General features: G+C 68.2%; 54 protein-coding genes, 1 tRNA gene and 1 pseudogene (2 of these 56 cut by a window edge). 19 read left to right on the top strand and 37 right to left on the bottom strand.

The window, feature by feature from the left end; translation table 11 throughout:
- The 6 genes from BR07_RS0118705 to BR07_RS25470 all read right to left on the bottom strand — a co-directional run.
- Positions 1–810: the 5' portion of a Gfo/Idh/MocA family protein gene (locus tag BR07_RS0118705; protein WP_027506726.1), read on the bottom strand. Its footprint begins 330 nt before the window's first position; 810 of the gene's 1,140 nt are visible here — the first part of the coding sequence; its start codon is at positions 808–810; its stop codon lies off the left edge, out of view.
- An 81-nt stretch (positions 811–891) separates the two neighbouring features.
- Positions 892–1,887 carry a 5-dehydro-2-deoxygluconokinase gene (iolC, locus tag BR07_RS0118700; protein WP_027506725.1) on the bottom strand — a complete coding sequence of 332 codons (996 nt, stop codon included), beginning with the start codon at positions 1,885–1,887 and terminating at the stop codon, positions 892–894.
- The gene (locus BR07_RS0118695) at positions 1,884–2,789 is read right to left on the bottom strand and encodes a hypothetical protein (protein ID WP_027506724.1); all 906 of its coding nucleotides are present in this window, start codon (positions 2,787–2,789) and stop codon (positions 1,884–1,886) included. The genes iolC and BR07_RS0118695 overlap by 4 nt, the downstream gene beginning before the upstream one ends.
- Positions 2,786–3,754, bottom strand: coding sequence for a cyclase family protein (locus BR07_RS0118690; protein WP_027506723.1), 969 nt, complete (start codon positions 3,752–3,754; stop codon positions 2,786–2,788). Before BR07_RS0118690 ends, BR07_RS0118695 begins: the two co-directional genes overlap by 4 nt.
- A gap of 106 nt (positions 3,755–3,860) precedes the next feature.
- Positions 3,861–4,736 (bottom strand): Gfo/Idh/MocA family protein, encoded by an 876-nt coding sequence (locus tag BR07_RS0118685; RefSeq protein ID WP_027506722.1) that lies wholly within the window; start codon positions 4,734–4,736, stop codon positions 3,861–3,863.
- Between the two features lie 91 nt (positions 4,737–4,827).
- Positions 4,828–6,336, bottom strand: a complete 1,509-nt coding sequence (locus tag BR07_RS25470; protein ID WP_051613568.1) for an APC family permease — start codon at positions 6,334–6,336, stop codon at positions 4,828–4,830.
- Between the two features lie 255 nt (positions 6,337–6,591).
- Here BR07_RS25470 and BR07_RS26355 point away from each other — a divergent pair, with 255 nt between their 5' ends.
- From BR07_RS26355 to hisD, 7 genes are all read left to right on the top strand, one after another.
- On the top strand, positions 6,592–7,866 hold the full coding sequence (locus BR07_RS26355; protein ID WP_081821400.1) for an FAD-dependent oxidoreductase: 1,275 nt from the start codon (positions 6,592–6,594) through the stop codon (positions 7,864–7,866).
- 60 nt (positions 7,867–7,926) lie between these two features.
- On the top strand, positions 7,927–9,585 hold the full coding sequence (locus BR07_RS26740; RefSeq protein WP_081821399.1) for a cytochrome P450: 1,659 nt from the start codon (positions 7,927–7,929) through the stop codon (positions 9,583–9,585).
- 122 nt (positions 9,586–9,707) lie between these two features.
- A complete protein-coding gene (locus BR07_RS0118665) occupies positions 9,708–11,261 on the top strand; it encodes an NAD-dependent succinate-semialdehyde dehydrogenase (protein ID WP_027506721.1) in 1,554 nt (517 codons plus the stop codon).
- Positions 11,251–12,030 carry a TetR/AcrR family transcriptional regulator gene (locus BR07_RS0118660; protein WP_231476439.1) on the top strand — a complete coding sequence of 260 codons (780 nt, stop codon included), beginning with the start codon at positions 11,251–11,253 and terminating at the stop codon, positions 12,028–12,030. Before BR07_RS0118665 ends, BR07_RS0118660 begins: the two co-directional genes overlap by 11 nt.
- A 120-nt stretch (positions 12,031–12,150) precedes the next feature.
- Positions 12,151–12,669 carry a VOC family protein gene (locus BR07_RS0118655; protein WP_027506719.1) on the top strand — a complete coding sequence of 173 codons (519 nt, stop codon included), beginning with the start codon at positions 12,151–12,153 and terminating at the stop codon, positions 12,667–12,669.
- Positions 12,670–12,724: 55 nt separating this feature from the next.
- On the top strand, positions 12,725–13,924 hold the full coding sequence (locus tag BR07_RS0118650) for an MFS transporter (protein WP_051613566.1): 1,200 nt from the start codon (positions 12,725–12,727) through the stop codon (positions 13,922–13,924).
- Positions 13,925–14,031: 107 nt separating this feature from the next.
- Entirely contained in the window at positions 14,032–15,321 is a 1,290-nt protein-coding gene (hisD, locus tag BR07_RS0118645; protein WP_051613584.1) for a histidinol dehydrogenase, read from the top strand.
- Positions 15,322–15,423: 102 nt separating this feature from the next.
- On the opposite strand, the pseudogene BR07_RS27700 reads toward hisD, so the two are convergent.
- The 4 genes and pseudogenes from BR07_RS27700 to BR07_RS0118630 form a co-directional block, all read right to left on the bottom strand.
- Positions 15,424–15,645: pseudogene (locus BR07_RS27700) on the bottom strand (TraM recognition domain-containing protein); the annotation flags it as partial.
- Positions 15,646–16,008: 363 nt separating this feature from the next.
- A tRNA-Thr gene (locus BR07_RS0118640) sits at positions 16,009–16,084 on the bottom strand.
- A gap of 62 nt (positions 16,085–16,146) precedes the next feature.
- Positions 16,147–17,334 (bottom strand): DNA polymerase III subunit delta', encoded by a 1,188-nt coding sequence (locus BR07_RS0118635; protein WP_027506716.1) that lies wholly within the window; start codon positions 17,332–17,334, stop codon positions 16,147–16,149.
- Positions 17,335–17,345: 11 nt separating this feature from the next.
- Complete coding sequence (locus BR07_RS0118630) at positions 17,346–18,299, bottom strand: DUF808 domain-containing protein (RefSeq protein WP_027506715.1); 954 nt, start codon at positions 18,297–18,299, stop codon at positions 17,346–17,348.
- A 32-nt stretch (positions 18,300–18,331) separates the two neighbouring features.
- On the opposite strand from BR07_RS0118630, the gene BR07_RS25450 reads away from it, so the two are divergent.
- Positions 18,332–19,459 carry a type IV toxin-antitoxin system AbiEi family antitoxin domain-containing protein gene (locus BR07_RS25450; protein ID WP_051613565.1) on the top strand — a complete coding sequence of 376 codons (1,128 nt, stop codon included), beginning with the start codon at positions 18,332–18,334 and terminating at the stop codon, positions 19,457–19,459.
- Here the strand turns inward: BR07_RS25450 and BR07_RS0118620 are convergent.
- From BR07_RS0118620 to BR07_RS0118605, 4 genes are all read right to left on the bottom strand, one after another.
- Entirely contained in the window at positions 19,456–20,004 is a 549-nt protein-coding gene (locus BR07_RS0118620) for a mycothiol transferase (protein WP_027506714.1), read from the bottom strand. The genes BR07_RS25450 and BR07_RS0118620 overlap by 4 nt on opposite strands.
- Before the next feature lie 62 nt (positions 20,005–20,066).
- Entirely contained in the window at positions 20,067–23,015 is a 2,949-nt protein-coding gene (gene topA / locus BR07_RS0118615) for a type I DNA topoisomerase (RefSeq protein ID WP_027506713.1), read from the bottom strand.
- Between the two features lie 167 nt (positions 23,016–23,182).
- Positions 23,183–23,770 carry a hypothetical protein gene (locus BR07_RS0118610; RefSeq protein WP_027506712.1) on the bottom strand — a complete coding sequence of 196 codons (588 nt, stop codon included), beginning with the start codon at positions 23,768–23,770 and terminating at the stop codon, positions 23,183–23,185.
- A 128-nt stretch (positions 23,771–23,898) separates the two neighbouring features.
- Positions 23,899–24,102, bottom strand: coding sequence for a cold-shock protein (locus BR07_RS0118605; protein WP_005248460.1), 204 nt, complete (start codon positions 24,100–24,102; stop codon positions 23,899–23,901).
- Positions 24,103–24,446: 344 nt separating this feature from the next.
- On the opposite strand from BR07_RS0118605, the gene BR07_RS0118600 reads away from it, so the two are divergent.
- Entirely contained in the window at positions 24,447–26,741 is a 2,295-nt protein-coding gene (locus tag BR07_RS0118600) for a DEAD/DEAH box helicase (protein ID WP_027506711.1), read from the top strand.
- Here the strand turns inward: BR07_RS0118600 and BR07_RS0118595 are convergent.
- Positions 26,738–28,075: a cytochrome P450 gene (locus tag BR07_RS0118595; protein WP_027506710.1), complete on the bottom strand. Its 1,338-nt coding sequence runs from the start codon at positions 28,073–28,075 to the stop codon at positions 26,738–26,740. The genes BR07_RS0118600 and BR07_RS0118595 overlap by 4 nt on opposite strands.
- Positions 28,076–28,188: 113 nt before the next feature.
- On the opposite strand from BR07_RS0118595, the gene BR07_RS0118590 reads away from it, so the two are divergent.
- Positions 28,189–28,800 carry a DUF998 domain-containing protein gene (locus BR07_RS0118590; RefSeq protein ID WP_027506709.1) on the top strand — a complete coding sequence of 204 codons (612 nt, stop codon included), beginning with the start codon at positions 28,189–28,191 and terminating at the stop codon, positions 28,798–28,800.
- Positions 28,801–28,957: 157 nt separating this feature from the next.
- Here the strand turns inward: BR07_RS0118590 and BR07_RS0118585 are convergent, their stop codons facing one another.
- From BR07_RS0118585 to ssd, 7 genes are read right to left on the bottom strand one after another with little or no spacing between them, the layout of a single operon-like run.
- The gene (locus BR07_RS0118585; RefSeq protein ID WP_037186496.1) at positions 28,958–29,302 is read right to left on the bottom strand and encodes an Rv3654c family TadE-like protein; all 345 of its coding nucleotides are present in this window, start codon (positions 29,300–29,302) and stop codon (positions 28,958–28,960) included.
- Positions 29,295–29,600, bottom strand: coding sequence for a TadE family type IV pilus minor pilin (locus BR07_RS0118580; protein ID WP_197027832.1), 306 nt, complete (start codon positions 29,598–29,600; stop codon positions 29,295–29,297). The genes BR07_RS0118585 and BR07_RS0118580 overlap by 8 nt, the downstream gene beginning before the upstream one ends.
- Before the next feature lie 35 nt (positions 29,601–29,635).
- Positions 29,636–29,836: a DUF4244 domain-containing protein gene (locus BR07_RS0118575; RefSeq protein WP_027506707.1), complete on the bottom strand. Its 201-nt coding sequence runs from the start codon at positions 29,834–29,836 to the stop codon at positions 29,636–29,638.
- A 57-nt stretch (positions 29,837–29,893) separates the two neighbouring features.
- A complete protein-coding gene (locus tag BR07_RS0118570; protein WP_027506706.1) occupies positions 29,894–30,463 on the bottom strand; it encodes a type II secretion system F family protein in 570 nt (189 codons plus the stop codon).
- Positions 30,460–31,233 carry a type II secretion system F family protein gene (locus BR07_RS0118565; protein ID WP_037186587.1) on the bottom strand — a complete coding sequence of 258 codons (774 nt, stop codon included), beginning with the start codon at positions 31,231–31,233 and terminating at the stop codon, positions 30,460–30,462. The genes BR07_RS0118570 and BR07_RS0118565 overlap by 4 nt, the downstream gene beginning before the upstream one ends.
- A complete protein-coding gene (locus tag BR07_RS0118560; protein ID WP_027506704.1) occupies positions 31,233–32,414 on the bottom strand; it encodes a TadA family conjugal transfer-associated ATPase in 1,182 nt (393 codons plus the stop codon). Before BR07_RS0118560 ends, BR07_RS0118565 begins: the two co-directional genes overlap by 1 nt.
- Positions 32,411–33,469 (bottom strand): septum site-determining protein Ssd, encoded by a 1,059-nt coding sequence (gene ssd / locus BR07_RS0118555; protein WP_027506703.1) that lies wholly within the window; start codon positions 33,467–33,469, stop codon positions 32,411–32,413. The genes BR07_RS0118560 and ssd overlap by 4 nt, the downstream gene beginning before the upstream one ends.
- A 338-nt stretch (positions 33,470–33,807) precedes the next feature.
- On the opposite strand from ssd, the gene BR07_RS0118550 reads away from it, so the two are divergent.
- Positions 33,808–34,623, top strand: coding sequence for an HAD-IB family hydrolase (locus BR07_RS0118550; RefSeq protein ID WP_027506702.1), 816 nt, complete (start codon positions 33,808–33,810; stop codon positions 34,621–34,623).
- Positions 34,624–34,999: 376 nt separating this feature from the next.
- Here the strand turns inward: BR07_RS0118550 and BR07_RS0118545 are convergent, their stop codons facing one another.
- The 5 genes from BR07_RS0118545 to BR07_RS0118525 form a co-directional block, all read right to left on the bottom strand.
- Complete coding sequence (locus tag BR07_RS0118545) at positions 35,000–35,752, bottom strand: hypothetical protein (protein ID WP_027506701.1); 753 nt, start codon at positions 35,750–35,752, stop codon at positions 35,000–35,002.
- A 21-nt stretch (positions 35,753–35,773) separates the two neighbouring features.
- The gene (locus tag BR07_RS25445; protein WP_037186494.1) at positions 35,774–37,462 is read right to left on the bottom strand and encodes an ABC transporter ATP-binding protein; all 1,689 of its coding nucleotides are present in this window, start codon (positions 37,460–37,462) and stop codon (positions 35,774–35,776) included.
- Positions 37,463–37,467: 5 nt separating this feature from the next.
- Positions 37,468–38,394 (bottom strand): ABC transporter permease, encoded by a 927-nt coding sequence (locus tag BR07_RS0118535; protein WP_051613564.1) that lies wholly within the window; start codon positions 38,392–38,394, stop codon positions 37,468–37,470.
- A 5-nt stretch (positions 38,395–38,399) separates the two neighbouring features.
- Positions 38,400–39,323, bottom strand: coding sequence for an ABC transporter permease (locus BR07_RS0118530; protein ID WP_027506699.1), 924 nt, complete (start codon positions 39,321–39,323; stop codon positions 38,400–38,402).
- 86 nt (positions 39,324–39,409) lie between these two features.
- On the bottom strand, positions 39,410–41,026 hold the full coding sequence (locus BR07_RS0118525) for a peptide ABC transporter substrate-binding protein (RefSeq protein ID WP_027506698.1): 1,617 nt from the start codon (positions 41,024–41,026) through the stop codon (positions 39,410–39,412).
- A gap of 429 nt (positions 41,027–41,455) precedes the next feature.
- On the opposite strand from BR07_RS0118525, the gene acs reads away from it, so the two are divergent.
- Positions 41,456–43,423 carry an acetate--CoA ligase gene (acs, locus tag BR07_RS0118520; RefSeq protein ID WP_027506697.1) on the top strand — a complete coding sequence of 656 codons (1,968 nt, stop codon included), beginning with the start codon at positions 41,456–41,458 and terminating at the stop codon, positions 43,421–43,423.
- A gap of 69 nt (positions 43,424–43,492) precedes the next feature.
- On the opposite strand, the gene BR07_RS0118515 is transcribed toward acs, so the two are convergent.
- Positions 43,493–44,785: an MFS transporter gene (locus BR07_RS0118515; protein WP_037186585.1), complete on the bottom strand. Its 1,293-nt coding sequence runs from the start codon at positions 44,783–44,785 to the stop codon at positions 43,493–43,495.
- A 356-nt stretch (positions 44,786–45,141) separates the two neighbouring features.
- On the opposite strand from BR07_RS0118515, the gene BR07_RS25440 reads away from it, so the two are divergent.
- Positions 45,142–45,672, top strand: coding sequence for a phage holin family protein (locus BR07_RS25440; protein WP_051613563.1), 531 nt, complete (start codon positions 45,142–45,144; stop codon positions 45,670–45,672).
- A gap of 24 nt (positions 45,673–45,696) precedes the next feature.
- Entirely contained in the window at positions 45,697–46,671 is a 975-nt protein-coding gene (locus BR07_RS0118505; protein ID WP_027506695.1) for an alpha/beta fold hydrolase, read from the top strand.
- Here the strand turns inward: BR07_RS0118505 and BR07_RS25435 are convergent.
- The 6 genes from BR07_RS25435 to nth form a co-directional block, all read right to left on the bottom strand.
- Positions 46,659–47,684: an Rv1355c family protein gene (locus tag BR07_RS25435; protein ID WP_037186579.1), complete on the bottom strand. Its 1,026-nt coding sequence runs from the start codon at positions 47,682–47,684 to the stop codon at positions 46,659–46,661. The genes BR07_RS0118505 and BR07_RS25435 overlap by 13 nt on opposite strands.
- Positions 47,685–47,700: 16 nt before the next feature.
- Positions 47,701–48,828 carry a GGDEF domain-containing protein gene (locus BR07_RS0118495; RefSeq protein WP_155957104.1) on the bottom strand — a complete coding sequence of 376 codons (1,128 nt, stop codon included), beginning with the start codon at positions 48,826–48,828 and terminating at the stop codon, positions 47,701–47,703.
- 251 nt (positions 48,829–49,079) lie between these two features.
- Positions 49,080–50,270 (bottom strand): MarP family serine protease, encoded by a 1,191-nt coding sequence (locus tag BR07_RS0118490; protein WP_027506693.1) that lies wholly within the window; start codon positions 50,268–50,270, stop codon positions 49,080–49,082.
- Complete coding sequence (locus BR07_RS0118485; protein ID WP_027506692.1) at positions 50,267–50,962, bottom strand: NUDIX hydrolase; 696 nt, start codon at positions 50,960–50,962, stop codon at positions 50,267–50,269. Before BR07_RS0118485 ends, BR07_RS0118490 begins: the two co-directional genes overlap by 4 nt.
- Positions 50,959–51,624, bottom strand: coding sequence for a TlpA family protein disulfide reductase (locus tag BR07_RS0118480; protein WP_037186491.1), 666 nt, complete (start codon positions 51,622–51,624; stop codon positions 50,959–50,961). Before BR07_RS0118480 ends, BR07_RS0118485 begins: the two co-directional genes overlap by 4 nt.
- The gene (nth, locus tag BR07_RS0118475; RefSeq protein ID WP_081821412.1) at positions 51,621–52,307 is read right to left on the bottom strand and encodes an endonuclease III; all 687 of its coding nucleotides are present in this window, start codon (positions 52,305–52,307) and stop codon (positions 51,621–51,623) included. Before nth ends, BR07_RS0118480 begins: the two co-directional genes overlap by 4 nt.
- 184 nt (positions 52,308–52,491) lie before the next feature.
- On the opposite strand from nth, the gene BR07_RS0118470 reads away from it, so the two are divergent.
- Both BR07_RS0118470 and BR07_RS0118460 read left to right on the top strand, forming a co-directional pair.
- Positions 52,492–52,764 (top strand): hypothetical protein, encoded by a 273-nt coding sequence (locus BR07_RS0118470; RefSeq protein WP_027506689.1) that lies wholly within the window; start codon positions 52,492–52,494, stop codon positions 52,762–52,764.
- Positions 52,765–52,913: 149 nt separating this feature from the next.
- Positions 52,914–53,588 carry a Crp/Fnr family transcriptional regulator gene (locus BR07_RS0118460; RefSeq protein ID WP_027506688.1) on the top strand — a complete coding sequence of 225 codons (675 nt, stop codon included), beginning with the start codon at positions 52,914–52,916 and terminating at the stop codon, positions 53,586–53,588.
- Here BR07_RS0118460 and BR07_RS0118455 read toward each other — a convergent pair.
- Complete coding sequence (locus BR07_RS0118455) at positions 53,585–54,385, bottom strand: MBL fold metallo-hydrolase (RefSeq protein WP_027506687.1); 801 nt, start codon at positions 54,383–54,385, stop codon at positions 53,585–53,587. The two genes, BR07_RS0118460 and BR07_RS0118455, sit on opposite strands and share 4 nt — an antisense overlap.
- 62 nt (positions 54,386–54,447) lie before the next feature.
- Here BR07_RS0118455 and BR07_RS0118450 point away from each other — a divergent pair, with 62 nt between their 5' ends.
- Positions 54,448–55,332, top strand: coding sequence for a Gfo/Idh/MocA family protein (locus BR07_RS0118450; RefSeq protein ID WP_027506686.1), 885 nt, complete (start codon positions 54,448–54,450; stop codon positions 55,330–55,332).
- Between the two features lie 10 nt (positions 55,333–55,342).
- On the opposite strand, the gene BR07_RS0118445 is transcribed toward BR07_RS0118450, so the two are convergent.
- The gene (locus BR07_RS0118445) at positions 55,343–55,804 is read right to left on the bottom strand and encodes a RidA family protein (protein WP_027506685.1); all 462 of its coding nucleotides are present in this window, start codon (positions 55,802–55,804) and stop codon (positions 55,343–55,345) included.
- A gap of 1 nt (position 55,805) precedes the next feature.
- Positions 55,806–55,970, bottom strand: coding sequence for a hypothetical protein (locus BR07_RS27445; protein ID WP_197027831.1), 165 nt, complete (start codon positions 55,968–55,970; stop codon positions 55,806–55,808).
- A gap of 41 nt (positions 55,971–56,011) precedes the next feature.
- Between BR07_RS27445 and BR07_RS25430 the strand changes: the two genes are divergently transcribed.
- Positions 56,012–57,058 (top strand): ArsA-related P-loop ATPase, encoded by a 1,047-nt coding sequence (locus BR07_RS25430; protein ID WP_307109624.1) that lies wholly within the window; start codon positions 56,012–56,014, stop codon positions 57,056–57,058.
- A protein-coding gene (locus BR07_RS0118430; RefSeq protein ID WP_027506684.1) for an ArsA family ATPase crosses the window boundary here: on the top strand, positions 57,055–57,095 show its 5' end (the start). The gene runs 1,084 nt beyond the window's last position; only the first 41 of its 1,125 coding nucleotides appear in the window; it begins with the start codon at positions 57,055–57,057; the stop codon falls past the right edge of the window. The genes BR07_RS25430 and BR07_RS0118430 overlap by 4 nt, the downstream gene beginning before the upstream one ends.

The following is a 57,095-nucleotide window of genomic DNA, read 5'->3' as shown; positions in this document are numbered from 1 at the left end:
GAGTTCGAAGAACATGCGGTTCTTGCGACCGGACGCGTACACGGTGGCGGCGAACGAGCCGATCGCACCGTTGGTGAATTTGGTCATCCACAGCGCCGCGTCGTCGAGGTATTCACCTTCCCTGCGCTCTGCGTCAGGGAGCCAGGCGGAATCAGGGGCGGGATCTTTCGCGCCGATGATGGCGGTGACCGAGTCGATGTCGCCGACGAGGTAGGAGGCCAGGTCGATGATGTGGGAACCGATGTCGCCGGTCACTCCGGATCCGCCGGCACCCTTCTTCGCGCGCCACCCGCTCAGGACACGCCCGAGTGCGCCGACGTCCTGCGTGTAGTGGGCGCGGAACTGCAGCGGATGGCCGAGGATGCCGTCGTCGAGCATCCGCTTGACGAACGTCATGGCGGCGGCGTGCCGGTAGTTGAAGCCGACCTGACTGATGGTCGTGCCGGCTTCGGCTGCGGCCTGCATGAGTTCTGCATCGGCGAGATCGTTGCTGATGGGCTTCTCGACGAACACGTGCTTGCCGGCGGCGAGTGCTGCGATGGCGATCTCGGCGTGCGACGCCGGCGGGGTGACGATGTCGATGACATCGATGTCGTCGCGGGCGACGACCTCTCGCCAGTCAGCGGATCCTTCGTTCCAGTTGAGTCGTTTCGCCGCGGCGTCGGCTCGGTCCTGGTCTGCTTCGACCAGCACTGCCTTGCGGATGGTGGCTCCGGTGTCGGCAGTGATGGGCGCCAGTGCCCATCCGAGGCTGTGGGCGTATCCCATGAATCCGCCGCCGCCGATGATGGCGACCCTGATCTCGGTCATGTCTGTCGTTCTCCTTCAGCGCACCTGCCGGTCGAGGGGTCGGTGCGGAATCGAAAATGAATAGCTAGGGCTGTGACGTGGTCATACGGACGAAGTGGTGCCCGAGGCCTGTTCGGCCGCGCCTGCTGCGAATGCGGTGAGATCGGCCAAGTTCGGCATGGCCAGTGAGCACTGCGGCCGTGTGGCGACCAGCGCGCCGGCCGCGTTCGCGAGGTCGAGAGTGTCCTGGAGTGTCAGTCCGTGAAGCAGACCGTGGCACAGTGCGCCCCCGAACGCGTCTCCCGCGCCCAGCCCGTTGACGACGTCGACGGGAATGGGCCGGGAGACTGCTCGTTCGGTGCGTGTGCGTGCCATGACGCCGTGGGGTCCCATCTTCACGATCGCCAGTTCGACACCTCGTTCGAGGAGGGCGTCCGCGGCGCGGTCGGGGTCGGACTCTCCGACCGCAACCCGGCATTCTTCGAGGTTTCCCACGGTGATGGTGACGTGGTCGAGTGCCTCGGACACAGCGGTGTGAGCGTGTTCTTCGTTGTCCCAGAACATCGGTCGGTAGTCCAGGTCGAGAACGGTGTTCGGTCGCCGACCGCGCGTGCGCCAGGCGGCGTAGTGCGCGGATCGGCTCGGTTCGCGGGACAGCCCGGTCGCCGTGGCCCAGAAGATCGGCGCTCGTTCGATGGCGTCGAGAGGGAGGTCGCCCTCGTCGAGGTACATGTCGGGTGCGGTGGGTTCACGGTAGATGTACAGCGGGAAGTCGTCGGGCGGGAAGACCTCGCAGAAGGTCAGGACGGACTTCATTCCGGGCACGGATGTGATGCCGGTGTTGTCGACGCCGAGGCGTGCGATCTCGGTGCGGGCGTAGTCCCCGAAGGGATCGTCGCCGGTGCGGGTGACCAGACGCACCGAGTTTCCCAGCTGCGCCGCGGCGACTGCCACGTTGGTGGCGCTGCCGCCGATGGACTTGCTGAAGCTGCGGATGTCTGCCAGCCCGACACCGAACTGCTCGGGGTAGATGTCGATGCAGACTCGTCCGACGGCGACGACGTCGGGTACGGATGCGGCGGTGTTCGTGGTGCTCATGCGTGGCTCGCCCAGACTCGATCGGTGATCTTCTGCAGGTTCGCGGCTGCGTGAGCCCGCAGGTACTCCCCGGGCTCCGGAGACGCGGTGGCTTCGCTCCATACGGCCCGACCGGCGAGGAATCCGCTGGCGCCCCCGGTGACGGCGGCGGCTGCAGCGGCGGGGAAGTTCTCTCCGCTGACACCGGAGGACAGCACGACCCACGGGCACTGCAGCTGCTCTGTGATCGACCTGGCTGTGGCGGCAGCGAGCTCGCGGTCGAATTCGCTGGTGTAGACGACCTCCGTCTTGTACAGGTCCGGCTGGGTTACCGCCAGGTCCGAAGCCGCCATGATCAGCGCGTCGGCGAACCCCTCTGAGGTGGCTGTGTCGCCTTCTCTGGGGCGCACCACGCCTTCCAAGACACCCGGCAGGCCGATTTCTCGGCAGCGGGCCATGAAGGTGTGCGCGAGATCGATGGCTTCCGACCTGCGGGCGGGATGCCAGGGCAGGAGGAATTTCAGAGCCTTGGCGTGGAAGCGCTCGGCGGTCTCGGTGGTCACCGAGTCGTCGAGGACAGCGACGTCCACCGGGCCACCGGCCACACTGGAGGACAGGATGTCGGCGGCGAGGATGACCGGGCACCGTGAGTCGGTTGCGGCCTTCAAGCCGAAGTCCTGGTCGAGCAGTACACCGCTCGCGGCATCACCGACGGCGTCGATGACGTCGGCCTTGAAGGAGATCAGGTCGGCGTCGGTGACGTCGGCGCCGCCGCGTCCTGCGCTGAGCATGTGGCGCAGCGATCCGCGCTGGTCGACCGCGACCATCGTGAACAGGCCGCGCGCATCTCGGAAGACGTCGATCGGAGAGGTGGGCTCGGACTCGCCGGCGACGGCGGTAGCAGGACTGGAAAGACTGTTCATCGGATGACCACCGGGTTGACGGGGGCGCCGCTGGCGCCGGAGATTTTCAAGGGGGCTGCGGTGTAGAGGAAGCTCCAGCGCCAGTCGGCGGCGCAGGCATCAGCGAGATCGTCGAGTTGGCACAGCTCGGTGAAGGCAACTCCCAGGTTGCGCATCAGAGCGCAGTGCAGGGGAAGCTGCAGTCCGCCCGGGTAGAAGCTGAGCTCGTTGGCGATGGTGTCGGTGACGAGATTCGGGATCTCCATCTCCTGGAACCATTCGACGAGTTCGCGGCTGTAGACCAGGCCGGGCTCGTTCCAGTCGCGGTAGAACTCGTCGGCTGAGTTGCGGTAGTACGAGCCGATCCAGCCGGTCCGGATCATCAAGATGTCCCGCGGCTCGATGGTGACGTTCTGCGACGCGGCTACGCTGAGAAGGTCGTCGAGAGTGATCCGCTCGCCGCTGTCGAGTACGTCCTTGTCTCGTGCACGCGCCACGTCGATGAGGACCCCTCGTCCGACGACACCTTTCTCTGCGATCGGCAGCACCGATGCGCGTTCGAGTCTGCCGACCGTGGTGTCGGCGGAGTACCCGTTCCAGACCTGGTCGCCGTACCAGTAGTGCGCGAGCGCGTCGTACTGTGACGACCCTTGGGTGAACATGTCGATTCTGTCGTCCGCCCAGTGGTGACCGTCCGACGGTTCCGGTTCCTCGCCGCGCGCGAAGTACCCCTCGTCCATCACCGGTGTGCGCACCGCCGGCTCGCGGCCCGGCCACACCGGGTCGGGATGGTTCGGATCCCCGATGGGGACCTGCAGAGTGAACACCTCGCCGGTCTTGACCGTGCTGATACCGCGTAGTACCTGGGCGGCGTCGAGGTAGTTGAGGCTGCCGACCTCGTCGTCCGGGCCCCACTTGCCCCAGTTCTTCGGACTGTCGGGGCCGAGTAATTGTTCGATGGTGGTCGCGACGGTGTCGTCCGACATGGTGTTCTCCTTCGGTGCGTGTCGACGTCGGCAGATGAAACCGGAACCGGTGTCCGAGCCCGCGACGGCTCGTTGGGGCTGGGCCGTCGCGGGCTGCGGCTTCGACTCAGTTCGACGACGCCGCTTGTTCGAGCAGACGCTGGATGTAGAGGGCGCGGTGAACGTCGACCTCGTGAGAGACGCCGGACTTGACGACTTCGGCGAACTCGCGTCGGATCACGTTGGGCGCCTCCGGGTCTCCGTCCTTGCCGACGAACTCGCACTCGAGTTCGCCCTGCTCGGTGTAGACCTTGACGCCGGCGACGTCGGCGACGACGGGGCTGGTCAATGACAGTGCGGCCTGGCTGATCACGCCGTTCTCGTGAGTGGCGGTGAGGATGTACCAGCGCTGGGGGTCGCCCTCGCCGCGCACGGAGACGATGGGGCCGACAGCGGCGTCGAGGGTGTCGAGGACGTGCGGTCCGAGATCGAGGAGGCCGCCCTTCTCCACGCGCCACGGCGTTGCGAACGTTCCGCCCGGTAATGCCGCCTGGTTGACGTAGTAGCCGACGGCCCCGATCGGAGTCTGCGCGCGGGCTTGTTCGAGGAAGGTCCTGATTCGCGGGCTGAAGCGGTTGGTGAACATGACCTGTGTGGCTACGCCGGCCTCGTCGATCGCCTGTGTCAGTCTTTCCGCCTGAGCGAGGTCTACGCCGAGGGGCTTCTCGAGCAGCATGGGCTTACCTGCTGCCGCTGCCTGCGCCGCCAGTTCCGCTTGGATGAACGGGGGCACAGCGAACACCAGTGCGTCGACCGCTTCGAGCAGCTCTTCGAACGAGGTCGCGACGGTGGAGCCGAATTCGTCGGCGATCTCCTGTGCGGCTTCGGGGCGGCGCGCCCAGACTGCCGTCAGTTCGGTCTCGGGGCCGCCGGTGATCATCGGCGCGTGGAAGATCTTCGCCCACGGTCCGGCTCCTACCAGTCCTACCTTTACTGCTGACATCTCGTGTTCTTCTTTCTGTTGCGGTGACGGGTGGTCATGAGGTGGCGACGTGCGTCGACCGGGGAGCCGCCTCGCACGTCGCCGGGCCGCGTCATCGTGCGGAGACGGGTGTCTCCGTGGTCGGGTCGGCGTCGGCGTTGTCGCCTTCCGCGCGCCCGAGGCAGGCGTACAGATCGGGTCGGTTGCGCTTCATGTACTGCGCGACGGCGCAGCCGGCCACGATGAAGACGACCGGAATCAGCAACAGCCACAGCCGTTCTCCGGGCGCTCCGCCGACCAGCAGGTCGAAACGGACCAGGGCGAAGACGACGACGACGAGCAGGATCGCGGCGGCGATCAGGGGAGCGACGGTCACGCGCCAGGCGGTCTCGGAGGCGGGTCGTCCGGTACGCGCGAAGTAGCGGAAGACCGCGATGCTGACCAGGGCCATGAGGGTCAGGACGCCGGCAGTTCCCAGGCCGCTGCCGGTACCGATGAGGAGGGTCTCGTCGGAGATCAGGAGCGCGCCGAGAATCAGCAGGACTCCGATGATCGCCGAGTTGACGGCGGAGGCGCGGTACGGGGACTTGTGGGTGGGATGCACGCCGGCGAGATATGTGGGCAGAGCGTGGTCGGCGCCCAGGTTCTGCAGGTATCGGGCGACGACGTTGTGGGTGGAGAGCACGGAGGCCAGCGCGGAGGTGGCGACGAGGACGAGAGTGATGGTGGCGAGGCTGCTACTGACGTAGGTGGCCATGGCGTTGTCGAACATGGTCGTTGGGGCGTCGAGTGCCAGGGTGGTGGCCTCGGGGCCGTAGGCGATGATCAGCGAGTACGCCGAGATTGCGTAGAAGCCGCCGATCAGGAAGACGGCCAGGTAGGTCGCACGGGGGATCGTCTTGCGGGGGTTGCGAACTTCGTCGCGGTAGAGCGCGGTGGCCTCGAAGCCGATGAAGTTGCCGAACGCGAAGAGCAGCGCGAGGCCCGTACCGCTGTTGAAGAAGGTCGTCGCGTCCAGCGGTGCGGCGGACAGGCCTTCCTCGCCGCCCTTGGCGAGCACGAAGACGTTGAAGATCGCGACGAGGATGATTTCGAGGACCATGACGGTGCCCAGCACCTTCGCGGACAGTTCGATCTGGAAGTGGCCCAGGGCGGTGATAAGCACCCATCCCGCCGCGGTGCAGATCCACCACGGAATCGACGGGCCGCCCAGAGCTTCGATGGCAGCGGAGATCATGGTGCCGGAGAAGGTGTAGATACCGACCGTGATCAGCATGTACGAGACGGTGGCGAGATAGGCCCCGCCGACTCCGGTGGTCTTGCCCAGGCCGAGGGTGATGTAGGCGTAGAAAGCGCCGGGCCGGCGGATGTGCCGGGTCATCGTGGTGTATCCGACGGCGAAGATGGCCAGACCCACGGTGGCGAAGACCCACGCGAGTGGCGCTGATTCGCCGACGAATCCGATCGCGAACGCGATGTAGCCGGAGACGGTGACGATGGGTGCGGAGAACGCGAGGACGCTGAGAACCAGCGATGTCGCGCCCAGATTGCCCGACAGGCGGGTCGACGATGTGGTCGACCCGGCGGTGGACGCCCCGGAAAGATTGGATGCTTCGGTCACGGTGAGATCCCTCGTAGGTGGAGTGGGAGCGAGTCTCGCAAGGTGATCTGTTGCACAGTTCACTCTGCGGTGACGGCGACGCTACCTAACGTTCGTAAGCTATGGAAGACTTTGAGCGAGATCAGTCACACGTTGTTTACAAACGACAGTGAATCACACCTCGACTTACTAACGATAGTTAGCTACGGTAGTGTGCGTCACACTGCGTCGGTTCACCATCACGCTGGCCGCCACTCCCCGCCTCCAGGAGATGCAATGTCCCTCGATCCAAGTTCGCCCGTCGGTGACCTCCTCGGACAACCGGCGACACCGCAGGGGACCGCCGGTCATGTGGCCATCGTCGGGTGCGGACCGTCCGGGTGCTACACAGCGTTGGCGCTGCGACGTGCGGCGCCTGACGTCCACATCACCATCTTCGACACCCGTCCTACGCCCTTCGGACTGCTCCGCTACGGCGTGGCGCCGGACCATCAGGGCATGAAGAACGTCAGTCGCCAGTTCGACCGACTGTTCGCATCCGACCACGTCGATTTCGTCGGCACCACGGCCATCGGAGGTGACCTCCCCCTCGAACTGCTGGAGGAACACTTCGACGTCGTCGTCCTGGCGACGGGACTGGCTGCGGATCGCCCGTTGGAAGTTCCCGTCGACCCGGCAGCCCCCGTCCACGGCGCCGGCCAGCTCCTTCGATTCCTCAACGGTGACCCGGACAGCACCTTTCGGACGTCCACTCCCCGGCCACTGGGCGAGGAGGTCCTCATCGTGGGCACCGGAAACGTGGCCATGGACGTCGCCCGACTCCTGTGCAAAGCCGACGACGGTTTCCATAACTCGGACATCGACGACGAGGCGCGTGACACTCTCGGGACCGCAGACCTGCGACACCTGACACTGCTCTCCCGCGGGCCACGCGACCGAGTCCGCTGGGACGCTTCCATGTTCGCCGAACTGTGCGCACTCCCGGGCGTCACGGTGTACCTCGACGGTCAGATCGACGAGCGCTCCGCCACCTCCGACACCAGCGGGGAGAACGGCCGGGACGTCCGCATCGACGTGCGCTTCCGTGAGGTGCCGATCAGTGTGGACGCCGACGGTCAGCACTGCGTTGTCCGCACCCGCTTGAACACCGATCTCGACGCGGCGGGTGACGAAAGCGGCACTTTCGTGCACCGCGTCGACACCGTGATCACCGCCATGGGATTCGTGGAAGGCGACGCTCCTCGCGCATGGGCAGATCGAGACCGAGTCGTCCGGGTCGGTGGATGCGGCAGTGGATTCCTGGGCAACCTGGCCGAGAATCGCACCCTCGCAAAGGATGCCGCTCGGGAGATCGCTGACCGGTTGCGCACCGACGCCGGCCGCACCGGACTCGACGGTCTGCGTCCTCACCTTCCGCCCACCTCGACCACGTTCGACGACTGGACCGTGATCGACCACGCCGAAGTCGGACGCGCCCGACCCGGCCGCGTACGCCACAAGTTCACGACGTGGTCCGACATGGCCGACATCATCACCGCTTCCAAGAAGTAAGTCTTCTCCCCCGCCAGCACCTCTCGGCGAGCAACGACCCACCAACGAAAGGACACCGACATGACTCTGATCCATGTCTGGTACGGCACCGAATCCGGCAACGCCGAGATGGTCGGCGACGAGATCGTCGCGACCCTCACCGGCGCGGGTATCGACACTCGCCTGAGCGAACTACCCGACCTCACCTCCGACGATGTCGCCGATGCGCAACTCGCCGTCGTCATCACCTCCACGTACGGCGAGGGTGGGCTCCCGGCCACCACTGAGCCGTTCTACGACACGCTCGCCAAGGAACGACCCGACCTGAGCGGACTCCGCTTCGCCGCTTTCGGTCTCGGAGACAGCAGCTACGAGAACTACAACAACGCGATCAAGACGGTGGCGAACCTGCTCACCGAACTCGGTGCGACCCAGATCGGCAGCATCGGCAAACACGACGCCACGACCGGCCTCGATCCGGTGCAGGTCGCACAGGACTGGGCGCACAACGATGCCCTCCCGATCCTGATCCCCGCCGCAGAAAGGACGCCCGTGAGCGCCACCGACACACACGACGACCTGTTCCCGTGGAGCAACAAGGACTTTCAGAACAATCCGCACCCGTGGTACGACAAAGCTCGACTGATGGGGCCCGTTCACCAGACGGACGAGCGCACGTTCGTCATCCTCGGTTACGACGAGGCGATGAAGTTCGTCAAGGAACCCAACATGAGTATCCGGGAGCCCGACTGGGTCGAGGAGAACCCGTGGCTCGCGTTCGGTCACACCGTGCTCTCGCTGGACCCGCCGGAGCACACCCGCGCCCGTCGGCTCTTCTCCCGCTGGTTCACCCCGAAGCTGATCAAGCAGTGGGTCGAAGCGACCCGCACGTCGATGAACGAGATCCTCTCGACCTACGAGCCCGGCCAGACCATAGACGCCCATTACGACCTCGGCGTCCTCCCGACCCACACGACCATGGCCCAGGTTCTGGGCTTCCCCGATGGCGAGGTCGAACCGCTGTTCTGGGCGCTCTGGAACGCGATGCTCATCCAGGCGACCGACCCGGCCCCGGGAACTCGGGAGAAGTCCATCGAGAACCTCGATTACATGTTCGACACCACCGCCAAGCTGCTCAAGGACAAGGAGGCCAACCCCGGTACCGGACTGGCCGACGAGCTCCTGGCGGCGAGCAAGCGCGGGGAGATCACCGAACGCGAAGTGCTCGAGAACATGGTGTTGTTCTACATGTCCGGCGCGCCGAACCCCGCATACCTCGTCGGAGCCGGATTCGAGATCTTCGCCGAGCGCCCCGATGTGCTGAAGGACTACCGCGACAAGCCGGAGGTCCGCGAGCGCATCGTCAACGAGATCGCGCGCCTCAACCCGGTCGAGCTGCTCCTGACCCGCTTCCCGACCGAAGACGTCGAGATCGCCGGCACGGTCATCCCCGCCGGGTCGATGGTGAAGTTCCCGATCGGTGCGGTCAATCGCGACCCGGCTGTCTTCGAGAACCCGCACGAGTTCGACTACACACGTCCCCTGGAGACCAGCCGGAATCTGACGTTCGGACTGGGAACTCACAGCTGCGCCGGACAGCTGATCGCGCGCGCGGAGATCGACGTCATCTTCACCATGACCGCGGAGCGGTTCAGCACCGTCACGCTGACCGACACCCCGACGCGCGTGATCACCGACCGTCTCGTCGCCTACGACAAGATGCCCATCACCCTGAGCTGACCCACACACCCTTCGGCGGTGGGTGCGCACAACGCGCGCCCACCACCGGAGTTTCCAGGCGCAACAGCTCGTTTCGACCGCACCACGTCTCCCACGCCTCGGCACCACCTCGAAGGATGGTCATGCCCCACTCCGTCACCGACACCACAACACCCGCGTCGCACCCCACGGCGAGCGACACGTCCGGCCGCACCGACGCGCTGCACTCGGTACCCACCGGCCTCTACATCGACGGAGTGTGGCGCGAGTCCTCCGACGCCTCCACCATCGCAGTGGAGAACCCGGCCACCGGCCGGACGCTGCTGGACATTGCCTCCGCGACACCTACGGACGGCGCGGCGGCCCTGGATGCGGCCGTAGCCGCCGCGGACGACTGGGCTCGCACATCACCGCGTCACCGCGGAGAGATCCTCCGCAGAGCCTTCGACCTGTTGACCGAACGCGCAGAGCACTTCGCCACCCTCATTACCCTCGAGATGGGCAAACCACTCGCCCAGGCGCGCGGCGAAGTGGCCTACGGCGCGGAGTTCTTCCGGTGGTACTCCGAAGAATCAGTGCGCATCGACGGCCGGTGGTCGACCTCGCCGGACGGGAAATCGCGCCTGATGACCATGCGCCAGCCCGTCGGGCCCACGTTGATGATCACCCCGTGGAACTTCCCACTCGCGATGGGCACCCGCAAGATCGGCCCCGCCATCGCGGCCGGCTGCACCATGGTCATCAAACCGGCATCACAGACTCCCCTGACGATGCTCGCGCTAGCAGATCTGATGACGGAGGTCGGCGTTCCCGCCGGTGTCCTGAACGTCATTCCCACCCGGACCAGCGGCGCGGTGATGACACCCTTGATCACCGACCCACGACTGCGGAAGCTCACCTTCACCGGATCGACCCCCGTCGGCAAAGACCTCATCAGACAGTCCGCCGAGCAGGTACTTCGCGTCTCGATGGAGCTCGGCGGCAACGCACCCTTCCTCGTGTTCGAGGACGCCGACATCGAGGCCGCAGTCGACGGCGCGATGCTCGCAAAGATGCGGAACATGGGTGAGGCGTGCACCGCCGCCAACCGCTTCCTCGTGCACCAGTCGGTCGCCGACGACTTCGCGGCCCTGCTCGCACAGAAGATGACCGCGGAACGACTCGGCGCCGGTATCGACGACGGAGTGACCGTGGGGCCGTTGATCGACGACAAGCAGCGCAGAAAAGTGGCGGAACTGGTCACCGATGCTGTCGACCGGGGTGCCGATCTCACCGTCGGCGGCGAGCGAATCGACGGTCCCGGCTACTTCTACACACCAACCGTCCTCACCAACGTGCAGCCCGGCAGCGCGGTGCTCCGGGAGGAGATCTTCGGGCCGGTGGCGCCGATCGCGACCTTCACCGACGACGACGACGCCATCGCACGTGCGAACGACACCGAATACGGTCTGGCCGCATACGCCTTCACCGCGAGCACGGCGCGCACCATCAAGGTCGCCGAATCGCTCGATTTCGGCATGATCGGCATCAACCAGGGCATCATCTCGAATGCCGCCGCACCGTTCGGCGGCATGAAACACTCCGGCTTCGGGCGTGAGGGCGGACCGGAGGGCATCGCCGAGTACGTCGAGACCAAGTACATCGGCATCAACCCCCTCGACGCCACCGTCCGCAACTCTCACACCGATGCCCGATGAGATGACGCCCCCCGCCGTGGCCGCACCTGAGCACTTTCCGTATCGGACTGCGACTACCATTGCCACCGTGACCGGACAGGGGGCATCGACGATCGACTCGACGATGTCGCCTGTGCCTTCCACCGACTCGTTCCGCCAACAGGCGCTCACAGAGTTCGCACGACAATTCGACACCGCTCACCGTGACGACATGTCCCCGGCGAAACGTCGGGTCGTCGAAGCTTTTCTCAAACTCTGCGTGATCCACGGTATGGCGTCGGTCAGCATGCGCACCTTGGCGAAAGAACTCGAGATCAAAGCCCCCAGCATCTACACGCACTTCCCCGGTGGGCGAGACGAGATCATCACGGAGTCCCTGCGGTGGCACTTCCATCAGTTCTGCGGAGCCCTCGTCGACGCCGTCGTTCGTGCACCGGACGCCCAGTCGTTCTGGGATGCGATGGTCCGGCTGCATTTCACCCGCCAGGTACGCCTGCCCGAAAGCAACCTGTGGGATCTCATCGTTGCCACCGACCGCACGGCGCACATCCTCCCGACGGAATTGAGCGAGAAGGTCACGCACTGGGTGGATCTGTACGAGTCGCTCTACGTCGCCGCTGCTCGTGACATGGGCATCGAGAACAGCGAACGCCGCGTCAAGATCGTCAATACTCTGCTCGAAGGCGCCACCCGCTGGTTCGGCACCGATGGCACGGACGACGAGGTTCGCCAGGGCGCCGACCAAGCAGTGTTGATGTCCCGCGACATTCTGGCGCTCCCCATCACCTGACAGCCGGCTCGGACCTACGCACCCGAAACGCTCGGCATCGCAAAGGTCAACCCATATCATCAAGTAGCTAACTTCTGTTAGTTAGCTACTCACGAGCGAACCACCACATCAGGAGCAGCTGTGATCACTGTCGAACGAGCTTTCGACCACGTCGGACTGGCGGTCCCCAACCTCGAGGAAGCCGTCGCGTTCTTCGTCGACGCCCTCGGATTCGACGTCGTCATCCAGGCCGGCCCGTACAACGACTTCGGATACATCTGGCCCGGGGAGACCGCACCCGAAGCAGGAACACTGCGGCAAGCGAATTTGGTGCTGGGCGACTCCTTCAACCTCGAGCTGCTCGAATACACCAACCGCCAAGTTCGGATTCCCGACGCCGCACCCCGTCCTGCTGATCCCGGCGGATGGCACCTCTGCCTGCACGTCGACGACATCGAGACCGCAGGGGCCGAGCTGACCGCGCGCGACGACACCGACGCGATCTCCGAGGTCATCCGTGAGGAAGACGACATGGACGGCCTCAAGTGGGCCTACTTCCGCACCACCTGGGGTCTTGTTCTCGAACTGATCCAGTGGCAGACCGGCATGCCGTACGAGCGCAAGACGCCCCACCGCATGGCACTCCCCCGATTCGCCTGACACCTCGCGACCACCTTCGGGAAAGGTCGCATCCTCACCTAGGACCGTTGATCACATGAGCACCTCCACGACAACAGCCGACAGACGATTGCTGCACGCACGAGTGGCAGTCTTCGGCGTCTTCGTCGCCTTCGGATTGGTCCTGGGCACCTGGGCCACTCACCTGCCGTCAGTGAAGGCGACCATCGACGCCTCGACGTCGAGCATGGGCATCATTTTGCTCATCCTCGGCGTGGGCGCATTGGCGGGCATGCAGGCCAGCGGATACGCGGTCGACAGGTGGGGAAGCGGATGTGTCGCACTGGCCGGCGCGGCAGCCATGGCACTGGCCTTGTTGCCGCCTCTGCTGATGACGACGTGGTCCTCGGTCGCAGGCGCGGCCTTGATACTCGGTATTGCTGTGGGCATCGGCGAAGTAGGCATGAACGCCGCTGCGGTCGAGGTCGAGCGCGACTACGAGCGACCCATCATGGCGTCCTTCCACGGGATGTTCTCCGTCGGGAACGTGCTCGGCGCACTCTTCGGCGCGGCGGCTTTCGCGGTGGGGATCGGCACCACTGCAACAGCTCTGACCGTCTCCGCCCTTGCCTTGATCATGGCCGCCGCGGCCGCACCCACACTGCTCCGGAGAACGACAACTGCCTCTGCCACGACCGGACCGAAGGACGCGGGTGACCCGGGGTCTCCGCCCGCACCGCGGCAACGAGTCCGCCTCGTCCTGCTGGGGACACTCGCGTTCCTGCTCTTATTGACCGAGGGATCAGCGATGGATTGGAGCAGCCTCCACGCCCAGGAGCACCTCGCCGGCTCACCGAGCTCCGGCGCACTGGCTCTGGCGTGCTTCGTGTCAGCGATGACGGTCGGCAGATTCACCGTCGACCGAGTGGCGGCGCGCACCGGCCCGGTGCGCGTCCTGCGTCTCGGGTCCGTGCTCGCGATCACCGGACTCGCGATCGTGGTGCTTTCGCCGATGCTGGCTGTGACCTGCGTGGGTTGGGTGATTCTCGGACTGGGGTTGTCGGGTTGTGTTCCTCAGGTCTTCACCGCCACCGGAAACACTCCGGGTGCGTCCGCCAAGGAACTCTCTCGTGTGGTGGGCGCCGGATATCTCGCGGTGCTCGCCGGCCCCGCCATCGTCGGCTGGCTCGCTGACATCGTGGGCCTGAACACCGCGTTCGTGCTCCCGATCATCGCCATGGTGGTCTGCGTCTGCGCAGCCAATGTTTTGGCTCCACCCGCCGACGCGACCACATAGACCGCGCGCCGCTCTGCCACCGAGGAGTTATCGTGTCCACCCGCATCGCACTCGAACGTCTCGACCTACGACACCGAATCACCACGACCGCCGAACTGCGCAAGGCCATGCCGCGCGGCGCTGTAGACGTCGACAGCGTTCTGGACCAAGTCCGGCCGGTAGTCGCCGCGGTGCGTGACCGCGGCGTCCCCGCAGCGCTCGAAATGTGTGCACGCTTCGACGGAGTACGTCCGGACCGCGTGCGGGTCCCGCAGGACGCGTTGGTCCAGGCGCTCGACACGCTTCCTGCCGATGTGCGCGATGCTCTCGAAGTAGCGATCGACCGCACCCGGCGAGTGCACGCTGATCAACTCCCTACAGACAGCACCACCAATGTCGCGCCGGGAGGAACCGTCACCGAACGGTGGGTACCGGTCCAGCGCGTCGGGCTGTACGTCCCCGGCGGCACAGCCGTGTACCCGTCGTCGGTGGTGATGAACGTCGTACCCGCCCAGATCGCCGGCGTCAGATCGATCGTCGTGGCCTCACCCCCTCAAGCGGAGTTCGATGGCCTCCCCCACCCGACGATCCTCGCCGCGGCGCACCTGCTCGGTGTCGACGAAGTCTGGGCGGTCGGCGGCGCTCAAGGTGTCGCCCTACTCGCCTACGGCGGAACAGACACCGACGATGACGAATTGGCACCGGTGGATCTGATCACCGGCCCGGGGAACATTTACGTCACCGCGGCCAAGAGGTTGTGCCGCGGTCACGTGGGAATCGACGCAGAAGCCGGACCCACCGAGATTTTGATACTCGCCGATGCGACGGCCGACCCCGTACACGTCGCGGCCGACCTCATCAGCCAAGCAGAACACGACACCATGGCAGCGAGTGTTCTGGTGACTAATGCTGTCGAACTCGCCGACGCGGTCGACGAGGCTGTGAATCGGCAACTGGCGCAAACCAGGCACCGCGATCGAGTCACCAGCGCGTTGAGCGGCCGGCAGTCCAGAATCGTCCTCGTCAACGATGTCGACCACGGCCTCGTCGTGGTCGACACCTACGCCCCTGAGCATCTTTCGGTTCAGACCGAGAACGCACGAGAGGTCGCGGGACGCGTGTGCAATGCCGGGGCCATCTTCGTCGGCGCTTGGTCACCGGTGAGCCTGGGTGATTACTGCGCAGGGTCGAATCACGTACTTCCGACAGCAGCGTGCGCGCGGCACTCGTCGGGCTTGAACGTTCAGTCGTTCCTTCGAGGCATCCACGTCGTCGACTACTCCGAGCAAGCCCTGAGCGATGTGGCCAGACACGTCATCGCACTGGCCAGCGCCGAGGACCTCCCAGCGCACGGCGACGCCGTTCGGTTTCGTTTCGACGCTGTCGACGATGAGGAGAATGCGAACGCAGCCGGGTGAGCAGTGCCAACAAGGCTTAGTCGGCACCGACCACTTGCTGTGCCCCTGAGGGATTGAGGTGCGGCCGTCAACGGAACCGTGGCGCCGATATACCGGCTCCGCTGTGATGCCGCGGGAGCCGAAGTGGCTGTACCGGTTCGGCAACTGCCGCCACCGCACCACATTCGCCGCCTCATCCAGGACATAGTTCGCCGGCGCCCGCAGCCGACCCGCCGGCAACGATCCCTGCGCGGGGGTGGCGGTGGCCCGGTCCACCAGGGCGTCGGTGACGGCGACGGTCAACGCAGTGACCAGGGCGCCGCACTCGTGGGCGGAATCCTCCATCGACAAGCAGAACAAGGTGGGTGCGTCCTCGGCGGCGAACGCACTCGAAAAATGTCGCACGGATCCGGCTCGGCACGGCAGCGGTACACCGTCACATCGGACCACCGTGAGTCCCCGCACGTCCGCACCCCAACGGGTCCCGTTACGGATCGTGTCACCCTCGTGTCATCGAGACTGAAAGCGCTGGTCAGAGCCGCCGGGGCCGGGGACCTTTACAGTCTGGATGAAAAGGTCGGTTCTGAATACTGGGTGGTCAAAGCGGTGCCGCCGTGTGTTCCACAGACCTACGGCACTTCATTCGGGCGCACCCAGGACTGAAAAAGCGGTCATGCGAATCGCATAACCGCTGATCAGGGTACGTTGTGGAGCCGCCTAAGAGAATCGAACTCTTGACCTTTTCATTACGAGTGAAATGCTCTACCGACTGAGCTAAGGCGGCGCGGCTCCCGGAGGAGCCATCGCAAGTTTAACCGGTCCCCCCGCCCGAACCCAAAACGGGGGTCAGCGGGCCGCCGCGCCCAGTGTGGCGACCATCGCGTCGACCGCGAACTTGGGCTTGACGTTCATCTCCAGAGCTTCGCGGCACCGGAGGATCGCCTCGATGCACTGCAGCAACGACTCGGGAGTCGACACCGAGGCGAGGCCGCGGGCCTGGTCCTCCATGTCGGGGTGCGTCATCGTCGACGAGGCGCCGTACGACTGTGCGAGAGCGTCGCGGTACAGCCCGGCGAGGTCGATGAGTGCCCGGTCCAGCGAGTCTCGACCGGTTCGAGTGCGCCTCGACTTCTGCCGCTGTTCCAGTTCCTTGAGCACGCCGGCGGATCCTCGCAGCGCGCCCGCTGCACCCTTGCCGGTGCCGCCGGCGCCGAGTGACGTCCGCAGTTCGTCGGTCTCCCGCTCGTCGCGGTCGGCGTTGATCTGCACCGCGTCGGACTCGGCGGCCTTCACCAGTTCCTCGACCACCGCGTACTGGGTGGCGGGGCGGAGCGCCGCCTTGGCGATGCCCAGTGCCCGCTGCCGTCGCTCGCGTGCCTCGGGGTCCGTCGCCAAGCGGCGCGCGCGGCCCACGTGTCCGCCGCCCACCGAGGCGGCCCACGCGGCGGTCTTCTCGTCCAGGCCGTCGTTCTCCCGCAGTACGCGTGCGATGTCGTCGGGCTTGGGCGTCACCAGAGCCACATGCCGACAGCGCGAGCGGATGGTGACGGCGATGTCCTCCGGATCCACGGACGGTGCGCAGAGCAGGAAGATGGTGCGGGCCGGCGGCTCCTCGACCGCCTTGAGGAGCGCGTTGTAGGCGCGCTCACCCAGCCTGTCCGCGTCCTCGATGACCACGATCTGCCACGTCCCCGTGGTGGGGCGACGCGCTGCCATCTGCACCACCTCGCGCATCTCCTTGACCGAGATGCTGAGGCCCTGCGGCACGATGCGGCGCACGTCGCCGTGGGTGCCGTGCATGGTGGTGGTGCAGGCGTGGCAGTGGCCACACCCGATGACGTCCGGATCCGTGCACTGCAGCGCAGCCGCGAAGCAGACAGCGGCGATGGAGCGGCCGGACCCGGGAGGCCCGGTGAACAGCCACGAGTGCGTCATGCGGGAACCGATGTCACCCTCACGCGCAGCCGCCGCCGCGTCGGACAGCTCGGCGACCACCTCGTGCTGACCGACCAGCCGTTCGAACACTCCCGCCATGGGAGAAGATCTTAGTGCTCCTGTGCGACAGCCCCACCGCGACGCTTGGCCAGCAACGAGGACACCCCGGTCATCACGGCCACGACGATCGAGCCGACGACGAGACCGATCAGCGCGGATGCCAGCGTGTTGACGATCCAGGCCAGCACACCCCCGATACCGGCGACGTCGTGGACCGCGTCCTCCATGTGGTGGACGAACTCGTAGATCGGGTGGAAGCCCAGCTCGTCAATGCCGTTGAGCAGGATGTGGCCGCCGACCCACAGCATCGCCGCGGTGCCCACCACGGACAGCACCGCCATGACCTTGGGCATGCCCTTGACCAGGCCGCGCCCGACGGTCTGCGCGATGCCCGACGAGGTGTCGGCCAACCGGAGACCGATGTCGTCCATCTTCACGATGAGACCGACAACGCCGTAGACGAGGACGGTGATCACCACGGCGACGACGGCCAGGATGATCAGTCGGCTCCAGAAACCCTCGGCGGCGATGGTGTCGAGCGCGATGACCATGATCTCGGCGGACAGGATGAGGTCGGTGCGCACGGCTCCGGCGACGACGGTGTCCTCGTCGCGAGGTCCGTCCTCCTCGTGATCGTGAGCGCCGTGACCGGAGACGGCGCCCCAGATCTTGTGCATCGCTTCGTAACTGAGGTAGGCACCGCCGACCATGAGGATCGGCGTCAGCAGCCACGGCAGGAACTGGCTGAGCAGCAGCGCGATCGGCAGGATGATGAGCAGCTTGTTACGGAGCGACCCGAGGGCGATGCGCCGCACGATGGGGAGCTCACGTTCGGCGGCGAGGCCGCGCACGTACTGCGGCGTCACGGCGGTGTCGTCGATGACCACACCGGCGGCCTTGGCCGTCGCCTTGCCTGTCGCGGCACCGACGTCGTCGATCGACGCCGCCGCCAGCCTGGCAAGCGCTGCCACGTCGTCGAGCAGGGCTACGAGTCCGCCGGCCATCAGTACTCCCGAAGTAGGTCAGTGGTTCGAGAGTGAGAGTACCGCTCCAGGGGTGGGCTCGACCCCGCATCTCGCAGCAGTTCGCGCAGGCCCTGGACCGTCGCGAACTGCCGAGGGGTGCGCGTACGTTCTCCATCCCCAGCCTGTGGATCACGGCCGACGACTCGACGGCCGGATCGCGCACCCTTCGATACATGTCTCTGATCCCCCGAGCCGATCTCCGACGACGCGGCGTGTCCGACGGTGAGGTCCGCGCTGCTGTCCGGTCCGGTTCGATCGTTCCCGTGCGCCGCGGCGTCTACGTCGATCCGGCGACGACCGACCTGTCCGACGACCGCACCCGCCGACTGCTCGAGCTACGCGCCGCCGTCCTCTCCTCCGACAGCGATCTGGTGGTGAGCCACAGCTCGGCAGCGCTGGTCCACGGCATCGACCTGTGGCCCGACATCGATCGTCGAGCACACCTGACGGCGAATCGATCCGGCGGTGGTCGGGCCGGCACGTCGCGCGTCGTGCACGCATCGCCACTGCACCCGGACGACGTGACGACGGTCGACGGGGTGCGTGTCACCTCGCTCGCCAGAACAGTCGTCGACCTCGCCTGTAGTCGGCCGTTCGAGTCCTCGGTCTGCTCCGGCGATGCTGCTCTGCGCCGAACATCGGCGGACGATCTGGCTGCGACGCTGGCCCGAGCGCACGGTCGTCGCGGGATCGACAGGGCGCGGCGGGCCATCGCCTTCATGGACGGTGGCGCCGAGAGCGTGGGTGAGTCTCAGAGCCGGGTCTACCTGCACCGGCACGGCCTCCCCGCTCCTGCGCTCCAATGCGACGTCCTCGACGAGCGCGGACGCTTCGTGGGACGGCCGGACTTCCTGTTCGACGGAGTGATCGGCGAGTTCGACGGGCTTGCGAAGTACCGCGAGTACGGGGATGCAGCGGATGTGGTGATCGCCGAGAAACTGCGCGAGGACCGGTTGCGCTCACTGGAGTGGCGGATCGAACGGTGGACGTGGAACGACCTGGCGACGTCGGCTCTCGCCGATCGTCTCCGCGCAGCGCTCACAGCAGCAGAAGGACGCGCACCCCTCGGCAGTACGCGCAGGCACGGGACGGTCGCGAACTGCGGGGAGGTGCGCGTCCAGGACGGCAATCGCGCCTAGAACTCCAACCCCATGTCACCCGCCACCACACCCATCGTCGACTGCCCGTCCAGAGCCTCGCGGAGGATGTCGGCGTGCCCGCTGTGGTGGGCGATCTCGCGCAACAGGTGCAGCAGTACGCGCCGCGCGGTCCACCAGATGCGCTCCGGCGCCCACGGTGCGGTGGGTTGCGGGATCAGGTCGTCGAGGTTGCCGAGCGCGGCGATGCACTGCTCCAGCGCTCGGCCGGCACAGTCGAGTTCGGCCAGCACCTGTTCGATCGACTCCGGCACCTCGGGCTCGCCCGATCCCGAGAAGTCGACGGTCGAGTTCTCGTCGCGCTCCTCGAGCATGGTCACGTTCCCGCGGATCACCGACGCGACGTGCGCGATCAGCGAGGCGAGCGTGAACTCACTGACGGTCGTGCGCCGACGCGCCTGCTCATCGGTGATCCCCCGCGCCGTGATCGCGAGCATCCCGCGCTGATCGGCCAGGATGGTGACCAGATCGAGCTTCTCGCCCGTGACGTCGACCGACGGCCCCACGGATGTGTGCGTCCCCGCCATGATGTGCCCCTCTCCTCGTGTGTGAGGAGAACGCTAGGGGCAATCGCGGACAGGTGCGGTCCTCAGGACTCGGCGGGCGGCGTCTTCTTCGCAGCGGTCTTCGTGGCGGCCGCCTTCTTCGCGGGAGCCTTCTTGGCCGGCGTCTTCTTCGCTGCCGCCTTCTTGGCGGGAGCCTTCTTCGCCGGCGCCTTCTTGGTGGCCTTCTTCTTCACGGGCCCGCGAGCGCGACGATCCGCGAGGAGTTCCATGGCCCGCTCGTCGGTGATGGTGCCCACCTCGTCGCCCTTGCGCAAGCTGGCGTTGGCCTCACCGTCGGTGACGTACGGACCGAAGCGGCCGTCCTTGATCACCATCGGCTGACCACTGACAGTGTCCACACCGAGTTCGCGCAGCGGCGGCGTGGCCGCACCCTGACGTCCGCGACGCTTGGGCTCGGAGTAGATCTTCAGAGCCTCCTCGAGGGAGACGGTGAAGATCTGGTCCTCGGTGGCCAGCGAGCGGGAATCGGTGCCCTTCTTGAGGTAGGGACCGTAGCGCCCGTTCTGCGCCGTGATCTCTTCCTTGCTCTCGGGATCGACGCCCACCACGCGCGGCAACGACAGCAGCTTCAGCGCGTCGTCCAACGTGACCGTCGCGAGATCCATCGACTTGAGCAACGAACCCGTTCGCGGCTTCGGTGCGGTCGCTTTCTTCGCGGCCTTCTTGGCGGGAGCCTTCTTCGCCGCCTTGGTGGCCACGGCGGTGCCGCCGCCCCCGTCGGACGAATGCTGTTCCACCGGAACGATGTCCGGGGTGGGCTCGGGCTCCTCGGGGATGACCTCGGTGACGTACGGCCCGAATCGTCCTTCCTTGGCGACGATCTCGTGACCCGACAGCGGGTCGACACCGAGCTTGCGACCCTCCTGCGGAGTCGCGAACAGCTTCTCGGCGAACTCGAGCGTCAGCTCGTCCGGCGGCAGGTCGTCGGGCAGGTTGGCGCGCTGCGAGATCGGATCCCCGTCGGAATCGTCCGGGTTCTGCACCATCCGTTCGAGGTACGGGCCGTAGCGACCGACGCGGACGTGCACGTCGCGACCTTCGGAGTCGTCGAACAGGTGGATCGAGTTGATGACGCGGGCGTCGATGTCCTCGAGGTTCTGGCCGACCATCTTCTTCAGTCCGCCGGACCGTGCGACCGACCCCTCCGTGCCGTTCTCACCGCCGAAGTAGAAGGCGGACAACCAGTCTCCACGTCGTTCGCGGCCACCGGCGATGGCGTCGAGGTCGTCCTCCATGCCTGCGGTGAAGTCGAAGTCGACCAACCGGCCGAAGTGCGCCTCCAGCAACGCGATCACGGAGAACGCCACCCACGACGGCACCAGGGCGCTACCGCGCTTGTAGACGTATCCGCGGTCGAGGATGGTCTTGATGATCGACGAGTACGTCGACGGGCGACCGATGCCGAGTTCCTCGAGCGTCTTGATGAGCGACGCCTCGGTGAAGCGGGCCGGTGGGTTGGTGGTGTGACCGTCGGGATCGAGACCGGTGGCCGTGACCGCCTGTCCCTGCTCCAGAACCGGCAACCGGGACTCGGCGTCGTCGGACTGTCCGCCGGCCTGGTCGTCGACACTCTCGACGTAAGCCTTGAGGAAGCCGGCGAACGTGATGGTGCGTCCCGACGCGGCGAAGGTGCACTCCTCACCGGTACCCGCGGTGCCCGAGATGCGCAGCGACAGAGTGGTTCCGCGCGCATCCGCCATCTGGGATGCGACCGTGCGCTGCCAGATGAGTTCGTAGAGGCGGAACTCGTCGGTGTCCAGCGAGCTGTGCAGTTGGCCCGGCGTCGCGAAGGAGTCACCGGCGGGGCGGATGGCCTCGTGCGCCTCCTGCGCGTTCTTCACCTTGCGGGTGTACTGCCGCGGGGTGTCGTGCACGTACTCGGGGCCGTACAGCTCGGTGGCCTGACGACGTGCGGCATCGATCGCCGACGCCGACAGGTTCGTCGAGTCGGTACGCATGTAGGTGATGTAGCCGTTCTCGTACAACCGCTGTGCGATACGCATGGTGCGCTCGGAGGACATGCGGAGCTTGCGCCCGGCCTCCTGCTGCAGGGTCGAGGTCATGAACGGCGGGTACGGACGACGCGTGTACGGCTTGGACTCGACCGACGCGACGGTCAGATCGACACCGTCCAGAGCCTCGGACAACCGGCGTGCGCGCGCCTCGTCGAGAACGGTGACGCCCTCGGACTTGAGTTTGCCGTCGGCACCGAAGTCGCGTCCCGACGCGACACGAGAGCCGTCGACGTTGACCAGGCGCGCACCGAACGCCCGCGGCGTCGCCTCGGCGCCCGCGTCGAGCTGCGCCGAGATGTCCCAGTACTCGGCCGATCGGAACGCCATGCGCTCACGTTCGCGCTGCACGATGACACGTGTGGCCACCGACTGGACGCGGCCCGCCGACAGCTTCGGCATGACCTTCTTCCACAGCACCGGCGAGACCTCGTAGCCGTACAGGCGGTCGAGGATGCGGCGCGTCTCCTGGGCGTCGACGAGGTCGGTGTCCAGTTCGCGGGTGTCGGCGGCGGCGGCGAGGATGGCCGGCTCGGTGATCTCGTGGAAGACCATCCGTCGAACCGGAATCTTCGGCTTGAGCGTCTCGAGGAGATGCCACGCGATGGCCTCGCCCTCGCGGTCGGGGTCGGTGGCGAGGTAGAGCTCGTCGGCGTCCTTGAGCAGGCTCTTGAGCTCGGCGACCTTGCCCTTCTTCTCCGGGCTGACGACGTAGAGAGCCTCGAAGTCGTGGTCCACGTCGACACCGAGACGAGCCCAGGACTCGCCCTTGTACTTGGCCGGAACGTCTGCAGCACCACGCGGGAGATCTCGGATGTGCCCGACCGAGGCCTCGACCACGTAGTTCTTGCCCAGATAAGGCGCGATCTTCTTGGCCTTGGTGGGTGACTCGACGATCACGAGACGCCGAAGCCCGGACGCGCCGGACGACGAGTTCCCCGTGCTGTCTCCTGCTGCCACCTGCTGCCGAACCTTCCTGGTCCCCGCGAGAGGGAACCCGTTCACCTGCGTCGATACCCCGAACCGTTCGAAGCCGACACACTACAGAGTGACACACACGTGCAACTCGTATGTGACACCGCGGCCCATCGACCATCGGTGACCTCCGTCCGAGTCCCCCTCTTCCTCTACACGAGGACGGGCCACCCGCCCGCGGCGAGAGCGCCCGGTGGCGGCTCGCCGATGTTCTCGATGAGCCTGGTCACCCGACGTCGACCGGTGATCCGGAGTGCCGGCGTCCCTCCGTGGGTTCCCACCAGAGTCGGCGCCACACCGGCGCGCATCAACGACTGGGCGAGCACCGGATGCGTGTCGGGGGCGTGCGGATCGAGTCCGAGGACGAACCGGGCGCCGCCTGCCTCCTGCCGTCCCGCCGCGACCACCCAGGCCCGCAGGGCGCGCGGTCCGGGCACCCAACCCCCGGGCACCGCCTTCACCGCTCCCCGGACCCACTCCGCGGCGAGCGACGCCAGCTCGGGCACCGGCTCGGTCCGGACCAGTGGCCGTCCCTTGTCGGTCGTCGTGATCTCGGCGTCGAAGCCGCACGACTCGATCAGGTCGGCCACCGCGTGGGCACGCCAGGTGGCGTCGACGACGACGGAGATGCGCGTGCGCCCGGACACGATCACGGGCTGACCCTGCGCAGCCAGCAGCCCGGCGAGGTCGGCCGCGTCGGGCGGCGTCGACTCGGCGGAGAAGAAGGACAACTGGCTCACGATCGCGACAGTAAGCCACGAACGCCCCGCCGGCGTGGTGTCCGCGACGCAGTGTCACGGAAACGAGACGTCCCCCGCCACCTCGGAAGGCGACGGGGGACGTGTCGGTAGAGACTGTCCGATCGAGATCAGACGGCGCGGACGCCCGTGGCCTGGGGGCCCTTGGTGCCCTGTCCGACCTCGAACTCCACGCGCTGGTTCTCCTCGAGGGTGCGGAAGCCGCTGCCCTGGATCTCGGAGTAGTGGACGAAGACGTCAGCGGAGCCGTCCTCGGGTGCGATGAAGCCGAAGCCCTTTTCGGCGTTGAACCACTTCACAGTTCCCTGTGCCATGCTTGTCTATCCTTTTCTTGAACACCGGATGCGATGAACGGCACTTACAGTCCATCGGGCCGGTTCCGACCGCTGTGATGATCCCCCCCAAGAGTCACCCCGTGGGCAGAGCTTCACGCACCGCGCTCGCAACATTAGATCCTGCGAGCGTGAAAACGAACACAGAAGCTGCGACCGAGAACAGTGAACCACGTCGGACGGCGGCGCGACAGTCGACGAGACAACAACTTCGTAAATATCCTCGCGGGCTCTGTCCGCCCGTTCTTCTACGATCGACACGAGCACCGAGGGAGTGAGAGACAGTGAGCACGACGACCGACGCACCGGCCTCCTCGTTCGGCGGAATGCTGCTCGGACGAGCGCTGGCGGGAACGCCGCCGGGAGAGTCTCCGCTGACCCACGCGGCGGAGCTGCCGGGACGTGAGTCCCGGTACGCCGCATGGCCGCAGTGGCTCGAGCCCGCGGTCGTCGAGGTCTTCCAGGACTGCGGGATCCCGCAGCCGTGGACCCACCAGGCAGAGGCCGCGTCGCTCGCGTGGTCGGGCCGCAACGTGGTGGTCTCGACGGGCACGGCATCGGGCAAGTCGCTGGCGTACCGGATGCCCGTGCTGTCCCGTCTGTCGACCGACGCGCGCGCCACCGCGCTCTACCTCGCGCCCACCAAGGCGCTGGGGGCAGACCAGCTTCGGGCTGCAGTGGACATGACGGACTCGCTCGCCGCGCGGGGCTTGCCGGACATCGCACCGAGTGCGTACGACGGCGACACACCCCTCGAGGTGCGCCAGTGGGCCCGGGCGAACTCACGGTGGATCTTCACCAACCCCGACATGCTGCACATCTCGCTGCTCAAGGGCCATCAGCGGTGGGCGCACTTCTTCCGCAACCTGGCGTACGTCGTCGTCGACGAATGTCATTCGTATCGAGGGGTGTTCGGCTCCAACGTCGCCCTGATCCTGCGACGACTCCGGCGCATCGCCGCGCGCTACGGCGCCGCGCCCGTCGTCGTTCTCGCCAGCGCCACCGCGTCGAATCCCGGGGCTGCGGCCAGTCGCCTGGTCGGTGCACCGTGCGAGGAGATCACCGAGGACGGATCTCCCCACGGTCCCCGGACCGTCGCCCTGTGGGAGCCACCGCTTCTGGACGTCACGGGTGAGAACGGGGCGCCGATCCGGCGCGCCGCCGGTTCCGAGGCCGCACGCATCATGGCCGACCTCGTCGTCGAGGGCGCCCGAACACTGACGTTCGTCCGTTCCCGACGCGGCGCGGAGCTGACGGCACTGGGTACCGCGCGGCTGCTCGCGGACGTCGATCCCGATCTGCCGCAGCGCATCGCGGCATACCGGGCCGGATACCTCGCCGACGACCGCCGCGAACTAGAGCGGTCGCTGTCCGACGGCACCCTGCTCGGCGTGGCCACCACCAACGCACTCGAGCTCGGCGTCGACATCGCGGGGCTCGACGCCGTCGTCGTCGCCGGCTTCCCGGGGACGGTCGCGTCGTTCTGGCAGCAGGCCGGCCGCTCCGGTCGCCGCGGCCAGGGATCGCTGGTGATCCTGGTGGGCCGGGACGACCCGCTCGACACGTACCTCGTGCACCATCCGGCCGCGTTGCTGAACAAGCCCATCGAGGCGACGGTCACCGATCCCACCAACCCCTACGTGCTGGGGCCACAGCTGCTCTGCGCGGCCATGGAACTCCCGCTGACCGACGACGAGGTGATCGAGCTCGGCGCTCAGGACGTCGCGCAGTCCCTCGCGGACCGGGGTCTGCTCCGCCGTCGGCCGCACGGGTGGTACATCACCGCGGACGCGACCCCCCATGCGGCGGTGGACATCCGGGGCGGTATCGGGTCGCAGATCGCGATCGTCGACGGCTCCACCGGACGCATGCTCGGCACCGTCGACGCCGGCCGCGCGCCCTCGACGACCCACCCCGGCGCTGTCCACATCCATCAGGGCGAGTCGTTCGTCGTGGACACGCTCGACTTCGAGGAAGGCCTCGCGGTGGTGCACCCCGAGGAGCCCGAGTGGACCACCTCGGCGCGCGAGATCACCGACATCGTGATCGAGGACGTGCACGAACAGCAGTCGTACGGGGAGGTCGACGTCGCGCTGGTGCAGGTCCAGGTGAGCCACCAGGTGGTCGGATACCTCCGCAGACTGCCGTCCGGAGAGATCCTCGACTCCGTGGAACTCGACATGCCGATGCAGGAACTTCACACGCGCGCAGTCATGTACACGATCACGCCGGAGTTGCTCGAGTCCGCCGGCGTGACCGCCGAACGTGTCCCCGGGTCGCTCCACGCGGCGGAGCACGCGGCCATCGGTCTGCTGCCCCTCGTCGCGACATGCGACCGATGGGACATCGGCGGCGTGTCGACGGCACTGCACGCCGACACCGGTCTGCCGACGGTCTTCGTCTACGACGGGTACGACGGTGGCGCCGGATTCGCCGACCGCGGCCACGCCGTCATCGGCACCTGGCTCTCCGCGACCCGCGAGGCCATCGCGTCGTGCGAGTGTGTCTCGGGGTGCCCGTCCTGCGTGCAGTCACCCAAGTGCGGCAACGGAAACGATCCGTTGGACAAGGACGGCGCCGTGCGCGTGCTCGACGCCGTCCTCGCCTGTCTGGAGGGTTAGGCAGACACGGTGGCCGGTTCGCCGAGCGCCACCGGTAGCGTGCGGAACCCGTGCAGCACACGGGTGTCCCGCTTGACGCCGGTGCCGGCGGACGACAGATGCGGGAAGCGGTCGAACAGCGTGCGCAGTCCCACCTCGCTCTCCGCGCGCGCGAGTGCGGCGCCGAGGCAGTAGTGGCGCCCACCCGAGAACGACAGGTGCTTGTTGGCGTTGGACCGACCGACGTCGAAGGTGTCGGCGTCGTCGAAGACCTGCGGGTCCCGATTACCGGCCGCGAGGACGCACACCACCAGATCGCCGGCCTCGAGGTCCATGCCTTCGAGGGTGACGGAACCCTTCGCGACGCGGGCCGTCATCTGCACCGGCGACTCGAGTCGCAGCATCTCGTCGACGGCCGTTCCCCACAGCGACGGATCGTCCTGCAGTCGCGCGAGCTGGTCGGGGTTGTTCATCAGCAGATTGATGCCGCTGCCGAGCAGGTTGACCGTCGTCTCGAACCCTGCCGCCAACACCAGACCCGCGGTGGCGCGGAGTTCCCGGTCGTTCAGGTACACCCCGTCCTCGGACGCCGCGATGAGCTGACTCATCAGATCGTCGCCCGGGTTGTCGCGCAATCCCGCGATGTGGGTGGCGAGCCACCGGTCGAAGCCCTCGAGGCCCTGCTCGACCTCGCGGAACTGCGGCCACGTCAGACCGACGTCGAGACTGGGCGCCGCGAGTTCGCCGAACTCGAGCACCTTGTCGCGGTCCGCCTCCGGCACGCCGAGGATGTCACCGATGACGGCGACCGGAAGCTTGGCGCAGTACGACGACACGATGTCGACCGTGCCGCCGCCCGCGGCCACGAGTTCGTCGAGAAGCGTGTCGGCCACCTGCTGCACGTTGTCGCGCATCGCGTTGACGGCGCGCGCGGTGAACACCGACGACACCAGCTTGCGGTAGCGGGTGTGCGAGGGCGGCTCGACCGACAGCAGCGACGGCGGCGCCAGCGGGTGCAGAGCGGCGGTTCGCGTGCGACGCTCGATCGCCCGCAGCGGCTTCGGGAGATTGCCGCCCACGACGACGGTGCGGTAGTCGTCCGAGCGCAGGAGGTCGAAGATCAGCCCGTGGTCGACGGTGAGGTAGGCGACGCGGCCCTTGACGATCTTTCCCCGGTCGCGAATCTCCTGGTAGACGACACCGGGGTTCGCGCGAGTCACCGGATCGGCGATGAGCTTGGCCTGCGGGTCACCGATCTTGATGCCGCGTTTGGCGAAGAAGCGCACCACTCCGTGCACCGCGAACCACCGCAGCCGCGATCGTGCCTCGTCCTTGACGTCCGCCACTCTCGACATTCCGATTCCCCCGATGCTCGGCCTGCGATAACCCGGTTGCGCGTTACCGCACGTCACACGTGTGACTCACCTCATGATGCGCCGGTCACGACGCCGGTGTCTACCGTCGTGTCATGACCCTGCGTCGGAGCGTCGCCTCCTTGTGGATCGCCACAGTCCTCTACTGGCCGATGCAGGTGATCGTCTCGCGCTCCTGGACCACCCCGTACAGCTGGCGTGACGACGTCATCAGCGCCCTCGGTGCGGCGACGTGCACCGACTACTGCTCGCCCGATCACGTCGTCATGAACGCGACGTTCGTGGCCGTGGGCGGCGCCACCGCAGCGGGCGCGGCGCTCCTGGTACGTCCCTCGGTGGGCATCACCCGGACGGGGTGGATCCTCGTGGCGCTCTCCGGTCTCGCGACGTGCGCCGTCGGGTTCCTCCCGATGGACGTCGCACCGGTCCCCCACACCGTCGCGGCGCAGGTGCACTTCGGCCTGCAGCTCGCCGGAATGCTGTGTGTTGCACGATCCGTCGGTCGAGTCGCCTCGCGATTCACCTACGCCTGCAGTGCGATCGCCGTGGTGGGCGGCATCGCCTTCCTCAGCCCCGGGAAATGGGGACTGGGCTCGGGTGTCACCGAGCGGCTCGCCCTCGACACCCTGAACGTGTGGACCATCGGCATGGGCGTGCTCCTGCTGGCGCGATCGTGGAATCCAGGCCCCGGAATCCGGGGTCGATAGTCCACGATCACCGAGGCACCAGTTGCGTGTCTCTGTGAGGCGGGCTGCTGCACGAGCCGCCGTGGCCGCCAGTGTGAAGACCGGCCGCCCCGTCGCACCGGAAGTACGCAGGCTCGCCGAGTCGCGCTGACCGACATACCGAGGTGCTGGTCCACGATCACTGCTCCACCGGCCCCGCCCGCGCAGAGGCCACCGCGTCCCTCTCCCCGAAGCGCAGCAGCGCGATCCGCACCCGCACCCGGACCTGCACGTCCCACTCCTCCACCGCGCATCCGTCCAGCACAGCATCCATCCGGGCAGCCGACGCCGTCGCCGCTGCGCACCCTGCCTCGGACCCCGACGTCAGTGCGGCGGCACCCGCCAGCGCGGCGAGGTCCGCCGCCGACTGCGCCTGATGACGGGCCGAGACGGCGGCACCCACCGAGACCACCGCCGCGGTCACCACCACCAGCGCCGCCGTGACGAATGCCCCCACCACGGTCGCCGAACCGCGGTCATCCACCCGTCGGCTCCGCCGTCGCCACCGCACTCGCGGACACCGTCAACCCCGGCAGCGGCGACGACGCCTCCACCCGCACCGTCACCAGATCGCCGACGCGCGACACCGTCACCCGCGCACCGGGCGGGGCCACCACCGTCGCCGACGTCACCGCGCTCTCGTCTCCGAGCGCCGAGAGCCGGGCACCCTCCCGCGCCGCGTCGATGCACCGGATGTGCTCGGTGACGGTGACCAGCGCACCGAGGCACAACACCAGGACGGCGACGATCGACGAGATCGCCAGCGCCGCCTCGACCGTCACCGCCCCGCTGTCGCCCGTGAGACCCGAGTCCCCCGTCAGACCTGCGTCTGCAGCGCCTTGTCGATGATCGACGTCAGCGCGGTCACGATGCTGTCGCCCGTCACCACCGTGTAGAGCACGGCACCGAACGCCGCCGCCGCGATGGTTCCGATGGCGTACTCGGCCGTCGACATCCCGTCGTCCTCCCGCGCCACCATCAGGATGCGCGCGCCCACCTCGGTCAGGAACTTGCTCATGTTCTCCCCCTTCGTGTTCCGAGGAGGACGTTCCCCCTCGGCGTTCTCGGGCGGGGGTCACATCACCCCGCCGTTCAGGACGGACCCGGCCAGCCCGATCACCACGGGCACGATTCCGAGGCATACGAACGCGGGCAGGAAGCACAGCCCCAGCGGTCCGCTCACCATCACTCCGGCGCGCTCGCCCGCGGCAGCGGCGGCATCGTCGGCCCGCACGCGCAGATCGGCTGCCGCCTCGGCGGTCGCGTCGGCCATCGAGGTTCCCGACCGCGCCGAGCGGAGGATGACGCGTGCCACCGACTCGGTGTCGGGATGCGCCGCCAGCGCCGACCAGGCTGCATCGGGATCCGCTCCGAGAGTGAGCAACTGGGCGGCGCGGCGCAGTGCCGACGCCATGGGTTCGGGCGCGACGGAGGACACCGCCGAGGATGCGCTGCCGATGTCGAGTCCCCCACGGAGACAGGCGGACAGCAGGTCCAACGCGCCCGCGGTGGCGTGGTGGTCCGTCGGCGCCACCCCCACCGATGCGGAACCGTTCGCGCCCGGCACCCGGAGCCGGGCGCGCACACCGACGGCGGGCGGGAGCGCGAGCACCGCGGCGGCGAGGAGCACGAGAGTGATCGTCACGGTGCCACCTTCGCGACGATGGCGTCGGTCCAGAGCAGCCCGGCGCAGGCGAGGGCCACTCCGACGACCAGCATGATGCCGCCGGCGCCGCCTCCGGTGAGAACCGCGAGGGGCGCTGCGCCCATGGCCTGGCCGAGCAGGACGCCGACGGCGGGCAGCGCGGCGAGGACCATCGCCGTGGCGCGCGGGCCGGCCATGGACGCCTCGATGCGCCGGGCCGAGCGTCCGCGATCGCGCAGATCGGAGCGCACCGCGTCGAGCAGTGCCGCGAGACCCAGCCCGTGCACCTCGGCCACGCGCCACACGGCACCCACCCGGTCCCACGCCGGCCCGTGTCCGCCGACACGCACGGCATCCGACATCGTGCCGCCCAGTTCCGCACGAGCCGCGGCCGCGGCGAAGACGGTGCCGACCGGCCCGGGGTACTCGCGTGCAGCGGTGCGGCAGGCCGTGGCCGGGTGGGCTCCCACGCGGAGTTCGGCCACCATCGTCTCGAGCGCCGCCGCCAGGGTGTCCCCCGCGCGCCGCCGGTCCGCGCGCACGGCGGCTCGGCCGCGCCGCACGGCGACGGTTCCCAGCACGACGGCCACCGCGGCGCCCACCGCGGCACCGAGGCCCAGCGCTGCCACGCCTGCCGCCACCGGTATCCAGGCAGGCGCCGGCACTCGCACGGACACGAGCGAGTGTCGGCGCACCGGTCCGAGGCGCCGGCGCGCGTCCGTGCAGGGCAGCACCACCAGAGCCGCCGCGAGACAGACCGCCGCGAGCATCACGCGGACCCCTCCCGTCGGCGCAGGATCGCGGTGAGAGCGTCGAGTCCTGGACCTCGTTCCCGCGTTCGCGACCAGGCGTCGACCACGGTGCACAGCCCGCGGTCGTCCCGTTCGAGCACGCCGATGGACGACAGCACACGCTGCCCGCTCGGCGTGCGGGCGGTGTGCAGCACCACCTGCACCGCGGCGGCGAACTGGCTGTGCAACGCCGCCCGGTCCATGCCACCGAGGGCCGCCAGCGCTTCGAGTCGTGCGGGTACCTCGTCGGGCGAGTTGGCGTGCACGGTGCCCGCACCGCCGTCGTGTCCGGTGTTGAGCGCGGTGAGCAGGTCGACGACCTCGGCACCGCGGACCTCGCCCACCACGATGCGATCGGGACGCATGCGCAGGGCCTGACGCACCAGATCGCGCACTCCCACCTGGCCCACTCCCTCCACGTTCGCGGGCCGGGCGACGAGCCGCACCACGTGGGGGTGCGAGGGCGCCAGTTCGGCGGCATCCTCGACACAGATGATGCGCTCGGCCGCGTCCACCTCGCCGAGGAGTGCCGCCAGCAATGTCGTCTTGCCGGTTCCTGTGCCACCGACCACGAGGAAGGCCAGGCGTCCGGACACGATGCGGCGCAACAGATCCTCGGCGCCGTCGGCGAACGCCCCGGTCGCGGCGAGGGCCGAAAGCCCCTGTGTCGCGGGGCGCAGGACGCGGAGCGACAGGCACGTCCCGCCCTGCGCCACCGGCGCGAGAACGGCGTGCAGTCGCACTCCGAACGACCCGGGATCGATTCCGGGCAGACGACCGTCCACCCACGGCTGCGCATCGTCGAGCCGCCGCCCGGCCGACAGCGCCAGCCGCTGGGCGAGGCGGCGCACGGCGGCCTCGTCCCCGAACCCGACGCCGGCTCGCCGCAGACCCTGTCCCCGGTCCACCCACACGTCGTCGGGTCCGGTGACCAACACGTCGGTCACGCCGGGCTCGCGCAGGACGGCGTCGAGCACGCCGGCACCGCGGAACTCGGTGTCCAGGAGATGCAGTGCGCGCAGCAGATCCGCGTCACCGAGCACGCCGCCCGCCTCGGCCCGGAGCGCCTCCGCGATGAGGGCGGGCGTCGGATCCCGGTCGGCGTCGACGAGGCGCACCCGGACGCGATCGAGCAGATCCGTCGACACCCATCCCGTCATGTCGTGGGTGCCGAGGTGAGCAGTGCCAGGACGTCGCCGGCAGCTCGCGCCAGGGGAGATCGGCGGCCGAGGACCAGTCCACGCCCGTCGAGCATCGCGGCGAGTCGACGCTCGGGGCGCACGGAGGCGAGCAGGGGAAGACCCACCACGTCGGCCACCTCCGCGGCCGTCAGTCCGGACGGCGCGGGACCGCGGACCACCACTCCCACGTTGGCCGATGTCGAGGTGATCGACCGGGCGAGACACTGCGCCGCCGCGGCCGACCGCACCGTCGCCGGGACCAGCACGACCACCAGATCTGCCGCCTGCACGGACATCTCGTGAATGGGGCCTGCGCGCGGTACGTCGCACACGACGACCTCGCCCGCCGTGACTCCGGCGTCGACGACGGCGCGCCAGGCCGCTGCCGTGATGGTGTTCGTCTGCTCGCGCCGGGTCGAGAGCACCGCCAGATCGCCGCGCCCGGGCAGCGCGTGATGCAGTGCGTCGGCCGTGACGGTTCCGCCGTCGATCACCAGTTCCGGCCAGCGCAGGCCCGGTGTGCCGTCGAGTCCCGTGACGAGGTCCATCCCGCCGCCCGCCGCGTCTCCGTCCATCAACACGGTGCGCCCGGACCGGGACGCGACGACGGCCGATGCCGCGGCGAACACGGACGCACCGGCGCCGCCGCAACCGCCCACCACCGTCACGACCACACCGCCACCGACGGGGACGCGTGCGGCCGCGGACAGCACCCCCATGAGATCGGCCTCCTGCTCCGGCAGCGCGAGCACACGGGAGGTGCCGAGCCGCGACGCGCTCTGCCAGGCCTCGACGTCCGCCGGTCCGTCGGTCACCACGACGACACCGGGATGCCTCGGAAGGTGTTCCCGCACTGCTCGTTCGGCAGCTGCCGTTCCCAGCACGACGATGTCCGAGGACTGCCACAGCGCGCGGTCCGGCAGCGCGCCGAGGTGCGTCGACTCCCGACCCGCGGCGGCGGCGATGCGCCGGACGCGATCGGAGAGTGCGGCGTCGGGCAGGATCACCAGGAGTGCTGAATCGAGGTCGGTCACGCCGTCGATCGTGCGGCGTCCGCGGTCGGTCCGCCAGGGCGACGAGCCGAACCTGTGGACAACTCGGTACCCGGGGACGGCGCCTGCGCCAGCGCGGAGAAGGTGCTAGCGCACCGGAAGTAGGGGACGACCCCCGCCAGGGGGGGAGGAGGCGGGGGTCGTCGGAGTTCAGCCCCGGGGGGTCGGGCTGAACACGCCCGGTTCGCGACCGGGTAGTCGAAATCTTACACCGCCGACCACCCGCACCGACACGGACGACCGTCGGTCCGTCGCGCCGTCGAAGCAGGTGGAGACACCGTGACCCGCGATCCACCTCCGGGCACCCTTAGGCTGACGGGGTGAGCACACCCCTCCGCCCGGACGCCCCCGGCCGCGTCGCCGCGTTCTTCGATCTGGACAAGACGATCATCGCCAAGTCCTCGACGCTGGCCTTCAGCAAGCCCTTCTTCGACGGGGGTCTCATCAACCGCCGGAGCGTGCTCAAGAGCAGCTACGCGCAGTTCCTGTTCCTGGTGTCGGGCGCGGATCACGACCAGATGGAACGGATGCGCATCCACATCGCCAACATGTGTACCGGCTGGGACGTCGAGCAGGTCCGAGCCATCGTCGCCGAGACGTTGCACGACATCGTCGATCCGCTGGTCTTCGCCGAGGCTGCCGACCTCATCGCCGACCACAAGCTGCGCGGCCACGACGTCGTCATCGTCTCGGCCTCCGGCGAGGAGGTCGTGGCGCCCATCGCGGAGGCTCTGGGCGTGGACCACGACATGGGTACCCGGATGGCCGTCGAGGACGGCAAGTACACGGGCGAGCTCTCGTTCTACTGCTACGGGCCCGGCAAGGTCACCGCCATGGAGGAGTTGGCCGAGCGCGAGGGATACGACCTGTCTCGGTCCTACGCCTACTCGGACTCGATCACCGATCTGCCGATGCTCGACGCGGTCGGACATCCCACCGCGGTGAACCCGGATCGAGGCCTGCGCCGCGAGGCGTCGGCCAGGGGATGGCCGATCCTCACGTTCTCCGACCCGGTCTCGCTGCGTGCCCGGTTCCAGGCCCCGTCGTCGGGCACGGTGGCCGGCATGGCCGCCGTCTCGTTCGGCGCCCTGGCCGCGGGCGCCGCGACGTACACGCTGCTGCGTCGGCGACGCTGAATCGATCGGGTTCGCAAAACCCTTGCTGTGGCGCGAGTCACAGAGTACAAATGGTCGTACGGGAAGACGGAAGGCCAAGAGCGGGCCGGAAGAGAAGGATCGCTCTCCCAGCCGGGCTTTCCCCAGCACGACCGATCAGTACCCACGCGTAGCGCGCCGCTATGATGGCACAAGCGTTGTGGGCCTGCGAAAGTCGCGCATCAGGGATGAGAACTTCGCACTGGTTGCGGACACGAGTCCCGGGCGCACGATTTCTCGCCGAGGCCTCGCGGAGTCCGCTCCGCCGCAACCCACTCTGCACGCCTGGTAACCGACGTTCGTGCTGACGGGCGACGTCGTCGAGGTGAGAACTCGGCAGCGTCGCCCGTTTCATGCGTCAGACGGAGTTGTCCGCGATGGTGGTCGCCTCGGCTGCTCCGGCCTCGAAGGTGCCGCAGCACAACAGCACCCAGCTCCCCACGCCCTGCTCGGTGCCGCGGGCGAAACCGTCGGCGCCGGTGCGGTACGCCGCGAGCCGCTTCGCCCAACTGATCTCCGGGACCCCGAGATTGTGGGGGTCGAAGCCCGTGGACACGGCCACCAGCCGCGAGGCCGCCCGGGCCACGATGCCGTCGGCCGTGCCGAACGGCCTCAGCGCCAACAGTTCTCCGTGCACCACGGCGGCCAGCACCGGGGCGGGCGCCTTCGTGGCACCGGTCACGAGATCCGCCAGGAACGCGAGGCGGTCGGCTGCGTCCGCACGGGGTCGTCCGAGATCGTCCTGTGTCGTCGCCAGGTCCGCGGCGGCCAGGAGGTGCAGCCGCGCGAGTGCCTGCAGCGGCGCCCGCTGCCAGACGCCCACCATGATCGGCAGGGAGTCGCCGTCGAGAGCCTGGGCCACCCGGAGCGCGCCGGCGAGCAGGGGCGGGGCGGCCTCACCGTCCTCGGGCATCGCCGTGGAGGAACCCTCCATCGCGGCGGAGGCGCGCGCGGCCCGGACCGCCGCCTCGGCTGCCGTCGCCTTCCATCCGCGCCGGTTGGCCTTGTGCCGGTGCACCTCGCCCAGCGCGTTCCGCGCTCGCTCGGCGGCGTCGCGCACCCCCTCGAGCTCCAGGATCGGGCCGAGGGGATCTGTGGCTGAGCTGGTCATCCGGTCAGGCTATCGGTGGTCCTACGTCGCGGCGGATCCGGCGTTCCGCTCGGCAGCCATCAACTCGGCACGCTCGCGGCGCCGGACGGCCTGCTGCTCCGGGTCCGGAACGGGCACCGCGGCGAGCAGCCGCTTCGTGTACGGGTCGGCCGGCGAGCGCAGGATGGTGTCGGTCCGATCGAACTCCACCAGCTTGCCCGCATTCATGACGGCGATGCGGCGAGCCAGCACCTCGACCACGGCGAGGTCGTGGCTGATGAACAGGCATGCGAAGCCGTACTCCCGCTGCAGCTCCTGGAAGAGCTCGAGCACCTTGGCCTGTACGGACACGTCGAGCGCGGACGTCGGCTCGTCGGCGACGAGGAGGGTGGGTTCGAGAGCCAGGGCGCGGGCGATGCCGACACGCTGGCGCTGACCACCCGACAGCTGATGCGGGTAGCGGTTGCGCATGTCCCGCGACAGGTGCACCTGATCGAGCAACTCCTCGATCTTGGTGTTGCGCTGACCACGGTCCATCTCGGTGTGCAGCAGCATCGGCTCGCCGATCGACTGGCCGATGGGCCACCGCGGGTTCAGCGACGAACCCGGATCCTGGAACACGATGCCGACCTTGCTGCGCACCGGACGCAGGTCGCGGGTCGACATCGACGTGATGTCCGTTCCGGCGATGGACAACGACCCCGAATGCAGCTTGAGCAGGCCGACTGCTGCCTTGCCGATGGTCGACTTGCCCGATCCGGACTCACCGACCAGACCGACCACCTCGCCCGGCTCGATGGTGAGGCTGACACCGTCGACCGCGCGGAAGCCACCGGAGCGACGCGAACCCGGGTACTCGATGACGGCGTCGACGAGTTCGAGCGCGTACCGCACGTCGGGGGTGTCGTCGGTGCCCGCCTGCCCGGTCCGGGAACCGAGGTGGGGCACGGAGGCCAGGAGTTCGCGGGTGTAGGCGTGATCGGGACGATGGAAGATGTCGCCGGAGGTGCCCTGCTCGACGATGTCGCCACCGCGCATGACGAGGATGCGGTCGGCCATGTCGGCGACCACGCCCATGTCGTGGGTGATGAGCAGGATCGCCGCGTCGACCCGACCGCGGAGGTCGCGCATGAGCTGCAGGATCTCGGCCTGCACGGTCACGTCGAGTGCCGTGGTCGGCTCGTCCGCGATGAGCACGGACGGCTCGGATGCCAACGCCTGGGCGATCATCGCGCGCTGGCGCTGGCCACCGGACAACTGGTGGGGGTAGTACTTGACGCGCTTCTCCGGCTCCGGCATCTCGACGAGCCGCAGCAGCTCGATGACACGGTCCTTGGCCTGCGCCTTGCTGAGCTCGCTGTGCGCGCGGATGGCCTCGGTGATCTGCCACCCGATGGTGTAGACGGGGTTCAGAGCCGTCATCGGCTCCTGGAAGATCACGGCGATGTCCTTGCCGCGCACCGAGTTCAGCTCACGTTCCTTCAGGCCGATCAGTTCGCGACCGTTGAGCGTGATGCTGCCGCTCACGCGGGCGTTGTCGGCCAGCAGGCCGGGCACCGCCATGGCGGTGGTGGACTTACCCGAGCCCGATTCGCCGACGATGGCGAGGATCTCGCCGCGAGCGAGGTCGAACGAGACGTCGCGCACGGCGGTGCGCCAGGTCTTGTCGACTTCGAAGTCGATCGTCAGATCCGAGACTCCGAGAATCGGGCCGGTCTTGTCGTCACTCATGTCCGTCAGCTCCGTTTCGGGTCGAGCGCATCTCGCAGCGCATCGCCCATGAGGATGAAGGCCAGCACGGTCACCGACAGGAACCCGGCGGGGAAGAGCACCAGGTGCGGCGAGGTGGAGATGTAGTTCTGGCCGAGGTTGATCTGCAGGCCCCACGAGATCGCCGGCAACTGCAGCCCGATACCCAGGTAGGACAGCGTGGCCTCGGCCGCGATGAACGTGCCGACGGCGATGGTCGCGTACACGAGCACGGGTGCGAGGGCGTTGGGCAGGATGTGGCGGACCAGGATGCGGAACGTGCTCGCGCCCAGTGCCTGTGCGGCCTGCACGTACTCGCTCTGCTTGATCGAGATGACCGACGAGCGGACCAGCCGCATGGCCGTCATCCACCCGAAGGCGATGAGGGCCAGCGCCACCGTGGTGACGGTCCGCTCACTGGTGACGGTGAGCAGGACCAACGCGCCGAGCAGGAGCGGGATGCCGAAGAAGATGTCGGTGAAGCGGGCGAGCAGGCTGTCGAGAACGCCGCCGAAGTACCCGGCGAGCGCGCCGATCAGGACGCCGATGATCAGCACGCCGATGACGGCGAGCAGTCCGATGGTCAGCGAGATGCGGGCGCCGTAGATGACGTTGGCGTAGTAGTCGCATCCCTGCAGGTCCGTTCCGAACCAGTGCTCGGAGCTCGGCGAGAGCCGGGTGTCCGACAGGTCGCAGGCGCGCGGATCGATCCCGCGAGCGAACAGCTGGGGCACCACGGCCATCAGGACGAGCACCGCGGTGATGACGGCACCGAACCAGAAGAAAACGCTGCGCCGCAGCTTCTTCCACGCGTTACCCCACAGGCTCGCCTGGCCGACCAGCTCCTGTGCCTCACCGGTCACGACGTTGCCCGGCTCGCCCTCGGCGGCGACATGCTGTGCATCGTTGGTCATAGCGCCTACTCGTATCGAATTCGGGGATCGAGGAGCGCGTAGAGCACGTCCACGACGAGGTTGAAGAAGATGTAGAAGAAGACCATCAGCGTGACGATGCCGACGACCACCGCGCCTTCCTGACGCTGCACGGCGTCGAAGATCGCGCGTCCGAGGCCCGGCAGGTTGAACACCGACTCGGTGACGATGGCGCCGCCCAGCAACGCACCGATGTCCGCGCCGATGAACGTCACGACGGGAATCATGCTGTTGCGCAGTGCGTGACGCAGGACGATGCGCCGGTACCCCACGCCCTTGGCGCGGGCGGTGCGGATGTAGTCCGCCGCCATGGCCTCCGACACCGCGGACCGCGTGAGACGCGCGACGTACGCCATGGACAGCGACGCCAGGACCAGGCCGGGCAGCAGGTAGCTGTACCACCCGTCGTTGATACCCGCGATGGGGAACAGGTCGAACTTGTAGCCGAAGAGGTACTGGGCGACGAAGCCGAAGACGAACACGGGAACCGACACCAGCAGCGTCGTCGACACCAGCACGAGGTTGTCGAAGAAGGAGTTGCGGCGCAGACCGGAGAGCACACCGGCCGCGATGCCGATGACGGCCTCGAAGACGATGGCCACGATGGTCAGCCGCACCGTCACCGGAAGACGCTGGGAGATGGTGTCGAGCACCGGGCGCCCGGCGAAGTCGGTACCGAAGTCACCCTGCAGGAGCCCGCCGACGTACTTGACGTACTGCACCAGGAACGGGTCGTCGAGGTTGTACTGCGCACGCAACTGCGCGACGACGGCCGGGGCGAGCGGGCGATCGCCCGCGAGCGCGCGGATGGGATCACCGGGAAGGGCGTACACCATCGCGAAGATCAGGAACGAGGCGCCGATCAGGACCGGGATGGTCAACAGCAATCGGCGCGTGATGAAGCGACCCACTGGGTTCTCCTCTTCGGGGTCTCACGGTTCACGCGTCGGTGGGGCGCCCTGCGTCTGCACGGCGCCCCACCGAGTCGAGAGAGAGGTCAGCTGACCGTGACGTCCGCGACCTCGATGTCACCGAACAGGTCGATCTTGACGTTGTCGACCCGCTCGCTCCACACGGCCTGGTTCAGACCGTAGAAGAGCGGAGTGGCCGGCAGGTCGCGGAACAGGATGTCCTCGGCCCGCTGGTACTCGGTCGTCGCGGCGTCGATCGACTCCGCGTTGTTGCCCTGCGAGAGGGCGGCGTCGAACTCCGGGTTGGAGTAGAAGCTGACATTCGAGCCCGCCGGCGGCAGTGCTGCCGAGCTGTAGACCGGCGACAGGAAGTTGTACAGCGACGGGTAGTCCATGATCCAGCCCGAACGGAACGGACCGGTCATGCCCTGCGCGTCCTGCAGCGGGAGGTACTGCGCGAACTGCAGATCGCCGCGGAGCACGTAGTCGACTCCGAGGTTGGTGCGCAGCTGGTTGCCCACGGCGGTCATCCAGGTGTCGTGTGCCGCACCGGCGTTGAACCACAGCTCCACCGGCTGCGACCGGTCGAAGCCGGCCTGGTCGAGCAGCGTGTTGGCCTGAGCGGCGTTCAGCTCGCACTTGGTGCCGCAGGCATCGTCCCGGTAGCCGTCGACGACGGGCGAACCGAAGGAGGTGGCCGGCGTGCGGGTGTTGGTGAAGATGGCCTCGGTGATGGCCTGACGGTCGATCGCCATCGAGAACGCCTCACGCACACGGGGGTCCGAGAAACGCGGGTCGTAGGTCGGGAACGCGAGCGAGGTGATGTCGGGGCGAGCGCGCTCGCCGTACCGGTCACCGAACTGGTCACGTGCGGTCGCCCAGGCGTCCGGCGGCAGATCCAGCATGACGTCGAGGCCGCCGGCCTGAACGTCGGTGTAGCCGGTGCTCAGCTCCGTGTAGACCTTGAACTGCACGCCCTGCGACTGTGCCGGGTTCTCACCCTTGTAGTCGTCGTACTTGGTCAGGGTGATGCCCTGGCCCTCGACGAAGTCCTCGTCGGCCTTGAACGGGCCGTTGCCGATCGGGCGACGTCCGAAGGCGTCGGGATCGGTGAAGAACGCCTCGGGCAGCGGCGAGAACGCGCTGTAGCCCAGGGTCACCGGGTAGATCGCGAAGGGCTCCTTCAGAGCCACGCGAATCGTGGTGTCGTCCACGGCCTCGAGGCCGGTCATCGTGGTCGCGGTGGGCTCGGCGCCCTCGGCGGCCTGCAGATCGTCGTAGCCCTGGACGTTCTCGAAGAAGTACGAGGCACCGAAGGCGTTGGTGCTCAGCGCGGTGTAGTTCCACGCATCGACGTAGGACTTCGCGTCGACGGGCGTGCCGTCGTGGAACGTCCAGTCCGGCTTGAGCTTGATCGTCCAGTTCTGCTGGTCGTCGGACTCGACCGACTCGGCGACGCCGGTGTACTCGACCTCGCTGCTCTCGTCGTTGTAGTTCACCAACGGCGTGAACAGGGCCTTGAGGACCTGGTTGCCCTCACTCTCGGTGGTGTTACCGGGAACGAGCGGGTTCTCGGGCTGGCCGATGTACAGGCTGTAAGTGCCCTCGGCGCTCGAGGACCCACCCCCGCCACCACACGCCGCGAGCATGCCCACGGCGGCGATGGCCACCGAGACCACCGCGATCGTCTTCTTGACTCTCAACATGTCCTCCATCGAATCCGGCACGAACAGGGTCGACTGCACGCACCGTCCGCGGGTGGTCCGCGGGTGTCGGGTGGGCCACGGGCGATGACCGGCGTGACCCGGATATTTGCTTGACTTTAGACACACTCACAAAGGTCTGTCGTGCACTCCCCCGAAATCGGAACGACCCGGGTCCGCCCCGAAATACGGACGTAACCTGACAGGACTGGACCTCACCGGTCAGACAGCCTGATGAGAGGCGATTTTGGTGTCTCGTCACCATCCATCGCTGCTGCACACCGCCCGTCGCGCAGAACGCACCTCTCGCCGCACGTCCCGGGTCGCAGCCCTCTGCAACGGTGCGGCGCCGGTCACACGTGACTACCCTCACAGTCGCGACACACCGAACCGACACACCAGCTTTTCCGAGAGGGGCCAGGTACCACGATGACCGAGACCGTGACCGACGACGGCGCGACCAGGGACACGGAATCGGAGCACCCGGTGTCCTATCCCCCGAGTGACGACTTCGTCGCGCAGGCCAACGCCGGATCCGAGCTCTACCAGGCGGCGAAGGAGGATCGCCTCGCGTTCTGGGCCGAGCAGGCGAACCGGTTGCACTGGCACACGCCGTTCGAGCAGGTGCTCGACTGGTCGGACGCCCCCGTCGCGAAGTGGTTCGTCGGCGGTGAACTGAACGTCGCCTACAACTGCGTCGACCGGCACGTGGTCGAGGGCCGCGGCGACCAGGTGGCGATCCACTGGGAGGGCGAGCCCGGGGACAGCCGCGAGATCACCTACTCCGACCTCCTCGCCGAGGTCAGCCGCGCCGCGAACGCCTTCACCGATCTCGGGCTCGTCTCGGGTGACCGCGTCGCCATCTACATGCCCATGGTCCCCGAGGCCATCGTCTCGATGCTCGCGTGCGCCCGCCTCGGACTGACCCACAGCGTCGTCTTCGCAGGCTTCTCGTCCTCCGCACTGCGCTCGCGCATCGACGACGCCGAGGCCAAGCTCGTCGTCACCACCGACGGCCAGTGGCGCCGCGGCAAGGCCGCGCCGCTCAAGGACTCGGTCGACGAGGCCGTGGACGGCGCCGCGTCGATCGAGCACGTCCTGGTGGTCAAGCGCACCGACATCGACGTGCAGTGGACCGAGGGACGCGACCTCTGGTGGCACGACACCGTCGGGTCCGCCTCCCCCGAGCACGAGGCGCAGGCGTTCGACTCCGAGCACCCGCTCTTCATCCTCTACACCTCGGGAACCACCGGTAAGCCGAAGGGCATCATCCACACCTCCGGCGGCTACCTGACGCAGACCGCCTACACGCACCACTACGTCTTCGACCACAAGCAGGGCAAGGACGTCTACTGGTGCACGGCCGACATCGGCTGGGTCACCGGGCACAGCTACATCGTCTACGGCCCGCTGGCCAACGGCGCCACGCAGGTGGTCTACGAGGGCACGCCCAACTCTCCCGACGAGCACCGGCACTGGAACATCGTCGAGAAGTACGGCGTCACCATCTACTACACGGCGCCCACGCTCGTGCGCACGTTCATGAAGTGGGGACGACAGATCCCCGACGCACACGACCTCTCCTCGATCCGCCTGCTCGGCAGCGTCGGCGAACCCATCAATCCCGAGGCGTGGCGCTGGTTCCGCGACGTCATCGGCGCCGGCACCGCCCCGATCGTCGACACCTGGTGGCAGACCGAGACCGGCGCGATCATGGTCTCGCCGCTGCCCGGCGTCACCGCCACCAAGCCGGGATCGGCCCAGACACCGCTCCCCGGCATCTCGGCAGCCATCGTGGACGACGACGCGAAGATGCTCGGGCCCGGCGGCAACGGGTACCTCGTACTCGACGAGCCGTGGCCGTCGATGCTGCGTGGCATCTGGGGCGACATGGACCGCTACAAGGACACCTACTGGTCCCGCTACGCCACCGAGGGTTGGTACTTCGCCGGTGACGGTGCGCGCTTCGACGACGACGGCGACCTCTGGGTCCTCGGACGCGTCGACGACGTCATGAACGTCTCCGGTCACCGCATCTCCACCTCCGAGGTGGAGTCGGCTCTGGTGACCCACCCCGGTGTCGCCGAGGCAGCCGTCGTGGGCGCGGCGGACGAGACCACCGGTCAGGGCATCGTCGCCTTCGTCATCCTGCGCGAGGGCATCGAGAACACCGGCGACGCGCTGATCACCGAGCTGAAGGCTCAGGTGTCGAAGGAGATCTCGCCGATCGCCAAGCCGCGACAGATCACGGTGGTCCCGGAGCTCCCCAAGACGCGCAGCGGAAAGATCATGCGCCGCCTGCTCCGCGACGTCGCCGAGGGCCGGGATCTGGGCGACACCTCGACCCTCGTCGATCCCGCCGTCTTCGACGCGATCGCCAAGGCCGGCCAGAAGTAACCACGCGTCACGCAGAGAGAGGGGCTCGTGCACCGAGTGCACGAGCCCCTCTCTGCTGTCGGCAGTCCGTCAGGACACGGTGTCGAGATCGCGTCCGCGCGTCTCCTTCATGACGACGAGTGCGAACAGCGTCAGTGCCGCGGCGACGGCCAGGTACACGCCCACCCACGCGACGCCGTACGAGTTCACCAGCCAGGTCGCGATGAACGGCGCCACGGCCGCTCCCAGGATGCTGGCCGTGTTGTAGGAGATACCCGATCCGGTGTAGCGCACGTTGGTCGGGAACAGCTCCGGCAGAACAGCACTCATCGGTCCGAAGGTCAGACCCATCAGCGCCAGGCCGACGCACATGAACAGCAGCATGCGGCTCTCGGTGGCGGACTCGGGAGCAGCGAACCACTTGAACGACAGGCCGAACAGGATGATCGCGGTCGTGATGAAGATCAATGTGATGCGGCGGCCGAACCGATCCGCGAGCCAGCCGGAGACCGGGACGAACGCGGCGAAGAACAACACCGAGATGAGCTGCAGGCCCAGGAAGTCCGTGTAGGCGATGGTCACGGCGACACCGCTGTGATCGACCACCTTGCCGGTGCCGTAGCTGACCACCCACGTCGTCATGACGTAGAACAGCGTGTACGTCGCGAGCATGACGAACGTGCCGAGGATCAGCGGACGCCAACTGGTCTTGAAGACCTCCGCCACCGGCGTCTTGACGCGCTGGCCGTTGGCCACGGCGCGCTTGAACACCGGTGTCTCCTCGAGCTTGAGTCGCACGTAGAGGCCGATGATCACCATGATCGCGCTCAGCAGGAAGGGCACACGCCATCCCCACGTGAGGAAGGCGTGGTCCGATCCGGACGTCTTGGAGTCGTAGTCCATCGACAACGTCAGGATGAGGAAGATCCCGTTGGCCATCAGGAAGCCGATGGGGGCACCGAGCTGCGGCCACATCGCGGCCCAGGCCCGCTTGCCCTCCTTGGCGGTCTCGGTGGCGAGCAGTGCAGCGCCCGACCACTCGCCGCCCAGGCCGACACCCTGCGTGAAACGCATGAGCGCCAACAACATCGGGGCGATGATGCCCACGCTGTCGTACGTCGGCAGCAGTCCGATGAGGAAGGTCGCGACGCCCATGGTGAGCAGGGACCCGACCAGGGTCGCCTTCCGGCCGATGCGGTCACCGAAGTGTCCGAACAGCACCGAACCGATGGGCCGCGCGACGAAGGCGAGGCCGAACGTCGCGAACGACGCGAGCAGGGCCGTCGTGTCGTTGCCCGCGGGGAAGAACAGCCGGGGGAAGACGAGGACGGCGGCGGTGGCATAGATGTAGAAGTCGAAGAACTCGATGGAGGTTCCGACCATCGAGGCGATCACGATGCGACTGCGAGGTACGCCGTCCACTGCATCGAGACCGGAGTCCGGACCGGCGATGTTCGAACCGTCGGGGTTCGGAACGCGGTCCGCGGAAGTGCTTGTCACGGGTTTCTCCTGTTGGGAGGCGGGTTCGTCAGCAGGAAGTTACCCGACGCATCGTGACGTGAGGGCCGATACCGGCCACTCGGTTCGTGAGTGCTCACCACGCGGGGACCGACGTCCGGCGGGACCGGCCCCGTCCGGCGGCGATAGTGTGAGCCCCGAACGGGTAAGGACATAAGGTTGGCCGGTATCGCCGGACGATCACTGTCGAGCGCGACGAACATCTTCGAAGGGACTTGCACGTGAGCAGCAGCCGAGGCACCGACACGAGCGGTCGGACGACCGCTCCGGCCAGTATCTCCTCGATCCCGCTGACGGACGTCGACAGTCGCAGCAACCCCGCCACGGCCAGCATCGGCACCCTGGTCAAGGACGCGACGACACAGGTCTCCACGTTGGTCCGCGCCGAGGTCGAACTGGCCAAGGCCGAGGTGACCGGCGAGATCAAGAAGGGACTGCAGGGCAGCGTCCTCTTCATCCTCGCGCTCGCGGTCCTGATCTTCAGCTCGTTCTTCTTCTTCTTCTTCCTCGCCGAGCTGCTCAACGTGTGGGTCACGCGGTGGCTCGCGTTCCTCATCGTCTTCCTGATCATGGTGGTCATCACGGCGCTGCTCGCGTTCCTCGGCTACCTCCGGGTGAAGAAGCTGCGCAAGCCCGAGAAGACCATCGACTCGCTGAAGGCGGCCTCCTCGGTGCTGCCGGGCCAGGGCGACGGCGCACCGCCGAAGAAGCAGCTGGACGCGCTCGACGTGCGCGCCCCGCTCTCGCGCTGACACCGCGCCCGCGTACCGACGACAGTGGCCGCACCCGACCCGTCGACCGTCCGATATCCCGGCCCGTGGCAGCACCGCGACATCCGCGCCAACGGCATCCGGTTCCACATCGCCGAGGCGGACACCTCGGCGTCCGCCGACCCGGGACGCCCTGATCCGAGTCGGCCGGCGCCGCTGGTCGTTCTCGTCCACGGCTTCGCCGACCTCTGGTGGTCGTGGCGCCACCAGCTGACCGCTCTCGGCGCCGCCGGCTATCACGCCGTGGCAGTAGATCTGCGGGGCTACGGCGACAGCGACAAGCCGCCTCGCGGCTACGACGGCTGGACCCTCGCCGGTGACATCTCCGGCCTCGTTCGCGCGCTCGGACACTCCGAGGCGGATCTCGTCGGGCACGCCGACGGCGGACTCGTGTGCTGGGCGACCGCAGCGCTGCACCCTCGCGCTGTTCGCTCGATCTCGCTGCTCGCCTCACCGCATCCGATCTCATTGCGACGGGCCGCGATACGGGACTCGGCGCAGCGCGCGGCGCTGCTGCCGTCGTTCCTGCGCTACCAGGTTCCGCTCACACCCGAGAAGACGCTCGTCGCCGACGACGGTGCCGAGGTGGAGCGACTCGTCCGTGCCCGGTCGTCCGCGCAGTGGCAGTCGTCCACGGAGTTCGGCGACGTCGTGTCGAGGATGCGGTCGGCCGTCCGCATCCCCGGTGTCGCACACAGCACGTTGGAGTATCAGCGCTGGGCGTTCCGCAGCCAGTTCCGTTCCGACGGTCGCCGCTTCCGCGCCGCGATCGACCGGACCGTCGATCTACCGGCGCTGCAGATCCTGGGATCCGCCGACCCGTACGTCCTGCCGACAACGGCGCGCCGCGACTCCCACTGGGCACCGCAGCTCGTGGAGCATCGCGTGACGGGATCGGGGCACTACGTGCACCAGGAACGCCCGGACGAGGTCACCGACGTTCTGCTGCGCCATCTCCGAGCGAGCGGTCAGCCCTTGTAGGGGTCGACGAGGGTGCTCGCGATGATCGCCTCGAGACCGACACGGACGCGTCCCGACGGAGGCGGTGTCCCGCGCCCGAACAACCGCACCACAGCGGCCACCGACGCGCCGCCCAGAGCCACGTCACTCCCCAACTGCGGCCACGTCGACAATGTCGTACCGATGTCCGGCAACGATGCCGCCATGCGCGGCGTGATGCGCTCCATCTCGAGGATGCGCCCCGCCAGTGGCGCCTTCTCCCGCGGCGTCATCCCCGCGACCGCCGCGGCGTCGACGTCGCCGAGCAACCCGTGGAAGTACGGTCGGTCGGGTTCGAGGTCGTAGCGCTCGATGTCGAGCACGCCCCCGTCGCTGGTCTCCATGATCACGGGAATCCCGCGGCGACGGCACTCCTGCCGCACCAACACCTTCGCGTCGATCGAGTCGCACTCCTCGACGACGATGTCGAGGTCGGCGAGAAAGGCGTCCGTGGTCGCCTCGTCGATCCCGGTCGGGAACGTCGTCACCTCGAGGTACGGATCCAGTTCGGCGATGCGGCGAGCCGCCAGCACCGCCTTGTTGACGCCGAGGTCGAACACCGACGCGGGCACACGGTTGAGATTCGACAGGTCCAGATCGTCGAAGTCGGCCAACCGGAGCTCGCCGCACAGCCCTTCGAGAGCGAGGGTGTGCGCTACCGCGTGGCCGACGCTCAGACCCACGACGCCGACGCGCAGGCGCCGCGCAGCATCCTGCTCGTCCACGGTGATCTTGTTGCGGTTCCGGTCCAGGCGCAGCAACCGGAACCCGCGCGGACCGAGCACCCGCACGAGCGAGCGACGCCAGGGGTAGTGCACCCACCGGGTCGGCTCGTCCAGGAGCTCGGACGACGGAGTGGGCAGCAGTGCGTCGAGCGACTGGAGCTGCTCGGCGGTGGTGTCCAGGATCGCGTCGTCCCCGATCTCGGACATCAGTCGATCGAGAACCTCGTGATCGCCGAGGTCGGTCGGATCCAGGACGCGGTGCTCGCTCATGCTCACTCCTCTGCCGTCACGGGAGGGGTTCCGTCTTGTCGCGGCGCTGCACCGGCGTCAGGGTCGGTGACCACCGGACGACGTCCTCCATCGCGAATGCCACTCGATCGCGGCCCGCCGTCTTCGCCGCGTACAGCGCGCGGTCGGCCGCGTAGGTCAGTCGGTCGAGGGTGGCCTCGACGTCGTTGCCGCCCCTCTCGTCGAACACCACGTTCGCCTGCGCCACTCCGATGCTGACGGTGACGTCGCACGCGGAGCGGACGCTCTCGAGCACCTTCTCCTCGAGCCCCGCGACGGACTTGCTGAGGCCGAGCACCAGGAACTCCTCCCCGCCCAGCCGGGCGACCACCGCGTCCTCGGGAACGTAGGCGGCGATCGCCTCGGCGACCGTGGTGAGCACGACGTCACCGGCCGCGTGACCGCGAGTGTCGTTGACGGACTTGAAGTGGTCGACGTCGACGAGCGAGACGACGATGGCGTCGGACTTCTCCGATGCCTCTGCGAGCATGGCGCTCACCCGCGGCAACATGCCGCGGCGGTTGAGCAGGCCGGTGAGCGGATCGGTGTTCGCCAGGGTCTCGAGGCGGGCTGTCACCGATTCGAGCGAGCTGCGCATGGTGGCGATCAACACCGCCGGCACCACCACGGTGGTGACCGCGGCGCCGGCCGCGACGAACCGCACCGCGCCCTCGGAGCCGTTGATGCTCAGTGCCGTCGCCATGATCACCGCGGCGCCGGTGAGCGAGATCGTGACCTTGGGCGGCGATCCGGACGCCGCGATGGCGGGCACGACGGCCAGCATCGCCGTGACCGCGCGCGACCCCGACGGATCGGCGATCAGATAGGCGGAGATGGCGACGCCGACCATGCCACCCGACCCCAGCACCGTGAACTGCCGGTCGGACAGACGACCGGCACGCAGGGTGATGCCCACGGTGACCACGGTGAACGCGACGATGACGGCCAGGAGCGGCAGCGTGCCCGGCCGCAGGAACGTGGGCTGGAGAATCGCGATGACGAGCAGGGGCAGCGCCCCCGAGGCACTTGCCATGACCGCCTTCGACCGCGTGTCGAAGTAGTTGCCGGCCGCCGTCAGCTGCCGACCGCCGCGGCGGCCCATCCTCGCCTCGTCTCCCGTCGTCACCGTCACCCGTCACATCCCGTGTCCGCGCGCCGCAGACCGTCGGATGATTCCCCGGGAACCGTCGGACCAAGCGGACACACGTCGCGCGCCCCTCGAACAACCCGTGTCGTGATCGCCACGTCACGGCGTCGACGTACCCCCATCGATGCTCCCCCCGTCGAGCCGGGGACGCGGAGTACGTCGTCTCCTCGCCACCTTCGTGATCACGGTACGCGGTGCGGGCGCTCCTCGGCGTGACAGCCGATGCATCCTCACCCGACGCAGGATCCCGTACCGGCAGGTTGCCCGTTCTGCAGCCCCGTTGCCACCTCGTCGGCGACTTCTGCTGCGGTCAACACGAATCCGGTATCGGAGTTGTCGACGGCGGCGCCGAAGACGACGCCGAGAACCGTGCCGTCGGTGGCCACCAGCGGTCCGCCGGAATTGCCCTGACGGATCGATCCGCGCACGGTGTAGACCTCCCGGTCCACCGTCCCGGTGCGGTAGATGTTCGGCCCGGTGAGGTTCAGTGTCTCGCGCACCCGCGCGGACGATGCCGTGTACGGGCCACCGCCGGGATACCCGAGCACCACCGCGTCGGTTCCCGATTCCGCGCGCCCCGTCGCGAACGGCAGGACGTCGGCGGTCAGATCCGGCACGTTCAGCACCGCGATGTCGACGGCGGGATCGAACAGGACGACCTCCGCGTCGAGCGGGCCGTCCACGGTGTCGACGGCCACCGACGAGGTGCCGGCGACGACGTGCGCGTTGGTGATGACACGGCCCGGCCCGATGACGAAACCGGAGCCCTCGAGCGCCTTCTGGCAGCTCTCGGCGATACCGCGGATCCGCAGCACGCTGTCCTGGAGGTCTGCCGCGATCGGCGACGCCAGCACGCTGGGATCCGGCGGACCGACCTCGGCCACGGGAGTGCGGCCGAAGGGTCCGATGACGTCGGGGAGACCCGACGTGTCGAGCAGAGCCGAGAACTCGTTGGGGATCTCGCGGACCCACTCGGGCGCCACGTCGTCCACGGCGCCGAGGATCGACGATCCGCGCACGGCGGCGGCGATCTGCGGTTGCGACGCCGCGGTGAGCGGGACGGCCAGCAACCAGGCCGCGACGAGCACGGCCACCGCCTGCAGACCGGCACCGATGACGCTGTCCACCGAGCGCGCCGCCGGGCTGTGGATCCCGCTGCGCAACGCTCGTCCCAACACCATGCCCGCGATCTCGCCGACGATCACCATGACGACGATGAGGGCGACGCCGACGAGCACGCGCATCCGCCCCTCCTCGACGTGGTCGAGGACGCGCGGTGCGAGCAGGATGCCCGCGACGGCACCGAGGACGACACCGAAGAAGGCGAAGGCGGACGCGACCGCGCCCTGCCGCCACCCCGACGACGCGGCGAGCAACGCCACCAGTGCCACACCGATGTCGAGCCAGGTCGATCCCGTCACGGGTGCAACTCCTCACCGACGGCGGCGAGCGACGTCTCGAGGTCCCGGACGTCCTCGGTGTCCCAGGGGGCACCCCAGCCCGCCGTCTCGAGGACGCCGGACAGCACTCCGGCCGTGAAACCCCACACGAGCATTCCTCCCACTGCGAACGCCGGGCCCCGATAACCGAGGGGGTGGCGCACCACGAATCTGTTGACCGGATCGAGAAGATCGGTGAGCGGCACGGCGACGACACGCTCCGTCTCGGCGGTGTCCACGACGAACACCTCGCTCGGGACGCGCCAGTACGCGATCACCGGTGTCACCTCGAAGCCCGACGGGGGCACGAAGATGGAGTCGAGCACCGTGAGCGGCTCCACGCCGTCCGGGTCCACCCCGGTCTCCTCCTGCGCCTCCCGCAGAGCGGTGCCGATGGATCCGTCGTCGCCGGGATCGGCCGCGCCGCCGGGAAAAGCGACCTGACCGCGATGTTGCCGCAGCGAGGACGCGCGTTGGGTCAGCAGCACGGTGGCGTCGGTGGGCAACTCCGCCGCGTCGGGCCGCCCGCCGAAGAGCACCAACACCGCGGCCGGTCTGCCCGTCGCCCCGTCCGGTGCGTGGCGGGCGATCACCGGGTTGCTCGCGTCGTCGCGCACGGTGTGCACGGCGGCCAGACGGGACAGCCACGGCGGCGTGCCCGCGGGATCCGTCACGCCGAGACTCCGAGGTGGGTGCGCACGGCGTCCGCGATCTCGTCGACGGAGCGGAACGGCTGCGGGAGAACCGCGGCGACGGATCCGTCGGCGGCGAGCAGCACGCTGACGGGCAACACGGCCGGAGCTCCGACGGCAGCGGCGACGGCAGCGGACGGATCCTGCACGCCGGGTAGTCGGACGCCGTACTCGGCCAGTCGGGTCAGGGCGTTGCCCTGGCGGGGATCCTCGTGCACCGTCACCACGGTAACGGCACCGCCCGCACGCTCGGCGTACTGCTGCAGATACGGCAGTTCCTCCGCGCACGGGCCGCACCAGTAGGCCCACAGGTTGAGCAGAGTCGGCGTGCCGGCGACGGCCGCACCGAGATCGACCGGCGCTCCGTCGGCCAGGCAGGTGGTGCGCAGACCCGCCAGTGGGCCGGCGGGCGCCTGGGCGCCGGCCGCCGGCACGGGGCACGCGGCGAGCGCGGCCTCGGTGCGCAAGGGGGCCAGCTCCGTGTCCGTCGCGTCGTCGGTGGGCGCCGCGCCGAAAGTGTCGCGGTAGTCGGCGAAGCTCGCCGGTCCCGTCGGATCGTCCCCGCGCGGCCAGATGGCGACGATGAGGGCGACGACCACCACGAGCGCGGCCAGGCTCCACCTCGCCGCGGACGACCTGCTCACGTCTCGATGCCGGCCAGGGCGAGGATGTGGTCCGTCTCCGGCCCCTTCACCAATGCCGCGGCCTTGACGGGGTCGGTCGGCCCCAGCCCGTACGACGGGCAGTCCTTCGCCAGCAGGCAGACACCGCACGCCGGCGTCCGCGAATGGCACACGCGGCGGCCGTGGAAGATCACGCGGTGGGACAGGATCGTCCACTCCTTGCGCGGGATCAGCGCACCGATGGCGTGCTCGACCTTGACCGGATCCTCCTCCTCGGTCCAGGCCCAGCGGCGGACGAGTCGGCCGAAGTGGGTGTCGACGGTGATGCCGGGAATGTCGAACGCATTGCCGAGGACCACGTTGGCCGTCTTGCGCCCGATACCGGGCAGCGTCACCAGCTCCTTCAGCGAGGCGGGAACCTCACCGTCGTACCGCTCGAGGAGCTCGCGGCCCAGCCCGATGAGGGAGTTGGCCTTGTTGCGGTAGAAGCCGGTGGACCGGATGTACTCCTCGAGCTCCGTCCGGTCGGCCTCCGCGTAGTCGCGCGCCGACCGGTACTTCGCGAAGAGTGCCGGCGTGGTCTCGTTGACCCTCTTGTCGGTGCACTGCGCGGAGAGGATGGTGGCCACCGCGAGCTCGAGCGGGGTGGTGAAGTCCAACTCGCAGTAGACGTGCGGAAAGACCACGCCGAGGTCGCGATTCATCCGGCGTGCCCGGCGCGTGAGCGCGAGGGCGGACTCGTCTCGTTTGCCCACGTGAGAGGGACCGGCGGCTGATTTCTGCACGCCACGACTCTACGGAACGCCCCCGACAGCACGCTCCGGTCGTGTCCGCACCGGTGACCCCGCCGTGTTCTTTTCGAGACGTCGACAGTGTTTACTCCTCGGTATGCAAGCACTCGCTGTGGTTCTGTTCCCGGTCTTGCTGATGCTGTTCGCCCTCGCCATGGAGCGCTTCGAGGCGCGGCTGAACCGCGCAGGAGTCCGCGAGCAGGAGGTTCAGGAATTCCTGGACGCCGCCAGTTCCGCCGAGGTCGCCACCCTGGCCGCGGAAGGCTTCCCGAACGCCCTCGCACGGTTCCGCACCCGACGTCGCCGCGGTGGCGACGTCATGGAGGAGGACGTCGCTCTTCTCGACGACAGGGCACGCCGCGCCAGCTGAGCACCCGCCGACACGGCCCCGGTCCGACGCCGACGCGTCGAGGGTGGCTGTGATCACTCCTGTGGCCGCACGGCGACGTAGACTCCGACCGGACACATGAAGACGACACATTCGTAGATCTGCCGATCTTTCAGGGCAAGGGAGTACACGTGGACGAGGTACTGGCACGAGCCGGCATCTTCCAGGGGGTCGAGCCGTCTGCGGTGTCGGCGCTGACCAAGCAGCTGCAACCGGTCGATTTCCCGCGTGGCCACGTGGTCTTCAACGAGGGTGAGCCCGGCGATCGGCTGTACATCATCGTCAGCGGCAAGGTGAAGCTCGGCCGCCGCTCCCCCGACGGTCGCGAGAACCTCCTGACCATCATGGGTCCGTCCGACATGTTCGGTGAGCTCTCGATCTTCGATCCCGGCCCCCGCACCTCCACCGCCACCACGGTCACCGAGGTGCGCGCGGTGAGCATGGATCGCGACGCCCTGAAGGCCTGGATCGATCAGCGCCCCGAGATCGCCGAGCAGCTGCTCCGGGTGCTCGCCCGCCGGTTGCGTCGTACCAACAACAGCCTGGCCGACCTCATCTTCACCGATGTTCCCGGCCGCGTCGCCAAGGCACTGCTGCAGCTCGCACAGCGTTTCGGCACCCAGGAGGCCGGCTCGCTGCGCGTCGTCCACGACCTCACGCAGGAGGAGATCGCTCAGCTCGTCGGCGCCTCTCGCGAGACCGTGAACAAGGCGCTCGCCGACTTCGCGCACCGCGGCTGGCTCCGCCTCGAGGGCAAGAGCGTGCTCATCTCCGACTCCGAGCGACTCGCCCGGCGCGCACGCTAACTGCGCAGATACGTCAGCTGGGCCTTGACCGACATCCGCGCCGCGGGCCACAGCTTCTTGTCGACGTCCGCGTAGACGTGACGCACCACCTTCAGAGGGGTGGCGTCGGGTCCGAGGACGTCGAGCGCTGCCCGCACCTGGTCGAGTCTCTGTTCGCGATGGGCCCGGTAGGCGCGGGCGAGCACCGCGGTGTCGGGCTGGTCCGGCCCGTGGCCGGGCAGCGCGACGCGTCCCTCACCGAGTTGCTCCAGTCGGTCGAGTGAGGCCAGGTAGTCACCGAGATCCCCGTCCTTCCCGTCCAGGACGGTCGATCCGGCACCGAGGATGGTGTCCCCGGTCAGCACCGCGTCGTCGAGGACCAGGCTGACGGAATCGGCGGTGTGGCCCGGTGTCGCCGCGACGGTGAGTTCCACCCCGGCGGCCGCGATGACCTCGCCGTCCACCAGCGGCGCGGCGTCACCTCGGAGGTACGTGGACGTGACCGCGCGCACCGGCGCGGACGTCGACCGGTGCAGTCGGGCGATACCGCCGGTGTGATCGTGATGGCGGTGGGTGATCAGGATCAGCGCCACGCGTCCCTGCGCCGCGATGCGGTCGACGTGCGACCGGGAGCGCGGGCCCGGATCGACCACGATGCACTGCTCGTGCCCCGGGGCTCGCAGAATCCACGTGTTCGTGCCGTCCAGCGTCATCTTCCCGGGGTTCTCGGCCAGGAGGACGGACGCGGTCGACGTCACGCGCCGCAGCCGTCCGTACGCGGGGTGCTTCTCCGATGCCGTGGGATCCTTCTCCGCCATGCGACCACTGTGCCAGCCGACGGAGGTTCGGTGCCGACAGGGACAGAACCTAGGCTCGCACCATGAGAATCGGTCTGATCGGTGCCGGACCCTGGGCTCGTCAGGCCGCGGCACCCGCACTCACCGCGCATCCCGACATCGAGTTCGCCGGCATCTGGGCCCGCCGTCCCGACGCCGCGGCACAGACGGCTCCCGAGGTGCCGTACGTCGACGACGTCGATGCACTGATCGACTCCGTCGACGCCGTCGCGTTCGCGGTACCCCCCGAGGTGCAGTTCGATCTCGCCCGTCGGGCGGCTGCCGCGGGTCGACATGTGTCGTTGGACAAGCCGATCGCCGGTTCTGCGGCGGATGCGGCCACTCTCGTGGCCGCGATCGACGAGGCCGGGGTCTCGTCGATGGTCACGCTGACGCGTCGCTTCGCACCCGAGACCCGAGCATTCCTCGACGCCGTGCGCGACACGGAGGTCGCGACCGTGACGGCGACCTGGCTGTCCGGCGCCCTGCTCGGCGGCGAGTACGCCGGCTCGACGTGGCGGCAGGAGGGCGGCGCCCTCATGGACGTCGGCCCGCACGTTCTCGATCTCGCGATGGAGGTGCTCGGACCGGTCGTGTCCGTGGCGTGGGCGAGGCGTGACAACGCGTCCGACACGTGGTCGCTGGCTCTGCAGCACGGGAGCACCGCCGGAGTCCGGACGAGCCTGGTGACGCTGTCCATGCGGACGCCTGTGCGCCCGTCGGTGCTGCGGGTCGGCGCGAGCGGACCGGGCGGCCTGGTCGAGTTGTCGGACCGCACCACGCCACCCGACCGGTGTTACGCGGTACTGCTCGACGAGTTCCTGGAGTCCGTCCGGACCGGCACCCGCCACGAGTGCTCGGCACATCGCGGACTCGCTCTGCAGCGCGTCATCGAGCAGTGCCGGACCCTCGTGGCGAGCGGTCGGTGACGCACACCCGTCAGGCGGGTGCGACCTCGACGATCATCTCCACCTCGACGGCTGCGCCCAGGGGCAGCTCGGCGACTCCGACAGCCGACCGAGCGTGGATGCCGGCGTCGCCGAACAGCTCCCCGAGCAGGTTCGACGCACCGTTGATCACGCCGGGCTGACCGGTGAATCCCGGTGCCGACGCGACGAATCCGACGACCTTGACGATGCGGACCACGGAGTCGATGCCGACCAGCGCGTCGATCGCGGCCAGTGCGTTCAACGCACAGACGCGGGCGGCGGCGGTCGCGTCCTCGGCCGACACCTCGGCCCCGACCTTGCCGGTGGCGGTCAGCGCGCCGTCCACCATGGGCAGCTGACCCGAGGTGAAGACGTGATCTCCCGACCGCACCGCGGGAACGTAGGACGCGACCGGCGGCACGACGGGCGGAAGGGTCAGCCCGAGCTCGGCGAGCTTCTCCGTCACACCCATGTCAGCTCTTCGGGCGCTTGAAGTAGGCGACCAGGTTCTCGCCGGTGGGGCCGGGCATGACCGTGACCAGCTCCCAGCCGTCGGCACCGAAGTTGTCGAGGATGGCCTTGGTGTTGTGGATCAGCAGGGGTGCGGTGAAGTATTCCCACGTCGTCGATGCGCTCATGGCAGGAGCCTATAGCGCACCGGGTCAGTAAGGTCGAGGACGTGTCGGAGACAGCAGGTGCGACGTCGCACCCCACCGGATCGTCCCCTCAGGCGGAGCGAGGATGGCCGCCCGAAGCGGACCGCGCTCGACTGCACTTCGTCTCGGGCAAGGGTGGGACGGGCAAGAGCACCGTCGCCGCCGCGCTCGCCCTGGCCCTCGCCGCAGGTGGGCGCAAGGTTCTACTGGTCGAGGTCGAGGGACGCCAGGGCATCGCCCAGCTCTTCGACGTCCCCCCGCTGAGCCCGGTGGACACCAAGGTGGCCTCCGCCGACGGCGGTGGTGAGGTGTACGCGCTGGCCATCGACATCGAGACCGCGTTCCTCGAGTACCTCGACATGTTCTACAACCTCGGCTTCGCCGGCCGGGCGATGCGGCGGGTGGGAGCCATCGAGTTCGCCACCACCATCGCCCCCGGTCTGCGCGACGTACTCCTCACCGGCAAGGTGAAGGAGCGTGCGGTCCGCACCGAGAAGAACGGTCGGCTGCTCTACGACGAGATCGTCGTCGACTCGCCGCCGACGGGGCGGATCGGGAGCTTCCTGGATGTGACGACGGCGATGCGCGACCTCGCCAAGACCGGCCCGGTGCGATCGCAGAGCGAGGGTGTGGTGAAGCTGCTCCACTCCGAGCAGACACTGGTGCACCTGGTGACGCTGCTCGAGGCGCTGCCGGTGCAGGAGACCGCCGATGCTGCTGCGGAACTCGCAGCGGCCGATCTCCGACTGGGCACCGTGGTCGTCAACCGCACCGAGGAGTCGTTCCTTCCGGCGGAGGCGCTCGCCGAGGCGGCCTCCGGGAACCTCGACGCCGCCGCGATCGAGAAGAAACTCGCCGATGCCGGAATCACGCTGTCGGAGGACGACTTCGCCGGCCTGCTGACCGAGTCCATCGAGCACGCGTCGAGGCTCGCGGCCCAGCGCGAGAGCGAACAGCGTCTCGGTGACCTCGCGGTGCCGCGCCTGACGCTCCCGGCTCTGGCCGACGGCATGGACCTCGGCGGACTGTACGAGCTCGCCCACCACCTCACGGAACAGGGAGTGCGATGAGCACCGTTCCCACTCTCGACATCGGGTCCATCCTGAC

Source organism: Rhodococcus sp. UNC23MFCrub1.1, from assembly GCF_000686025.1.
Lineage (GTDB): Bacteria > Actinomycetota > Actinomycetes > Mycobacteriales > Mycobacteriaceae > Rhodococcoides.
The sequence above is the reverse complement of the archived record's forward strand: the minus strand, read 5'-3'. Positions and strand labels throughout refer to the sequence as shown.

What these genes read in the sequence shown, in the direction of transcription:
- BR07_RS0118470 (WP_027506689.1), top strand. Translation starts at nt 52,492, where the DNA reads ATGCAAGCACTCGCTGTGGTTCTGTTCCCGGTCTTGCTGATGCTGTTC.
- BR07_RS0118445 (WP_027506685.1), bottom strand. Translation starts at nt 55,804, where the DNA reads ATGGGTGTGACGGAGAAGCTCGCCGAGCTCGGGCTGACCCTTCCGCCC.
- BR07_RS0118515 (WP_037186585.1), bottom strand. Translation starts at nt 44,785, where the DNA reads ATGGTCGGAACCTCCATCGAGTTCTTCGACTTCTACATCTATGCCACC.
- BR07_RS25445 (WP_037186494.1), bottom strand. Translation starts at nt 37,462, where the DNA reads ATGAGTGACGACAAGACCGGCCCGATTCTCGGAGTCTCGGATCTGACG.
- BR07_RS27445 (WP_197027831.1), bottom strand. Translation starts at nt 55,970, where the DNA reads ATGAGCGCATCGACGACGTGGGAATACTTCACCGCACCCCTGCTGATC.
- BR07_RS0118595 (WP_027506710.1), bottom strand. Translation starts at nt 28,075, where the DNA reads ATGTCGAGAGTGGCGGACGTCAAGGACGAGGCACGATCGCGGCTGCGG.
- BR07_RS0118620 (WP_027506714.1), bottom strand. Translation starts at nt 20,004, where the DNA reads ATGGCGGGGACGCACACATCCGTGGGGCCGTCGGTCGACGTCACGGGC.
- BR07_RS0118545 (WP_027506701.1), bottom strand. Translation starts at nt 35,752, where the DNA reads ATGACCAGCTCAGCCACAGATCCCCTCGGCCCGATCCTGGAGCTCGAG.
- BR07_RS0118535 (WP_051613564.1), bottom strand. Translation starts at nt 38,394, where the DNA reads ATGACCAACGATGCACAGCATGTCGCCGCCGAGGGCGAGCCGGGCAAC.
- BR07_RS0118665 (WP_027506721.1), top strand. Translation starts at nt 9,708, where the DNA reads ATGCCCCACTCCGTCACCGACACCACAACACCCGCGTCGCACCCCACG.
- BR07_RS26355 (WP_081821400.1), top strand. Translation starts at nt 6,592, where the DNA reads ATGTCCCTCGATCCAAGTTCGCCCGTCGGTGACCTCCTCGGACAACCG.
- BR07_RS0118560 (WP_027506704.1), bottom strand. Translation starts at nt 32,414, where the DNA reads ATGACGGGATGGGTGTCGACGGATCTGCTCGATCGCGTCCGGGTGCGC.
- BR07_RS0118450 (WP_027506686.1), top strand. Translation starts at nt 54,448, where the DNA reads ATGAGAATCGGTCTGATCGGTGCCGGACCCTGGGCTCGTCAGGCCGCG.
- hisD (WP_051613584.1), top strand. Translation starts at nt 14,032, where the DNA reads ATGCCGCGCGGCGCTGTAGACGTCGACAGCGTTCTGGACCAAGTCCGG.
- BR07_RS0118695 (WP_027506724.1), bottom strand. Translation starts at nt 2,789, where the DNA reads ATGAACAGTCTTTCCAGTCCTGCTACCGCCGTCGCCGGCGAGTCCGAG.
- BR07_RS0118575 (WP_027506707.1), bottom strand. Translation starts at nt 29,836, where the DNA reads ATGAGCAAGTTCCTGACCGAGGTGGGCGCGCGCATCCTGATGGTGGCG.
- BR07_RS0118650 (WP_051613566.1), top strand. Translation starts at nt 12,725, where the DNA reads ATGAGCACCTCCACGACAACAGCCGACAGACGATTGCTGCACGCACGA.
- BR07_RS0118600 (WP_027506711.1), top strand. Translation starts at nt 24,447, where the DNA reads ATGCTGCTCGGACGAGCGCTGGCGGGAACGCCGCCGGGAGAGTCTCCG.
- acs (WP_027506697.1), top strand. Translation starts at nt 41,456, where the DNA reads ATGACCGAGACCGTGACCGACGACGGCGCGACCAGGGACACGGAATCG.
- BR07_RS0118690 (WP_027506723.1), bottom strand. Translation starts at nt 3,754, where the DNA reads ATGTCGGACGACACCGTCGCGACCACCATCGAACAATTACTCGGCCCC.
- BR07_RS0118590 (WP_027506709.1), top strand. Translation starts at nt 28,189, where the DNA reads ATGACCCTGCGTCGGAGCGTCGCCTCCTTGTGGATCGCCACAGTCCTC.
- BR07_RS0118605 (WP_005248460.1), bottom strand. Translation starts at nt 24,102, where the DNA reads ATGGCACAGGGAACTGTGAAGTGGTTCAACGCCGAAAAGGGCTTCGGC.
- BR07_RS0118660 (WP_231476439.1), top strand. Translation starts at nt 11,251, where the DNA reads ATGCCCGATGAGATGACGCCCCCCGCCGTGGCCGCACCTGAGCACTTT.
- BR07_RS25435 (WP_037186579.1), bottom strand. Translation starts at nt 47,684, where the DNA reads ATGAGCGAGCACCGCGTCCTGGATCCGACCGACCTCGGCGATCACGAG.
- BR07_RS0118685 (WP_027506722.1), bottom strand. Translation starts at nt 4,736, where the DNA reads ATGTCAGCAGTAAAGGTAGGACTGGTAGGAGCCGGACCGTGGGCGAAG.
- BR07_RS26740 (WP_081821399.1), top strand. Translation starts at nt 7,927, where the DNA reads ATGACTCTGATCCATGTCTGGTACGGCACCGAATCCGGCAACGCCGAG.
- BR07_RS0118565 (WP_037186587.1), bottom strand. Translation starts at nt 31,233, where the DNA reads ATGCTCGCGGCGGTCTGTCTCGCGGCGGCTCTGGTGGTGCTGCCCTGC.
- iolC (WP_027506725.1), bottom strand. Translation starts at nt 1,887, where the DNA reads ATGAGCACCACGAACACCGCCGCATCCGTACCCGACGTCGTCGCCGTC.
- BR07_RS0118455 (WP_027506687.1), bottom strand. Translation starts at nt 54,385, where the DNA reads ATGGCGGAGAAGGATCCCACGGCATCGGAGAAGCACCCCGCGTACGGA.
- BR07_RS0118630 (WP_027506715.1), bottom strand. Translation starts at nt 18,299, where the DNA reads ATGGCCGGCGGACTCGTAGCCCTGCTCGACGACGTGGCAGCGCTTGCC.
- BR07_RS0118635 (WP_027506716.1), bottom strand. Translation starts at nt 17,334, where the DNA reads ATGGCGGGAGTGTTCGAACGGCTGGTCGGTCAGCACGAGGTGGTCGCC.
- nth (WP_081821412.1), bottom strand. Translation starts at nt 52,307, where the DNA reads ATGAATCGCGACCTCGGCGTGGTCTTTCCGCACGTCTACTGCGAGTTG.